Genomic DNA, 57671 nt, shown 5'->3' on the forward strand with positions numbered 1-57671 from the left:
TACTCACCCGTCCGCCGCTAGCTCAGTTACCGAAGCAACCTCGCCCGCTCGACTTGCATGTGTTAAGCCTGCCGCCAGCGTTCAATCTGAGCCATGATCAAACTCTTCAGTTAAAATCATTTTGAAGCTTTAATCTAAACTTCCAAATCTGGCTCATCAATTTTCTGACTTAAATTTCGCTCAAATAAACTTCGAGTAATTTAAACCAATCAATCAATGAAAATAATTTCGATCAATCAATCAGTAAAAATCCACACAAGTTGTTCTTCATAATCTCTTAATGATCTTCTCGATGCTTCGTCAGCATCAAGCTAGGTCGGCTATATTACGCTTTATTTCTAAAGTGTCAACTGGTAATTTAAATTATTTTAAACTTTCTTTCTAAAACCCAACTCAATCACTCTTAACCAAGTCATTGTTTTATCAGAAGTTTTAATCTTCATCACCGCCGATGGATGTGCATTATAGGTGAAATATTTCGCCTTGCAACCCCTCTTTTTAAGTTTTATCAGTTTTTTAATCCAAACGGTTAATTATTCAGCAAAATACTTCACTTTTCCACAAAATACTGTTTATTTCTTTTTCTTGATCATAAAAGGTTCAGGATTCATAACTACATCTGGCATTTTTTCTGGCTGATCATGTTCCTGCCATTTCAGTGCGCGGCAGTCGATATATTCACAATAGCCTCCTTCTCCTTGTTGTTGATCGCCATTTATAGCCAACTGATATTGAAAACTTCCGACATAACCTGCTGCAGCCCCAAATTTAAAATCACCACGACTCTGCGCCTGTAAATGAATTGAGGTGCCATCTTCATCTTGATAACGCCATTCAAACTCACGTGGCAAATACATACACTGACCTGTTGGCGTTTTTACTTTTGGATAAACCCGTTGAATATTAAATTGTACTTGCCCATCAAATACCCGAGTTTGCTCCGTGTTCGCATTTCGCAGATAGATTCGAGATTGCAAAATTCGATTCAACACATCACGACTTTGTAGCAATATCATTTGTTGCTGATGATTCAGATTAATCACTTGATAGCAAAAAAATGCCACAGCGAAATAAGGAAACTGGATTGAGCGGGCAAACTCAAAACTACCCAATTGCTCAATCTGAAAATGCTGATCTTTATAGCGTACACTTCCCTGACACTGACACAGCAAAGACCAATGTTCTGCCAAATTCATTCGCAATTTAGTGAAATATGAAATTGTAGAGCTTGTGGTGATCTTTAAATCAAAGCTAAGTTCGCTATCTTCACGTTGAATATGAAATTGCGGAAAGTGTCCAGTAATGCGCTCTTTATTGGCAAACTGAAAATACTCTGCAGTAAATACGCAATCATGTTGTATTGAATAATGATTGGACTGCCCCACCATGTGTGGGCTGCTACTACAAAGAATACTGGCTGTGTCTAAAGCTGAGGTTGTAATCACATTTTCAGGGCGCAGCATTGCGGTATTTAGGCTGCCCAATAAACCAATAAAGTTGAGATAATGTAAGGGTGCAGGCAAATTAGGAAGAATTAAGCCCTGATAGATAAATTTATAATGATGTTTTGGGGCGTGATAAGGCAGTTTGGCGGTTGCCGCAGGAGTTTGATTGAGTTGTTTGGAACGATCGAGAAAATCTTGAAACAGCTGCATATCAAACTCCTTGTGAGTTGATGCTTTTATGAAAGCTTAATTAACTCACTGCATTTTTTCTTGCCATAAAAGTGGTCACAAAACCTGAAAGTGCATAAATAATTGAAATCACTAAAATTCCAACAGGAATATTATAAGTCATGGCTGCAAGGATAAATACTGCGATTGGCAATACAAAAAACGGCACACGCTTACGATCAAAGGTTTTAAATGAATAATATTTAATATTGGAAATCATCAACAATCCTACTGCAATAATAATCACAGCATTGAGGATTTGTAGACCAATTTCACGAATATCATACAGTTCAGGAAAATCCCGTCCTACCCAAACCAGCGACACGATAATCAGCGCAGCCAAAGGACTTGCAACACCAATAAAGTAGCGTTTATCGACCACACCAATTTGCACATTAAAACGCGCCAAACGGAATGCGGCACAAGCCGTATAAACAAAGCAAGCCGCCAAGCCGATACGACCTAAATCATGCAAACTCCAGCTATACATCAAAATCGCAGGTGCAACACCAAAGGCGAGCATATCGGATAATGAATCAAACTGTTCGCCAAATGGACTTTGCGCACCAATCGCACGTGCCACACGACCATCTAAACCATCAAACAATGCTGCTAGAAAAATGGCATAAATCGCTTGGCTAAATTCGCCATTCATACTGGCAATAATGGAGTAAAAACCCGACAGCAAGGCTGCCGTGGTAATCAGGTTTGGCCACAGATAGATACCACGACGTTTCACCTTTTGCCCTTCACGGGTATGTTCTTCTTCCACCACTTCAAATGTAATTCCGTCATGCTCAAGATCACGGGAACTATATTCTCCTTCGGGTTTGGATGTGTTTGTCATTATTTTGTGTCCTAACTGTAACCTGAACGTCTATTTAAATTTTTTATTCGCCAACTAACCAACGCACTGCAGCATGTCCACCATGTTCTTGCATACGCAAGTGCGGGAACAACCATTGCAGAGCTTCATCTGCATCTTCAGAGAATTTCCATGGTGGATTAATCACCAATAAACCACAACCGTTTAAGCCCACAGGAGTATCGTCAGGCCACACACAAATTTCACAAATGAGTTGACGGCGAATACCTGTTTTAAACATTTTCTTTTCAAAACGTTCAATCATGGCGCGGTCTTTAATTGGATACCACACCGCAAATACGCCTGTTGGCCATTTTTTATGTGCAGCTGCCAATAATTCAACCAACTGAGGGAAATCTTTACGTTCCAATTCATACGGTGGATCAATCATCACCAAACCGCGTTTTTCTTTTGGTGGAATGACGCCCAATAAACCTTCGTAAGCATCACGCTCATGTAAACCTGCGCGTTTGTCACGAATGTTATGACGCAATTGCTGGAATACATCGCGCTGCATTTCAAAAATAGTTGCTTTGTCGATGTCACGCATACCTTGTAAAGCAAACCATGGCGAACCGGGATATGCACCTTGCCCATCCGTTTCACGCATTGCTTCAACCAGTTTTAAATACTGCTGTACGCCTTCTGGTGCCTGACGTTTGATTGAATCATCTAGTTTCACTAAACGATGAATACCATTTAAAAATTCGCCCGATTTTTGTGCAGGTGCTAAAGATAAGTCATATTTACCCGCACCGCCATGTGTATCGACATAGCGATAAGGTTTATCTTTGGCATTTAAACGTGTCAGAATTTGCAGCAATAAAACATGCTTCATGACATCGGCAAAGTTGCCCGCATGGAAATGGTGACGATAATTCATGTTTGGTTCATTCCTAAAATCAACCGACATTTTAGCATGAAAAAAAGTTTCATTCAGGAGCTTGTATTCCTCTAAAATAATCAGCTTGTCTTGCATTTTGTCTGAGTATCTATTTTATGGACGCCACACTGCTTCCAAAATCTTGGAATATTGATCGAATTCTTGAAGATTTGGATCAACATGGTTTTGCAATAATTGATGATGCTTATTCACCCGAATATCAACAACAATTGCTGCTAGAGTGTAGTCAAAATTTAGATCAATTTCGTGAAGCCGCTATTCAAAATGGTGTGGTCAGCAATATTCGTAGCGATCATATTTTATGGATTCATGAAAACTTAAGCACAGCCCATCAACATACCCAAACGCTTTTAGCCTTAGCTGAGCAATTCAATCAGGCGTTTTATTTGGGTATTCGTGAGGTCGAAGCGCATTTTGCCAGCTACCTAGCAGGTTCTTTTTATGCCTTGCACCGCGATAACCCACAACAAAAAAATGATCGGGTGATTTCTGCTGTCTATTATTTACACCCTGAATGGCAGACAGATTGGGGTGGACAACTACGTTTACAAGACAAACATGGAGCATGGCAAATTATAGAACCACGCCCAAATCGGATTGCAATTTTCCAAAGTGATTTATTGCATGAAGTTTTGCCTGCGACACAGCAACGACTTTCTATTACTGCATGGCTACGCAGCGGCAACCAACTTTGGTAAAGATAGACCGCTTTTTTAAATTATTGGCTTTAAAACTGTAAATTTGCCCCGATGTAGAGCAAATATTGCTATCAGGAATTCACCCATGCGCAACTCGACTCAACAGCTTATTCAACGTATTGGGGAAACCGACCAACTTTTTTTACAAGGTAATACGCCTGAATTGGCATTAGAACGTGCCGATTTACGCTTACAATTGGTGAGTTTGAGCGAGTTACGCCAAGAACAGATTTACTTTTTGCAAGAAGCCATTGTGCTGTTAGAACAAGGTCGGGTTGAATTTGAAGAAATGCCAGTGACGTTATATATCAATTTGTCTTTGCATTTGGCCAAAGCCTATATGATGTATTTTGAGCTGACCCGCGATGCAAAATACGCCTTAATTACCCAACAAATTTTAAAAGCCATGACTCATTATGCACATGGAGATATTTTCTTTTTCTTGGCTTATGCCAGCGCCAGTAAAAATGAAAGTGCACTGTGTCGCCACTGGTTAGGCAAGTACAGTAAAACTGCCGAATTTGATTTGGAACTCTTACAAATTCACCCTGCCTTTAACGCCTATCAAACCGAAGTCTGGTTTAAACAAATTCTCAAAAGCAGAATGCATTAAAAAAACGCCTCGTTCTGAGGCGTTTTTAATGAAAACATATTAAATATGACGATGACTTAAACCTAAACAGCTTGTAAACGATAAGCATCTAAATGCAATTGTTGATTGAGTTCATCAATCCAAATGGCCCAATCATCGTCTTGTACCAAATGACTGATTAAAAATTCACGTTGTGATTTATTCCAAAACGGCGCTTCATGTAAATTAATATGTGCAGGTAATTGATGCGTACGTACATACAGTTCAATGGCTGCAGGGCTGCTGGCTAAACCGAGTTGGCTGAATAACATGGCTAATGATGGAGTATTTTGCATGAGCACCTTGCCCCCTTTTATTAGTTTCGTTGTAATTCCTTATTCAACCAACTTATAACACTTTGTATAAAAAACCCAGTCTTCCGACTGGGTTTGTTGTATCTTTTTGTGAGCACGCAGTTTACTGGCGCTTTTTAGATGAAAAGTATTTGATTTAACTTAAAAACTTTTAACTTAAATACCGATTAAACACTCGGATGTTGATCACTATGTAATTGCTCATTTAAGGTTTCAATCACAATGGCCCAATCATCATCTTTTTTCCAATGGCTTTGCAAAAATTGGCGCTGCCCTTCCGTCCAAAACTCGGCACAGTGTAATTTGGTTTCTGCAGGTAATTGATGCTCACGAATAAATTGATCAATTGCTGCATCGTCAGCATCTAGACCCAATTGTTGAAATAACAGTTCTAAAGTCGGTTGTTGGTCAAACATGGCATCCTCCTTTGATTCGTCTTGTACTTTTAATGACCTTAACCTGCTTCGAGCCGCAATTCAGCAGCAGCCGAGTTGCAGCATGTTATTTTTTGTACGATGCGATATACCTAAAGCATCCCACTCAATATTCTTAACACGATGACAGGCAACAAAAAAGCCAGTCAATGTAAACCGACTGGCTTTCATCTACTTAAATTAAAAGTTAGCAACCTGTTAGTTTTTCAGGCTGTGGCTTTTCATTTGGAAAGAAGATTGGGCGCAATTTCACACCAATGGCATTCCCCATAAATGCAAATACTAGCCATAACCAACCATGCACACTGCCCGAAGCAATTCCGCTAAAGTATGCGCCAATGTTACAACCGTAGGCCAAACGTGCACCATAACCAAGTAATAAGCCACCTATAACAGCCGCAACCAGTGAACGGCGTGGAATATTAAAGTTCGGGGCAAATTTTCCAGCCAAACTTGCAGCAAGCAATGCACCCAACATAATGCCAAAATTCATCATAGAGGTGATGTCATGCCACAATGAATTTGCCAATGCTTTAGCATTGCCTGACTGCTGCCAATAATCCCAAGCGCTTACATCTACACCCGCAAAAACAGCAACTTTTGCAGCCCAAACTGCAAGCGCAGAAGTCACGCCCCACGGACGACCAGCCAATACCAAGGTAGCAAAATTCAGCAGCGTTAAAATAAGCCCCCCCAAATTAACGGCCAAGGACCTTTGAGGAAACGCTTCCAACCATGGTACTGACTTTGCGGCTCGACTTCTAAACTGCCATGACGTTTCTTTTCAAAAAACACGGTTGCGGCAGCAATCACAGCAAAAATAACAAAGCTTAGAATAAGTGCAGGAATCACCCCAAAACTTTCGACAATCGAGATTGGCGCCAAATGCGGCAGATTAAACCACCAATCTAAATGCGAAGTGGCAATCAGTGAACCTAAGCAGAAGAAAAATAGCGTAACCAACATACGCGCACTGCCACCGCCTACCGTGTATAGCGTACCCGATGCACAACCACCCCCCAACTGCATGCCAATACCAAAAATAAAAGCACCAATCATGACCGACATCGACACAGGATTGACATTGCCCTTGACGGGATTGCCAAACAACTCACCTGCACCTAAAGCAGGAAAGAACAACAACACCGCCAAGCCCAGCATAATCATTTGAGCCCGCAAACCACGACCACGACGTTCTTTAATAAACACACGCCAGCTAGAAGTAAAACCAAAAGAGGCGTGATACAACGTCATCCCCAAAGCACCACCAATTAAAAATAACAGTGCTTGATTTAGACCCACGATTTGATAGGCGCCGATAGTACCGACAACAAGTAAGATAAAAGCCACCCAAACCGAAACATTCGATCTATGGACACTTGCAACAATAACTGACATGACAGAGAGAAGATTTGAAAAAGGAAACCCGCGTATTCTAAGCAATTTCCCCTACCGTGCAGGTCAATCGACCTATTTTATAGTCGCTTATCCATTCTGATATTTGATAAGCAATATGAGCTTAGCTGATGATAGGCTTTTAATTGCAAAGATAAAATCAAGCGCAAAAAAAATGCCAGTCAACTTTTAGGTTGACTGGCATCACTCCCGAAGGAGTTTTAACTTAATCTAGCAGATTAAATTATTTAATCATGTCAGCAATTGCTGCGCGTTCTTCTTCAAGTTCGTTTAACGTGAAGTTGATACGCTCACGGCTGAATTCGTCGATTTCAAGACCTTGAACGATTTTGTATTCGCCATTTTCGCAAGTTACAGGGAAACCGAACATTACGCCTTCAGGAATACCGTAAGAACCGTCAGAAGGAATACCCATAGTTACCCATTCGCCGTTTGTGCCAAGCGCCCAATCACGCATGTGGTCAATTGCAGCGTTTGCAGCAGATGCAGCAGAAGATAAACCACGTGCTTCGATGATCGCAGCGCCACGCTTACCAACTGTAGGAAGGAATACGTCTTTGTTCCATTCAGCATCGTTGATTTTGTCTTTTAAGCTTTCTCCATTTGCAGTTGCAAAACGGTAGTCAGCATACATTGTTGGAGAGTGGTTACCCCAAACTGTCATTGTTTTGATGTCAGAAACAGCAACGCCAGCTTTTTGAGCAAGTTGAGTTAACGCGCGGTTGTGGTCAAGACGTAACATTGCTGTGAAGTTTTTCGCTGGAAGATCTGGAGCAGATTTCATTGCGATGTAAGCATTCGTGTTCGCTGGGTTACCAACAACTAGAACTTTAACATCACGGCTAGCAACTTCGTTAAGTGCTTGACCTTGACCAATAAAGATTTCACCGTTTACTTTAAGAAGGTCAGCACGCTCCATACCAGGACCACGTGGACGAGAACCAACCAATAACGCGTAGTCAGCATCTTTAAATGCCACTTTAGGATCATCAGTACCGATCATGCCAGCCAATAATGGGAAAGCACAGTCGTCAAGTTCCATCATTACGCCTTTAAGCGCTTGTTGAGCTTTCTCAAAAGGAACTTCTAATAATTGAAGGATAACTGGTTGGTCTTTACCCAACATTTCACCGCTAGCGATACGGAATAATAGGCTGTAACCAATTTGACCAGCAGCGCCAGTAACGGCAACGCGAACAGGTTGCTTCATGTAATTATCTCCAATTGAGAGGATAGTCAATGCGATTAAATAGCTGTTCTATCTAATCTTAATAATCATAAACGCGAAAGATTGTACTCCAATCATTCAGCGGATGCATGCAAAAGCGCATCAAATTCCACAAAAGTCTGATAGAAAATATGAATAAAATTTCTCAAAAAGCTTAAAATTCAGAAATTACAGTCACCTAGCAAACTAGTAAGAACCTTTAATGACAAACTGATTCGGGCAATTTGATTCAATCGCTGCACCGCACTGCTTATAGCGTCCTGCGGTGTTATAACAAATTTTGATTTCAGTTAAATAACTTTTACCTTGATGGTTAGAGCACTGAAAATGCACGCTTTTTGATGACATACCTGAATTGGACTTGAGAAACAAACTCCGTAGTTGTGACAATTGCACCGTCTGCGTGTCTTGGCCTGTCAATACCGAAGGCACGTTCATCCGATCTGCATTATTAATAATCATGCGAAAATACTGACTGGCATTCATGGGCACACAGCCGCCAATACCTTGCCACAATTGTATCCGTGCAGCTTCATCAGGCATGACTCGCGCCACTACCTTCGCTTGTAGCGGCGGTAACTTTGCCGATGAATGGGTGCTACATTCACGCGTGGCTACTTCGGGATATAAACCCTCAATATTCAGTGAGTAACCTTCTAAACATTTACGCTTTTTGCTTTTGCTCGAATCGATTAAACACACGGCGGGCGTCATTTGCACGGACATCACATAGCCTTGCACGGGGGCAGAAAATGTATTTTGCGTACACAAAACCAAAGCTGTACCACTCAAACCGAGCAATGTAACTTGAATTGGCTGTAAAACTGTACTCATCCACATTTTCAATGCTTCAGCCCCCTAAATTCTTATACACCCAATGACTCACGCATCTATATATCAACACGCATGATCATCTAACTGTATCACTTGTAACATTTTCCTAAGGTGTATTCCGAGATGGAATATGTTGCATACGGCTACTCATTGATTGTCCACCCTGCCCCAACAGCACACCATAGTGCGTGGCATTGGTCATGACATGCTTGACATAGTCACGTGTTTCCAACAAAGGAATGCTTTCAGTATATTGGTCTGCCGCAATTTGCTGAAACTCTGGCTGCCAACGGCGTGCACGATTTGGCCCGGCGTTGTATCCTGCTGTGGCCAGCACAGGGCTATTGCTTAATTGTCGCTGAATGGTCGACAAATAAAATGTACCGTAGCGGATGTTGGTATTCATGTCACTGAGTGCAGCAGGATTATAAGTTTCACCCATTTGTCGTGCAACCAAACGTGCCGTGTCTGGCATAATTTGCATGAGTCCACCTGCACCTACATGCGAACGTGCAGTAGTATTAAAACGGCTTTCTTGACGCATCAAACCATAAGCCCAAGCAGGGTCAATACCTGCATTTTGACTGTGGCTCACAACATAATTACGATGTGGCATAGCATAACGGTAACTATAGTTGTGCTTATTCACAGTACGATCTGCTGCATAAATGGCACGATCATACCAACCCATATCGGTTGCACGCTTAGCCGCTGCTAAAATCAAACCATCATCCTGTCTTAAATACGCCTGACGTACCGCCCAGTTCCATTCACGGTTGACATAATTGGCAGGTGCATTAATTTCACGCAAAGTAAAGGCACGGTTAAAGTGAATATCTTGATTCAAACGCTGTAAGTCATTGGTACTTGGTTGCGTATTCGCAGGAATCGTGTTGTAGGTTTGCCCAAGACGATCTTTTGCCAACAAGTTGTGATAATCATCACCCTGCGCCAATTTTTTATAAATATTTTGTGCACTACGTTTCGACGCTGCATCATTGCGTTGTTCTGAAGCACGTGCCAACCAATATTGCCAACGATCTTCCTGTTTTTGAGTCACACTCATGCTGTCTACAGCACGAATCACACTTTCCCATGCGCCAAAACGAATCGCCTGACGGGCATAAATTTCTGCTTCTTCGGGACTAAAAGGTAAGCCATAACTGGCGTCTAAGGCACTTAACACTTCACGCTTAAAATTGTTTTTCATGACTGTAGTGCCGCCAATATATCCCACAGCACGATACAAGGCTTTTTGTACCGATTCTGGCGCACCTTCTGCACTGCGTTTTAGTGAAGAAAGTGCCGAGTCTAAATCGCTATCGGCTAAACGTCCGATCGCATAAATAAGATAGGCATGGTCTTCGTTGCTTGCTTTAGGCGCAGACCACAAATAATTCAGTGGATTGGCTTGAATGCTGTTCAATTGTGCCAAACTGATATTCATACCTAAACTTTGCGCAGTCGCTAAAGCGAGCCCTGACTGCCCTGCACGCAATTGTGCCCATAAGCGTTGCTGTTTATCTTGCTGAGTCATAATTGGACTAGAGAGCATCATTCGACCTAGACCTGTACAAGATTCAGGTTGTGAGTTCGTGGTCAACCAAACATCTTTAAATTCCGCGACCACCAAAGGATCACCCGAACGGGTACGAACTTGTGCCATGGCACAGCTTTCGGCCTGATCAGCATTACTCACATAGGCAAGCACAGGTTGTGCACTGCTAAAATCGGCCTGTTTCACTTTTTCTTCGATGTAATCGGCTGCGAGTTTTTCTGCCATCGCTGATTGTGGATGGCGCTGTGCAAACTGAACAATTGCACTGGCAGGTTGCATGCCCAAATTGGTGTTCAATGCCCAGTATTCAGGATAGTAGCCCAAAACATCATTTTGCATGGCATATTGATACTGCTGCAATAAATCGACATCACCTGAATTGGCTGCACGCAGTGCATCATTAAACTGTTCATTTGCGGCATGCGTACCCGTCATCACGGCAAGCGAAACCAGACTTAGCACAAGCTTTTTCGTTAATTTATTATTTTGTTTCATCATTTGCAGCATTCGCTTGCCTTCAGTCATTTACTTCTGCCTCGAGATCCGCATCCAATCATTCAGCTTAGTTTAATTAGTCTAGAACCCAAGTTGTGTTCTGTTATGTAACCTTATGATTAGACACTATTAATCTTGAAATCAATCTTCCAACAATTTTACTTCACATTTCAAGTATGTGATGCACGGATTAAAGGCTGTCAGTTTATCTTGAATTCCTGCTAAAATACGCCCCTCTGTTTTATCTATTCCGTTTATTTTTATAAACGAACTCGTGAATTATCTCTTAGGAGCCTACATGACGGTTCAAACCTTCATCCCGAATGGTGCCCAAGCTGCCTCAGAAAACACTGTTACCCAGCCACAGCACACCCCAGCCGACGGTTCAGTTAAAAAACTGTATATCGAAACGCAAGGGTGTCAGATGAATGAGTATGACAGTCACCGTATGGCAGACCTTTTGGGCGACTCGCACGGCTATGTGCTGACCAGCAACCCTGCCGATGCCGATATTTTGCTCATGAACACCTGTTCAATTCGTGAAAAAGCCCAAGAAAAAGTATTTTCTGAATTAGGACGTTGGCGCAAGCTTAAAGAAAAAAATCCTGATTTGGTCATTGGTGTAGGCGGTTGCGTGGCTTCTCAAGAAGGCGACAACATTCAAAAACGCGCACCGTATGTGGATATGATTTTTGGCCCACAAACCTTGCACCGCTTGCCACAAATGCTTGATCAGCACCACGATCAAGTTGAAAAACCAAAGAAAGAAAAAATCAAACTGGTGGATATTTCTTTCCCAGACATCGAAAAATTCGACTTTTTACCTGAACCGCGTGTTGAAGGGTTTAAAGCTTTTGTGTCGATTATGGAAGGCTGTTCAAAATACTGTTCTTTCTGCGTAGTGCCTTACACGCGCGGTGAAGAAGTTTCACGTCCTTTAGATGATGTCTTAGCTGAAATTGCGACTTTGGCCGAAAAAGGCGTGCGTGAAATTAGCTTGCTCGGTCAAAACGTAAATGGCTATCGCGGTGAAACTTTTGACGGTAAAATTTGTACTTTTGCCGATTTACTGCGTTTGGTTGCCGAAGTACCTGGCATTGGACGAATTCGCTACACCACATCACACCCGCTTGAATTTAATGATGATTTGATTCAATGCTACCGTGATTTACCGCAAATGGTGTCGCATTTACACTTGCCTGTGCAAAGTGGTTCGAATGATGTGCTACAAGCCATGAAACGTAACCACACCATTGATGTGTATATCGACAAGATTGCCAAGTTACGTAAAGTACGCCCAGACATGCACTTATCTAGCGACTTTATTATTGGCTTCCCGGGTGAAACCGATCAAAACTTTGAAGAAACTTATCAGTTTATTCAAGATATGGATTTTGACCATTCTTATAGTTTTATCTACTCAAAACGTCCGGGAACACCTGCATCGGAACTCGAAGACACCACCCCTGAAGATGTTAAAAAAGAGCGTTTGGCCAAAGTTCAGCAATGGATCAAACAATCGAGTATTGATAAGACCGATGCCATGCTTGGGACGGTACAACGTGTCCTAATTGAAAATGTTTCCGACAAAGACCCGAACATTTTAGTGGGTACGGCCGACAATACACGTTTAGTAACATTTATTGGTGACCCTGCTTGGGTCGGACGCTTTGCGGAGATTGAGATTACCGAGATTAAAACTTTGAATTTAGTTTACGGTGAACTCTTGAATCTTGAGCCTGACGTGGCGTAATGTAGGAGCTAAAGTCCAATAACAGATTAAGGAATTCTCTTGACTGCAGCGATTCGACGTACAGTAACTTTTCCTGGCATTTCAATGGAACGTCTAAAAAGCATGCTCGGTGCTTATAACGGACATTTGAAACAAATCGAACAACGTCTAGACGTCCAAATTTCTCATCGTGGTGACGCCTTTTTTATAGATGGGGAAATTGATGCAGTTGAACGAGCCGAAACACTCTTGCAACGCCTGCATGAAGAAGCGGAAAGCTCTGCACAAATTAGTGCAGACACGCTCCACATGATGATTCAGGGCAGTCAGACTGACCGTGAATTACAATCGGATGATGGGCAAGAGCATACTGGATTGGATGCTGTTTGGTTGCAAACCCGCAAAGGGCGCATTAATCCACGCGGTGCTAACCAAAAGCGTTATGTGCAACGTATTTTGCAAAGTGATATTTCATTTGGTATTGGCCCTGCAGGTACGGGTAAAACCTATTTGGCTGTTGCCTCTGCCGTAGATATGTTGGAACGCAATGAAATCCAGCGGATTCTATTGGTGCGCCCTGCGGTTGAAGCGGGTGAAAAACTGGGCTTCTTACCGGGTGATTTAACCCAGAAAATTGACCCGTATTTGCGTCCCCTTTATGATGCCCTGTATGAAATGCTCGGCTTTGAAAAAGTTGCTAAGCTGATTGAACGTCAAGTGATTGAAGTTGCACCACTGGCGTATATGCGTGGTCGTACCCTCAACCACTCTTTTGTGATTTTGGATGAAGCCCAGAACACCACGCCTGAACAGATGAAGATGTTCCTGACCCGTTTAGGGTTTGGTTCACGTGCAGTGATTACCGGTGATGTGACTCAGGTGGATTTACCGCGTGGTCAGCAGTCTGGTCTGGCACATGCCTTACGTGTGATTGATAAAATCCCTGAAATTCATATTACTCGTTTCCATTCTCGTGATGTCGTGCGTCACCAGCTGGTTCAGAAAATTGTTGAAGCCTATGAAGGCTGGGACAGTGAGCAACAGCGTTTAAGTGCCGAAGCGCGTGCAGAACGTAAAGCGCGCCAGGAAGCATTAATTGCGGAAAATGATGCCGCAGCAGATGCACAGCACTAATCGCTGTGCGCTCTGCAACCTACTGAAGTATTAAGGATTCATTTTGAAATTAAGTCTCAGCCTGCAACAGGACATTCAAGCGCCTGAGCTGGTGTTAAAACGTGCCTATCTGAAAAAAGTAGTCGAAACCACTTTAAGACATATAGACACCCAAAGTGATTGTGAAATTGGAATTGCCTGTGTCGATCATGCAGAAAGTCATAAGCTCAATCTGGAATATCGCAAAAAAGATAAATCGACCAATGTCTTGTCTTTTCCGAGCGATTTACCCGATGAAATGGCACAAGTTTTGCCGAGCTTCCCTATTGGGGATTTGGTAATTTGTATTCCTGTGGTTTTACAGGAAGCTGCAGAACAAGCCAAAACACCATTAGCGCATTTCACTCACATGCTAGTACATGGCACGCTGCACCTTATGGGCTATGATCATGAAACCTCAGATGAGGATGCCGAAGAAATGGAAGCTTTAGAAGTTGAGATTCTTGCCAAGTTGGGTTTGGATAATCCATACATGGAAAGAGATTGAATTTTAAGTTTTAGAAAATCATAAAAATAGCGGGCTAAGGCTCGCTTTTTTGTTTAAAACTACTCCCTCCCAATGGGGGGGAGAACATTCATTAGAGTCCCATGATTGCTAAATACCAGAAGAACATTGCTGCGTAAAGCAGAGAGTAGATTCTTGTTACTTGTCCACAAAGTCCTCTCTCCCTTTGAGAGAGCCAGAGAGAGGGAAAAACTAGCGCACCTCAAACTCAGCTTCAGCAGGGTCAAAACGCCACGTCCGTACAATCCGCAATTCAGAAATATCTTTCATTTTGGCATCAAATGCACCAAAAGGTGCGGCTTTACGCACCGAAGCTTTGGCTGCTTCATCTAGCATGGCATGTCCTGAACTTTCAATTAAACGAATGGCACGAATCCCACCATTGTTGTTCAAAATCACCATTAAACGTACTTCGCCTGCCAAATTCTGTGCTTTGGCTTGTTCTGGATAATAACGGTTACCATAAAATTCGACTTTTTGACGGAATTTTTCCATATAACCAGCGGTGTTGTCTTGCTTGGCCTGAATCCCATCGATGGTTTTAATTTTTTGCTGACGGCTAAAATTTTGTTGGCGTTGTAAATATTGCGCTTCAATACTGGCGACCATGGCAGCCTTAGCTTGGAATTGGCTATTCAACTCCTGCATGGCTTTTTTGCGCTGATTTTCTGCAGCCTGTTTTTGCCAACTGAGCGTGGTCATCAATACTTTTTCTTCAAAGTTTAATTCACGCTGTTGCTGCATACGCTCTAAACTTTCCAATTGCTGCTCCCCTGCACTTTGTTCAGTCATGGGTGCAGGCATATCACTCGACATGCGATGTTCTTCACGGAACGTACCTGAACCTTGCTGATCGGCTTGGGCTAAGAAATCTGCATCTTCAACTTTTGCATCGCTCATGCGTACCGATACCGCAATCTCTTTGACCGCAGCATCGCTTTGTTGCGGTGCAGCAAACTGCACGGCCAAAATTAATGCGTGCAATACAGCAGCCACCAGCAACGCTGCAGCAAAAATAGGATCTTTCCACCAATCTTGCGTAGAAGGCATCAATTGAATTTTTTTTAGCATCACATTAATCCGACAAAACGTCTGATTCCCCAAGCCGCCAAATGCGGTATAAACTAAAGAGCATATTACTTTGCTCAGTTTTTGCTTTTCTGCAAAACTGCGAAGTTCATCAAAAAGCTGACTACTGAGCCTTAAAATCTTAAAAATGGTGCAACTTATTTTGCTAAACTGCAAGCTTCTATGCCTGTATTTTTAATACAATTCGACAAAATATTTGTATCTGTAAAGAATGAATGAACGACTTGGACGGCCGTATGCAAACCCTGATCACCAATATCTCTCAACGTATCCGTCAAGTGTACCAAAAAGCGGAAGGATTTATTGAGGATGAACGTGAATTTCCATTATCTCAGGTCTTCTTAAATGCGACTTTTCAGCGCTTTGTGACCGATAATGTGAAAATGTTGCAAGATCTGCACGCAGACTTACACGACGACTGGTTACGTCTTTATGCAACCCTAGATTACAACGGCTTGAACATCACTCTGTCTGTCGATTTAAAATTAGTACAGATGGAATTGAATAAAGATACTCAGCTGATTGTGTTTGAACAAATTAGTGACACGCAGGTGATTGAAGCAAGTTATCCAAGTTTTTTGCATAAAATCGCTGTGAAGTGCGCTTTATTTTACTATCAAAAAATACGCAATGATGACCCTTTAGGCATGATTTTAGAAAAACTCAAAGTCATTAAAGTCAAAGATGATTTGCTGCATTTAGATTTAAATCGCTGGTTGGGCAAAAGCCGCTCTATCATTGACACACTCAGCAAAGTTCATGTGAATCATGCGGTATTACGTGAAGCGGAATTGGTGCTCACTGGCAACGTCAATTTAACGGCGTTGTTCCGCAAAATGTCTGAAGAAAGACTAGAAGATGTGGAAGAATCTCTTGCAGATACGCAAGTCACACCGCTGAAACAAAAATAAAGCTAAGCTGAAACTTTAGAAGAGAATACATACAGGAAAACTACACAAGCCGCATAATTCCTAATTTTCTCTTCATATTCAACGCGTATAATGGCAACAAGCAAGCAAATTGCATCTCCCTACATACAGAGGAAATATCTCAGCAATGGCAAATCATGTATTGAAAAAAATGGGTATGGCAGCCGGTGTGTCTACAGCACTGTTTTTGGCTGGTTTCTCTAGCCAAACATTTGCCATGAGTCCTTTCCAAGCCAGTTATCAATTTAACTACAATGGTAAAAACTTAGGTTCTGCAACACGTACTTTAAGCCAAACAGGTAACCAATGGAGTTATGTGTTTGCTGCCAAAGCAGGCGTGATTGCCTCTGCTACAGAAACTAGCCGTTTTAGTTTTAATAATGGCAAAATTGGCTCATCTAGCTTTAGCCGCAGCAGTAAGATTTTGGTGCATAACAACACCATGAGTATTAACTTCAATCCTTCGGCGAAAACCATTAACACCAAAAAGGACAGCGACACCCGTTCTTTTGCGTGGAAAGCGGGCGTGTTGGATGAGTTGAATGCGGAACTGCAAATCCGTGAAGACTTAAAAAGTGGCGGTTTAAAATCGAGCTACTATATTGCCGATAATAAAGAGGTGGAATCACGTCGCTTTATTAAGCAAGGTTCAGAAAAAATCAAAACCAGTTATGGTACTTTTGATACCATTAAAGTGGTGCTGAAACACAACAAACCAAACCGTGATACGATTTTCTGGTTGGCACCAAAACTTGACTACTTGCCTGTCAAAGTTACCCACCAAGACAAAGACAAGTCTTATGGATTATTACTCACAGGCTATAAAGGCCCGACCAACTAATTTAGAATATAACTACTGAGCAAAGCTTGGCAGTTATTCACCATTTGGTAAATTGTTCTTGCATTTTTTCAGGTGCTTTTTAAAATACGCTTTTGCTTTGAAAAGCACCTGCTCTTGAGGATTCTCCCGTGCATGCACTAGAACAGAAAATTTTAGCCGAAGGTATCGTTCTATCTGAAGCGGTTCTAAAAGTCGACTCTTTCTTAAACCATCAAATTGACCCTGTGATGATGCAGCAAATTGGTCAAGAATTTGCGCGTTTGTTTAAAGATGCAGGCATCACCAAAATTATTACCATCGAAGCTTCTGGCATTGCACCAGCTGTGATGGCAGGTTTAGAGCTTGGTGTACCTGTAATTTTTGCACGTAAATATCAATCTTTAACCTTAAAAGATGATTTATACCGCTCTAAAGTATTTTCATTTACCAAGCAAACTGAAAGCACGATTGCCATTTCAAACAAACATATTAGCGCTAGCGACAAAGTCTTGGTGATTGATGACTTTTTGGCAAATGGTCAAGCTGCACTCGGTTTAGCAGATTTAATCCATCAAGCGAATGCAGAAGTCGTGGGTATTGGGATTGTGATTGAAAAGTCATTCCAGCCGGGTCGTGAATTATTGCTTGAAAAAGGCTATCGCGTTGAATCATTGGCACGGGTAAAGTCTTTGGCAAACGGTACTGTTGAATTTGTACGCGATTAAGGTCGATTAAAACTGATGTTGTTTCATCATTTAGACCTTATGATCAAAGAGTGCTTAGGCGCTCTTTTTTATGCTTTTTTTCAAACTTAAACAACTCATTTACATATATTTTATTTACAAAACTGTGGTGCTACGCCATGCTGCACTTGAAATAACAGTGTTTAAGCAGTCTGCTCTTTTCAGATTGCAGCTCTACACAGCACTCTTTAGGTCGTCTACGTGCATTGATGCATGCGACATGAGTACAAGGCATTTTAAAGTCATGACACAAGACAATCCGTTGATGGAACACAGTATCGTCTGTCCAAAATGTGGTTCAACTCAAGTTGAAAAACGCAACCATGAACAAAACTTACAAAAAATTGGTGGCGTGTTATTAGGCTCTGCAGGTACAGCAGCAGGTACTGTGGGCGGCGCAGCTTCGGGAGCTTCTATTGGTGCGGCAATTGGTACAGCCGCAGGGCCATTGGGCGTGATTATGGGCGGCACCATTGGAACATTTGTCGGGGCAATTAGCGTGGGAATCACAGGTGGTTTTCTTGGGCATCGCTTTGGTAAAAAAGCAGGTGTAATTGTTGATCAGAATATTTTTCTAGATTTTCAATGCCTCAAATGTAAACACCGCTTTAAAGAAAAGTTGAAACAGCCAAGCAACTCTAAGTAACCCTAAATCAATTTCAAAAAAAGTGCTGCACATTGCAGCACTTTTTGATTGCATCTTTTTATTTTGCAGTGCTGCTTGCAGAAGTCATCACAGTTTTTTGTGCCGCTAAATACTGTGCTTCCGCAGGTTGTTTTTCAATACGTTGTTCTTCTGGAAAACTCAGACTATGCACAATTTCAGTCGCTGCAACACTCGACCATGAACACCCTAAACTCATTAGACCTAACCCAATCAGCATCCACTTATTCATTTTCACTTTCCTCAATCTCTCATTTTTACAGCAGTCCGTTGTGCTCAATACATTAGGGTCTGTTGACAATTCGTCTATGTTTGCGGCATGAGAGATATATCTCGCAAGGTTTTTTAGCTGATATAAGGCATGGGACAGGAAATTTAGTCATTCTAAATGACTGGCACATAACGCAATAGCAGCAAAAAATATGCTCGCCCCGAAAGGCTGTGGCTAAAACTTTCTCAGATTGCGTTATGAAACTTAGCAATAATCTCGCTATTCCTTGCGTTTCATGCCTGATCTGCTCAGTTTTAGCCTACAGCGCAAGCCATTTATGAAATGTCAACAGACCCTAGCCTGCAAAAAAAATGCTGCGTGAACCGTGACAGAAAACTCTGCTTTTAAAGCGGTTATTAGACGTGAAAAGAGAAAAACTGAATATCACTGCAAATGGTGATTTTAGGTGAAAAGTGAACTTATTTTTTAGCACGCTCAATGCTACATAAGCCAATCGAATTCAAGTACAAAAGATAAAAGCGTAAAACGATATCCACATTTTACGCTTCATCTTAATTAAAGAAAGAATCTCACATGCCCTGTAATTTTTTTACCATTTCACCTAGGCGTTGTCCTTGCGCTTCACAAAGGATTTTTTCATCCTGACTCAAAGCCTGATCGTGGCGCGGGCCGCTCACATGCGTTGCACCATACGGCGTACCGCCCGTTTTGGTATTTGATAAAGCAGGATGCGCATTATGCAATCCCATAATCATCATTCCGTGGTGAAACAATGGAGGCAACATGGTCAATAAGGTACTTTCCTGTCCACCATGCATCGAACCCGATGAGGTAAAAACGCAGGCAGGTTTATTGTGCAATGCGCCATTCAGCCACAGACTAGTGGTTTGATCCCAGAAATATTTCATTTCAGATGCCATATTGCCAAAACGTGTAGGTGAACCTAAAGCCAAACCTGCACAATTGGCCAAGTCATCCAAAGTACAATAAATATCACCTTCGGCAGGAATACTTGGCTCGGCTTGTTGCACCACGGTCGAGATATTTGGCACAGTTCTAATTTTAACGGGCATGCCACTAGCCTCTACCCCGTTGGCAATTAAATGTGCCATTTCTTTGGTAGAACCATATTTACTAAAGTACAAAACCAGAATATATGCTTGCATCATGCTAAGAAATCAGACTAAAAATGAAAACTATACGGTATTTTGCTGCTTTTTTGGTTAAGCTTAACCATGAAAACAGATAAAGATGATTAAAAAAGTTGAGACAGCCACTGTATGATCGTTGAGTATTTAAAGAAACTGCCTTTTTATGACAAACAATGGTTTCAATTTGTCTTATTTGTGCTGCGTCGCTTTGAAGCAGATCGCTGCCGTGAACAAGCAGGCTCTTTAACCTACACTACCCTGTTTGCCGTTGTACCTATGCTCACCGTATTTTTGGTGATCATCTCATCCATTAAGGCACTCGAACCTGCACGGCAACAATTACAACAACTGATTTACAGCAACTTTTTACCTAAAACCACCATCGCCTTTGATAAAGCCTTAAATGCCTTTACCGACAAATCTAGCAACTTAACCGTCATCGGGATTTTGTTTTTATTCGTGACCACGGTGATGATGCTGACCAGTATTGAAACTGTGTTTAATCGAATTTGGCGGGTTAAGGAAACCCGTGGCGGTATTATGGGTTTTATGCGTTACTGGACCATTATCTCATTAGGCCCTATTTTACTGGGCAGTGCTTTTGTCATTTCCTCAACTTTGGCTTCTATGAATGTGCTGAGTAATAACTTTGCAGGTTATGAGCTCAATGGAGCATTTATTTTATGGCTGATTTCATTTGCCCTAACCATTTTAGGTTTTTTTATTCTGAATTGGACCATTCCCAACCGCAGTGTACCTATTAAAGCCGCATTAATTGCGGGGGGTTTCAGTGCTGTTGTATTTGAATTTTTGAAAAACCTGTTTGGTTTTATTATGTCCAACTTCACCAGTTATGAAATTATTTATGGTGCTTTTGCTGCCGTACCTATTTTCTTACTGTGGATTTTCCTGTCTTGGAATATTGTGCTGTTAGGTGTTGAAATTAGTTATGCCTTGACCGCTTTTGAAGCCAGTCGCGAAAAAAAATGCCATCCGCTGCTCATGCTATTGGACTTACTGGAATTGTTTTACAAAAAACAAATGCGCGGAGAAAGTGTCACTGAAGCTGAAGCCTTAGATGTATTGGGACGTAATGAAATTGGGCGCTGGCCGTCTTATGTGCTGATGCTAGAACAACAAAATTTAATTAAACGTACTGAAAATGATGAATTTGTTTTGGTGCGCAATTTATCTCAGGTAGATTTTTGGAGTTTTTATTCACAGCTACCGTATTCATTGCCACGTCGTCAGGACTTGGCCAATGTCTATCCTGATGATGAATGGATGCAAAAACTTGGCCCCGTACTCAGTGAAACCGATGACTATTTGGCTGCCAAATTGTCGATTCCGCTCTCTAAGATTTTTGAAGAAAAATAATCTTGTACGCGCTCGCTAGATTTTAAATATCACCCATCTTCAAATTTAAACCCGTATTGAGCTACTAGGTTATTTGAAGATGATTTTTACAAGACAACATTGCTGATGTTGAGTCTTGCTCAAGTTCATGGAAAAGCTGCAAATACTTATTTTCTTTTTAGTACTTGGGTTTTATGTTTAAACCAACATTGAGCATTCACCATCAACACCCCCAGCATGACCAAAACAGCCCCAATCATAAAACTTTGGCTCAAGCTTTCATTCAACAACCATACACCAAACAATACGCCAAATAATGGCGTTAAAAATGAAAACACGCCTAAACTGGATGCTAAATATTGTTTCAGCAACCAAAACCAAGCGAGATAGCTAATAAACGAAATCAATACCGCATGAAAAATCAAACTGCCTATGGCTAAGGCTGTCCAATAAATTTCAGCCTGTCCCATCCACCATGCCATCGGCAGTAAAATCAAAAAACCACCCATCAATTGGTAAAACAAAGTTTGTGTTGCAGGGGCTTCCGATAAACGACTTAGACGTACCGCAACAGTTGTGGCTGCCCAAAGTATGCCTGCACTCAGCGCAAGTAAATCGCCAAAAAGCATCTGGCTGAAGTTTTGGTGGCTCTCTTGTTGCACAGTATCACGCCATAAAAAAGTCACCGCTATGCCAGCAAAAGACAACAGAATCCCACCCCATTGCAAGCGAGATAAACGCTCTGCAGGTAGTTTCCAATGCAACGCTAAAGCCACAAAAATAGGCGCGGTATATAGTAAAACCACCACATGCGACGCAGAAGTATATTGAATCGCCTGCCCTAACATAAAAAATTCTGCGGCAAATAAAATACCCACCAATATGCCTGCAGGCAGATATTCAGTCGAAGCCCATTGTGTATTTCTTGCAAGCAATAACAAAGGCAACACCATCACAGCAGACAAGCCTGAACGCAGTGCCAATTGCATCAAGGGTGAAATATCTGCCGCAGCAACTTTTAGCACCACTTGTTGCAGACCCCAAAAAACACACAAAATTAGCATCATACTGCTGGCTTTTGCATCAAGTGCTTGGCGTGAACTCATGGCTGAACCTGATCTGAGATAAAAAATAGACTTTAAAGTAAGCAGCGGACTCAACCTAAATCTTTTGGATATTCAACATCATTGAGTACTTGAGGAGTTTTGGCATTATGCGCGACTTTGCATAAAAAAAGCGACCTAAATAGATCGCTAATTTTTAAGGATTAACTTAATCATCTGTTGCGAAAGCAATATCACTGAGTCCGGCTTCACTCGCACGTGACATCACTTGCGCCACAGTATCATAACGCGCATCTTTATCTGCTCTTAACACCACGGTTGGCTGTTGAGCTTGCTGACTAGCATCATTAAAGCGGGTTTGCAACTCATCTAAACTAATGATTTGATCATCCCACGCCACTTCACCATTGGCATTGATACTGACCTGAATTTGCTCAGGCGGTAAATCAACAATTTCTGCGCTGGTTTGCGGTAAGGTTAATGGTATAGATGGGTTGGCAACGGTCGCTGTCACCAAAAAGATGATCATCAATACCAACATAATGTCGATCAGGGGAATAAGGTTCATCTCATTCATGCCTGAATCGTTGTCTTCACCCAATTGAAAAGCCATTAAACCTGACCTCCCACTAAACTTTGTTGTGTTGCATTCACTTCAGTTCTTTGAACAGAAGAATCTTGTTGCAACATGGTGTCAATCAACAAACTATGTGCATGATCTTGCAAATTTGTAGATAAGGTACGGTTCACACGCGAACAAATGTTGTAAGCAATCACGGCAGGAATCGCCACCGCCAAACCGAAGCCCGTCATAATCAACGCTTCACCAACAGGCGTTGCCACTTGAGCCAATCCCGCCTGACCGCTTTTTCCAACCGCAACGAGTGCATGGAAAATACCCCAAACTGTACCAAACAAACCCACAAACGGTGCTAATGACGCAATTGTACCCAGTACCGATACGCCTTTTTCTGCCGATGCTTTTTCTACCGAAATTTGACGCAATAAGGCTTGCTCAGCAACCGCTTTACGCTGCTCAAAATTTAAGGGCACCAGTTTTGCTTTAAGCTGATTTAAAGCCTGTGACAGTTGAGCATAAGCTTGTTGCTTCAATTGGCGCGTGCCTATCAAACGTAATGCGAAGATGGTCCATGTCGCAATCGACATCGCCAATAACACGAAATACAGCGTTTTGCTGACTGCATCTGCGTGTTGCCAATAGACGGAAAAGTTCATACTCGAACTCCTGTTGAAGGTTAGCCGTTAGGGTTCAATGTCAATTCAAAAGGCTGCTCAGCACGAATTGGATAAGCCACGCCATTTTCTTTGTACGGTTTGAATTTTGCACTACGCACTGCGCGTAAAATCTTTTGATCTAAAGCAGGTACACCACTAGAACGCGTAATTTGAGCATCGGTGATCACGCCTTTTTCATTGGCTTCAATCCGAACCACCACGTTACGGGTTTCTCCCTGTAAATCACGATTGGTATAAGAAGGTTTTGGAGAACGACTCCATTGCACGCCTGAGCCGCCAATCGACACTGTTTTTGGAGCAGAAGGTGCGACAGGAGCAGGTGCTGGCGCAACAGGTGCAACTGTCGGTTTCGATGCAGGCTGTACCACTTTAGTTTCAGTCACCGTTGCTACAGGTGCAGGTTGCACCACACGTTCGACTGGTTTTTCTACGGGCTTCGCCACGGGTTTAGGGGCTTCTGCTTTTTTAACTTGCTGTACTTTTTCTACTTTTTTCGGTGGCGGTGGCAACGGTTTTTCTACCACAGGCACTTCTTTTACAGGCTGAGGCTTGGGTTTTTCAGGCTGTGGTTCAGCCTTAGGTTGCGGTGGCAACGGTTTAGGCTGTTCTTGAATTTTTACAAAGCGTACTTTTAAAGGTTCTTTTTCTATGGGCTTTAAGGTCGGAGTTTGCATTTGCCCCAATGCCCACAACACACCGACATGACCTAATGCAACAACAGCTAAAGCCGTCACAACTTTCTTTTTCATGGCATTGGGCATTTGTAGCATAGCGTTGGGAGATTGGTTCATTAAAGTCAGCGACCTTCAAAAGCAATTGCCAAACCATCACAGTTCCGAACGATCAAACTGATCGGTTAGCACAATTAAAGTAACGCAATAATAAATGAGAAGTGTTTTCATTTGCAACTATTTTTTAATAACAAACGTGAATCATCCAATAAATTTGCTATTTTAAAAACAGTTTAAATAAATGTTATAACATTACAATTTTAGCATAAAAAAACATGCCATGTCGGCATGTTTTAATTCGATTTTTAGATAGCTTTTACCCTATTGAAATACAACAGTTTTGTTGCCATCTACAATAATACGGTCTTCCAAATGCCATTTAACTGCACGTGCCAGTACATTACGTTCCACATCCTGACCCAATTCACGCAGTTGATCTACCGTAAAGTCGTGGTTTACACGCTCTACATCTTGCTCAATGATCGGACCTTGATCTAGGTCTGCTGTTACATAGTGTGCAGTTGCACCAATCAGTTTTACGCCTTTTTCATAAGCTTGTTTATATGGATTTGCGCCCACGAAAGCAGGCAGGAATGAATGGTGAATATTGATCACTTTCATTTCCCACTTAGAGACAAACTCTTCATCCAAAATTTGCATATAACGCGCCAATACCAACAAATCATTGCCTTGCATCAATTCATCAATTTTAGCGTAAGCTTCACGTTTATTTTCTTTATTAACAGGCACTACTTCAAACGGAATACCAAAGTTTTCTACCGCTTCACGCAAGGTGTCATGGTTCGACACCACTTTGGTAATTTCACATGGTAAACCACCACGTGAATGACGCCATAATAGTTCGAGCAAAGCATGATCAACTTTAGACACCAAAATGCCGACTTTTTTCACATCGCTGACCAAAGCCAAACGCCATTGCATTTCATAACGCTCTGCCACGTTAGAAGCAAAGGTTTGCAATAAGCTTTCTTTACGGCTTTGCAAGTGATCCAGTTCAAACTCAACCCGCATGAAATAACGCCCGCCCTGAGCTTCTGTTGCGTATTGATCAAGCGCGGTAATGTTGGCTCCTTGATGATACAAAAAGCTCGATACAGCCTGCACAATACCTGGCTTATCTTCACAGGTAATCAGTAAACGTGCAGTATTCGCAGTCGTCATATTCATGTTGTTTTTAGTCACTACTTGGTTAAATTGAAAAACAAGCCGAGTATTCTAGCGCGTTTCTCAGACATTCTAAATAGCCATTCTCAGTCTCTTAGTCGGCTTGAGTATTTTTACTGGATGATAAACTCTCAAACAGTTCAGATGTGCCTAGTGTTTCTAGTAAACGCTCATAGGTTGCACGACTTTCACCCCGTAAATATGCCCCTTCAAGGAACAGCATTTGACGTAAAGCCTGCCAAATCCATTTTTCTTCCAAATGGTTTGAATCGGTAATGTGACCCGACATATATAAGAAGTTCGTCCAGTTGGTCAGCACAATCCAAATATTGATAATCAAGGCTTCAATTTCTGACTCAGTCATTTGCATCAGACCCGCATCCACAAAGGCCTGATAAATTTTTTGTCCCTGCTGCATGACCTGTCCTGCAAAACGTGGATACATTTTGCGGAAATCTTCATTGGTTTCGACCAAATGATAGACATCACGATGCAAAAAACGATAAGCCCACAGCTGACTACTGAGAACCTGAAAATAACGAATTTTGTCATTGGCATCTAAGCCACGATTTTCAGGCAAAGCCAGCATTTCTAAAGTTTCTTGCTGATATTGTTCCATCAGCTCTTTAATAATTTCGTTCTTATTGCGGAAGTGGTAATACAAGTTTCCTGGGCTCATGCCCAGTTCTGCCGCAATATGATTGGTTGTTACCGAACGCTCACCACGCTCGTTAAACAATTGCAAACTCAATTGCAAAATACGTTCTTTGGTTTTCAACGTTTTGGTTTGAGACATCCTAAAAACAACCATTCTTTAAAATTTGGGGGGCATGAAAACATAAAGTCACTTGACTGATTAGAGTAAACACTCTAAAAATTAACTTATATTGCTTTTATTGAATGGTAACATGCCATGAACAGTCAAACAAAAACAACTTCAATGACCCCACATTCACCCGATTTACAACGTCTGGATGATATTTTGGCATTGCAGAAATATGCCTATCAGCGTCATCCTGTCCCAAGTGCCAAAGAACGCATTGAACGCTTAGCCCGCTTAAAACGTGTGATTGTGAAATATCAGGATCAATTTGCCGAAGCCATTAACCGTGACTATGGCAACCGCGCCATTGCAGAAACCAAAATTGGTGAATTACTTACCTGCTTGGAACATATCAAATATTACAGCAAAAACCTGACCGACTGGATGAAGCCATCTAAACGTCAGGTTGGTATTATCCACCAACCTGCAAAAGCATGGGTACAGTATCAACCTTTAGGGGTAATTGGCATTATTGCACCTTGGAACTATCCGCTGCTGTTGTCTTTAGGCCCACTGATCTGTGCTTTGGCTGCAGGCAACCATGCCATGATCAAAATTTCCAGTGCTTCTGCGCATTTTGGTAAAGTACTGGAAAACGCCATGAGCGAAGCATTTCCACAGGAATTGGTGGCAGTAATTAATGGCGGCGGTATTATTTCCGATGCGTTCTGTCATTTGCCTTTTGACAAAATTATTTTCACAGGCTCTACCGAAGTCGGCAAAACTGTAATGGCTGCCGCGTCACAAAACCTTGTGCCTGTCATTTTAGAACTAGGTGGAAAATCCCCTGTTTTGGTGCATCCATCTAGCGATATGGTCGATGTAGCGCAGCGTATTGCGGTAGGTAAACTCTGGAATGCTGGACAAACCTGTGTTGCACCCGACTATATGTTCTTGCCTAAAGGCAAAACTGCCGAATTTATGGAGCATTTCGAGCAATTTGTGACCGAAATGTATCCGCATATTCGTGATAACCAAGACTACACTTCTATTATTAATGACAAACAATATCGTCGCTTACAGGGCTATTTAGAAGATGCACGTGAGCGAGGTGCAAATATTATTGAAATTAATCCGCAAAGTGAAAATGTGGCTGCAACCCGTAAAATGGCACCAACGGTACTGACCAATGTCAGTCCAGACATGCAAATTATGCAAAATGAGATCTTTGGTCCAGTCCTGCCAATCTTAGAATATGAACAAATTGATGATGTAATCGAGTTTATTAATAGCCGACCGCGTCCTCTTGCTTTATACTATTTCGACTTTGATCAGGCGCGTGCCGACTATGTCGCACAGCGAACCCATTCAGGGCATTTCGGACTCAATACTGTATTGACCCACGTTGCACAAGATGACTTACCATTTGGTGGTGTTGGTGCATCGGGCATGGGGAAATATCACGGTCCAGAAGGTTTTTTCAGCTTGTCACATGAACGGTCGGTAATGTCTAATCCGAAGCTTTACAGCTTGAAGTTCATTCTCCCCCCATTTGATAAGCCGATTCATCGATTGATTTCGAAGACGCTTCTTCGTTAACTGATCAAGGCATGAGCTATCAAACACGCTCATGCTGTTTTTGAAGAAAATCGCTTGTCTTTTAAGCGTATTTTTGATATAAAACGCCCCTTGAATGAATTCATCCGTTTATTTTTGACTGGCCATACAGATTTGCTGTTGGCTAAATCAATGGAGTTACACCATGTCTAAGGTTTGCCAAGTTACCGGCAAGCGTCCAGTCGTTGGTAACAACGTCTCACACGCCAACAACAAAACTAAGCGCCGGTTCGAGCCGAACCTGCACAACCACCGTTTCTGGTTAGAAAGCGAAAAACGTTTCGTACGTCTTCGTTTAACCACTAAAGGTATGCGTATTATCGACAAATTGGGCATTGAAAAGGTTGTTGCTGACCTTCGTGCTCAAGGTCAAAAGATCTAAGTAAGGAGTCAGGACAATGCGTGATAAGATTCGCTTAGTTTCTACAGCTGGTACAGGTTATTTCTATACCACTACTAAAAACAAACGTACTATGCCGGAAAAAATGGAAATCAAAAAATTTGATCCAAAAATCCGTCAACACGTAGTTTTCAAAGAAGCTAAAATCAAATAATTTTAGCTTTTTTAAAAAACGACCTTATTCAGGTCGTTTTTTTTTGCACTTTTTTTGCCTCACTTGTTAAAATTTCCTCGTTTTCTTTTTTGGCACTATTTGTGCTTGTCTTATTTCAGTCTTTTGACCGCACCTTCACCATGGCTTAGGAGTTTCTCGTGCCTCATGATGTAGAACTCATCATCTTACTTGCCGTTGGTTTTAGCTTGGCACTAGTATTTGGCTATATCGCTGCGCGCTTACGCCTTCCACCGCTTATGGGCTATCTGATTGCAGGTGTCATCATTAGTCCCAACACACCGGGCATTGTGGCAGATATTCATCTTGCCAACCAATTGGCAGAACTTGGGGTCATGTTCCTCATGTTCGGTGTTGGCATGCATTTCTCGCTAAATGATTTAATGCAGGTACGACGCATTGCTTTGCCTGGTGCAGTATTGCAGATCGCCGTGGCGACCCTGCTCGGTGTAGGCGTGTCGATGATGTGGGGTTGGAGTTTTGGTTCTGCCTTAATTTTTGGCTTGAGTCTGTCTTGTGCCAGTACCGTTGTGCTCTTAAAAGCATTGGGTGATCGTGGCCTGCTCGACTCCGTGAACGGTAAAATTGCCGTAGGCTGGTTGTTAGTTGAAGACTTAGTGATGGTCTTAGCATTGGTGCTTTTGCCTGCCACAGCTGTATTACTGGGTGGACAAGCCTTAGAAAGTACCAATGATGAAAATATTTGGCTAACACTCGGACTGACTTTACTGAAAGTTTCAGGCTTTATTGCCTTTATGCTCATTGTTGGCAAACGCCTTGTGCCCTTCATTATGCAAATTGTGGCACGCTTAGGTTCACGGGAACTGTTTACTCTAACGGTAGTCGCTGCTGCCGTATCAATTGCTTTCGGTGCTTATAAAATCTTTGGCGTGTCGATGGCACTTGGGGCGTTCTTTGCGGGGATGGTGGTCAAAGAATCTGATTTTAGTCATCGCGCCGAAGAAGAAACTTTACCCTTACGTGAAATTTTCTCCATCCTGTTTTTCGTTGCTGTGGGCATGCTGTTTGACCCGCGTATTCTGATAGAAGAACCACTGCATGTTTTAGCTGTCGTCGGCATTATCATGGTGGGTAAAACCATTGCAGCCATGGCATTGGTCTTGTTCTTCCGCTATCCACTCAATACAGCCTTGACCGTAGGCGCGAGCTTGGCACAAATTGGTGAGTTTTCCTTTATTTTGGCAACGCTAGGTGTATCTTTACAACTGCTGTCACTAGAAGGACAAAACCTGATTTTAGCAGGCGCACTCATTTCAATTACCCTCAATTCCTTTGTTTTTTCTGCGATTGAGCCTGTGCAAAACTGGATTCGGGAACGCTCTTATTTGGCGCGTTTGCTTGAACGCAGCAATGACCCTTTAGCCATGCTGCCCGATGAAGTTTCTCAAGATTATTTACGTGATCAGGTGGTGATTGTTGGACATGGTGAAGTCGGACGCCGCATTACTCAAAATTTAATGGCTGAAAATATTAAGGTCGTGATTGCGGAAGAAAACCGTGAAATTGTCGAAGACTTACGCGAAAAAGGCATTGCTGCAGTCAGCGGCATTGCCACAGAAGCGGGTGTACTGATTCAGGCACATATTCAACATGCACGACTACTCGTTCTCTCGCCTATGGACATTTTGGATATTCATAAAATTGTGGATATTGCCAAAACCCTAAACCCTGAAATTCAGGTTTTGGTGTGTGCAGAAAGCAAAGCCGAAGCGGAAGTATTTCGTAAAGACAACATTGGTGAAGTGTATTTTGCCAAAGAAGAAATGGCGAAAAATATGAGCAATTATATTTTAAATCAAATTGAAATTGCCCATCATCAGCCACCAACGCATTGAGCATCATTCATCTAAAACCCATAGCCAAAATCACAAAAAGCGCACCGTTTAAGCTGCGCTTTTTTTGTTGACGTATAGATTGGCTTTCATTGTGTTGATGAAAAACTATCTAATAATGTCCATGATTTTAACCAAAGCAGATAGACAATCTATTCATTAAAGATAGCTCATCACCGAAAGACCTTTTGGGATTAACTCATAAATTGCGGCTGTTCATCCACAATTTCGGCATGCCATTCATTGACCTGCTTTTCCAACAAGCCAAATAATGCCGCCTGAATCATGTGCTGTGCCACAACAGCCGTCTGATCGCCCAATATGGCTTTGACTTCGTCATTGAACTGGATTTTGACCAATGGCTCTTTCTCTGAGCCTGCATTACGCAATGCCAACTCGCCACCTTCAAGCTGAACCAGCTCTAAAATTGCTTCCTGATTACCAAATAATTCTTTCAATTGCTCTATAGACATATATCCTCCATGCTCGACATGGCGGCAAAGGCGCTTGCACTTTGCATCGTTCAGAATATTTATATCGGGCTGATCAGATTTTTTTCAAGGGCGTTTGGTCGGCTTAAAATTCCACCATTTCATTACGAAAACCATCAATCAACTGGGTTAAGTCACGATGCCATTCGCGCAAAATTTTCGTATCTGGTAGCCATGCTTGCGGAGATTGCGTGACTTTAATAATCAAATTGGATGACGTTTCCTGTTCAGGTTCTGGTGCACTTGGCTCGGGCGTGTACTGACATAAACGATAAGCGCGCTTTAACTCTGCAATAAAACCCGATTTGCTCAGTTGCTCCAAAATTGCCACTTCAGGGGAAATCTGCCCTTTGGCTGCCATCAATTCTTCAATTGATTTAAGGGTTGGATTACTGTCATTTAAACGATAATACCGCACCAATTCCTGCAAAAAAGCCAGCACCGCGCCATTTAAATGAAACACCGCAGCTTCACGATGTGCCTGCGCTTGCTGAACATGCTCGGTTTGCTCGGCCTGCTGACATGAAAGACGGGCGAAATATAATTTCTGATTGGTACGATCTGCATGAAAACGAGCAACACGGGACATGAGCATTTCCTCAATTTAGCGTTCTAAGAAGCTTAGATTAAACCGATTTTCCTGCAACACCCAATAAAAAATACACTATTTTTACTGCGATAAAATCGCGCACCAATGCAGTGCCAATCTCGTATTTTTACTAAAAATCACGCATAAAAAAGGAGCATTTTTTGCTCCCTTTGAACTATTTTGATGCAGGTTTATCTTCTGCTGCTTTGACACGTATTCCATGACCATGCAGACGCAAAGTATTCAGCGCTTTAATGGCTTTTACTGCCTCACGTGCATGTGGCATTTCTACAAATGCAAAACCTTTAGATTTTCCTGTTGCAGCATCCAACACCAAATTACAAGATTCTACAGTGCCATATTCCTGAAAAAGCTTTAACAATTCTTCTTCAGTCACTGTACGCTCTAAACTACGAACTAAAATTTTCATCTTACAACCTTAAAATAGGCAAAAAACATCAAAAAGCACTCGCCTACTCTACTTTTTGCAGGAAACCTTGTGGCATAGTTTAATCGAGATCAATGCCAAAATCTAAATTAATCGCTTGGCGTTCCACCAAGGCACTTTTCACAGTTTGCTGACGGGTACGGTGATGAGTTTCCATCGTACACAACTGCCGTGTCAGATCATTCAAAAAATAACTGTCCAGTTTGCGCCCTTGTTCATCTACCGTATCACGCGCCCATAAATTAAAATTTTGCTTGGTTAAAATCAGTTCATTTTGGGCACGGGTCAAAGCCACGTACAGCACTCGACGTTCTTCTTCAATATCATCAAAACTGCCCTGCGCCCGTGCATGCGGGTACTGCCCTGCAGTCACATTCGCCACATAACAGACTTTTTGCTCCGTACCTTTGGCAGAATGGATGGTGATTAAAGTGACCACATCGGTATCGGACTGGCGTTCAATTTCAGAAATAGACACAGGATCGAGCACATATTCTTCTAAAAACTCACTTAACTGTGCATGCTTGCCCGCCAATTGTTGCACCAACTGAAAATCACCCTGACGACGATTCCAGTCTTTTTTATAGTTATCAGCCAATTGTTCCTGAATCGCTTCAATGCCTAAACCGACGCAAGCTGCAACTTCATGGCGTAAGACATCCATTTGCTTCATGATCAATAAAGTTTTTTCTGGCAAGCGTCCAAATTTTTCCAGCTTTTCAATCACCTTATCCATTGTGGGTTCAAGTAACAATTGCTGCGCCAACTTACTCGCACCGACATCACCCACGCCATTCCATAAAGTGAGAAAACGCATCCATGCAATATCATCTAAAGGATTGGCAATAACGCGCAATAAACTAAGTAAGTCTTTCACATGCGCAGTTTCCAAGAGCTTCATGCCGCCAATAAAACGATACGGCACACTTGCCGCAATACAGGCGGCTTCAATATGTCGCGCTGCAAAACTCGAACGCACCAAGACCATGTGATCTGACCACGGCGCGCCTTGCAAGAAATGTCGCTCTTTAATATCAATCGCAATCCATTTGGCTTCATCAAATTCATTCGGGAAAATATGCATTTTGGGTTTGATGCCATCACCACGATGCGCCTGCAACCGTTTGTTATAGCGAATCTCACTTTGATCTAACAACCAATTGGACAGGTCTAAAATTTCCTGCGTAGAACGGTAATTTTGCTCTAATTTGAAAATTTGAGCATTGGGTACGCGCTCTGTGAAATGATGAATATTTTCAAAATCTGCACCACGGAAACCATAAATCGATTGTGCATCATCGCCCACACAAAACAAACTGACCCGATCTTTTAAAGGCTCAAGCAAAGCCCATTGCAAAGGATTGGTGTCCTGCATTTCATCAACCAGAAGATGCTGACAAATTGACGCGACATAATCGACCAGACCTTCCGACTGCGCCAATGCCGATGCCACCACAGCCAAAATATCGTCATAATCGAGAAAGCCACGTGCACGTTTACGGCTTTCGTATTCCTGCATAATTTCAGCAATTTGATCTTTTAATGCCAAATATTCAGGCTGTTGCTTTTCTAAAGCCACACTCAGTTTTTGACGGGTATTCCGCGCAAAAGAATACAAATCACATAATTCTTGAGGCTTGGGTAACTGACTTGGATTTTTCTTATCATCTTTTCCACGAATGAGGCGAAACATCATCAACTGATCATCACGATCAATAATTGAAAACTGCTCTAAGCCAAAGGCTTTAGGAGTACGGCGTAACAGATACATACAAAAAGTATGAAAGGTCGAAGCACGTAAGCCTTTGGCTTGCTCGCCCAGCGCTAGCTCCACCCGTGCGACAATTTCACTCGCCGCACGACGGGTAAAGGTCAAAATTTGAATTTGATTGGCTGGAATACCCTGATCAATCAAGTACGCTGCACGTGCCACAATGGTTTTGGTTTTGCCACAGCCTGCGCCAGCCAAGACCAGACTATGTTGATGTGCTGTCGTGGCTGCTTGTTTTTGCTGGGGATTCAATTCATCAATTAGGCTGGCTAAACTCATAGTGACTCATCGTAGTGGGTGGATGAATAGTTTAACAGATCGGTTTAGGAATAAACCCATGAATATAAATGGCTCAATTCATACTCAAGTCATGCTCAAGCACATACTTTTACACAGGTTATATTGTGGAGATGTGGATAAGTGCATGCTTATCCACATTATTTCCAACCCAATTCTATGGCAGTAATTTCGTTAATACGCGTCTGCTGTAACGATTCAGGCATCTTACTTTTGCTTTGCGAAAGTGGCACATAACCCGCCATCAGTTCAGCCTGTCGTTGTGGATACAATGGTTGCTGATTTGGGTCTGCATAACCAATCGGATAAATCGGCTGACCTGTGCTTAAATCATATTTATCTGTGGCACCAAAGGTATGCAGTAATTCATGCACCATCACCATGGTATTACGCTCACTGTGTGCAGCAGAAGCAAATAAATTCACCGAGCCAATTTTACCTTTTTGTAAAGCGGTGGAATGCTTCAAAATTTGAGTTTGACTCGGATCATAATAATTCAGGTACAGCGTCACGGTTGCCGTACCATCACTGCTTTGTCGTTGCTGCCAAGCGTAAAATCGGAACTTTAAACTCCAAAGTACGGTGCTCAGTAGCGATGCTTGCTCAGGCACTTTTGGTGGCAACTGCTTTAATTCTCGCCCCTGTTTGAAATAGAGCGCAATGGGTTGCCCACGGTACTGCAAAGAAGCTTGTTTTAGATAGTCTTGAGCAGAATTTAAATTATTGATATTTAATGTATTGATATAGTTTTGGGTATTTGATCGTCCATCGGCATTGATTGGGTGTAACAATACGATGATGGGCTTATTCCAGTCTTGGTTCTGATCACGCCAAGCATTGACTGCGACGACCAGCAAAACCAGCAATAAGCATAAAATTCGGATTTTTTTCCACATACTTTAAATATCTTTAGGCAATCACTTTACCGAGTTTAATCTTATTATCTTTAAACTCGACCCCCACATCGGATTAAGATTCACAAAACCTCTCTGTTTTTTATTTTTCACATTTCAAATTATATGATTTAAAAAAATGCTGACCGAAGCCAGCATTTTGTAATTTGGATAATTAAGCCTCAACCCATTTACCATCTTGGTAAACCAATGACCATTTGGTTTGTTTGCCTTCAGGCGTTTCCGAACCAATATATTGCGCTTGATTCTTACGGCTAAATTTCACCAATGTTGGATTACCCTCTGGGTCTGCATCAGGTGCTTGCAAAATAAATTGATATTTTGGATCAAGCTGTTCTGCAACAGTACGCAATTCCGCGACTTTCGGCGCACGGGTTTCACGTACTTTCGGGAACTTACTGGCTGCCAAAAACAAGCCTGCTGCACCATCACGCAACACAAAGAAATCATCGTGTTTGGTTGAGCGTAAATGTTCCATTTTAATTGGATCAACACGCGGTGGCGCAGGCTGACCATTCTTGAGTACTTTACGTGTGTTTTCACAACTGGTGCAGGCAAAATAAGGGCCAAAGCGACCTGTTTTCAACTGCATTTCGCCATCACACTTGTCGCACGGAATGGTTGGACCATCATAGCCTTTAATTTTGAACTCACCTTCTTCTAGCTCAAAACCTGAACAGTCTGGGTTATTCCCACAAATGTGCAGTTTACGACCGCCATCAATTACATAACTGTCCATGGCTGTTTCACAAATTGGACAGCGCTTTTTAGACATCAAATCTGCGGTTTCAGCGGCATCATCATCGGATAAGGCGGCAAGTGATTCTACAGGTGTCAGGTTCAGCGTTCCCTTACAACGCTCTTTTGGCGGCAAGTTATAGCCTGAGCAGCCTAAGAATACGCCTGTCGTACCTGTACGAATCTGCATTGGTCGTGAGCATTCTTTACAATGTACTGCATCGACCTCTACAGGTAGATTACGGCGCATGCCTTGTTCGCCCTGTGCATTGGTCAAACGCTGCTTGAAGTCACCATAAAAACTGTTGAGTAAGTCTTTCCAGTTACGTTCTCCATCTGCAACTTTATCCAGCTGACCTTCCAAGTCTGCTGTAAAATCGTAGTTCATCAGGTTATTAAAACTTTCATCCAGACGATCTGTAACAATCTCACCCATTTTTTCGGCAAACAGACGACGGTTTTCCAGTTTGACATAACCACGGTCTTGAATAGTTGAAATAATCGCAGCATAGGTCGATGGACGTCCAATACCTTTTTTCTCAAGCTCTTTCACCAAAGAGGCTTCGGTAAAACGCGCAGGCGGTTTGGTAAAGTGTTGTGATGGATCAAGCTTCTCTAATTTAAGAATTTCACCGACTTTAACTGCAGGCAGTAACACATCATCATCCGATTTGTTTTGCCCACGCACTTTGGTAAAGCCATCAAAAACTAGCGTACGACCTTTGGCTTTTAACTCGACACCATTGGCATCAACCAAAATGGTCGATGATAAATATTCGGCTGGTGTCATTTGGCAAGCGACGAACTGACGCCAAATCAGATCATATAAACGCTGTGCATCGCGCTCTACACCCACCAAACTGTCGCCTTTAAGCGCAACATTAGATGGACGAATCGCTTCGTGCGCTTCTTGTGCGCCTGCTTTATTGCCATAACGATTTGGTTTAGCAGGCAGATATTTTTGACCAAACTCCGCTTCAATATGCGTACGCACCATATTGACCGCGTCATCACTCAGGAAGGTCGAGTCTGTACGCATATAGGTGATAAAACCTGCCTCATACAAACGCTGTGCCAGCATCATGGTTTTCTTGACTGAAAAACCAAGACGGGTACTCGCAGCCTGTTGCAGCGTTGACGTGATATACGGCGCACTTGGGTTGACTTTGGTCGGCTTATCTTCACGTGCAGATACGGTGTATTGCGCATCTTTAATCAAGTTCAGTAAAGCATCGGTTTCAGCTTTGTTGCGTAACTTGAGGGTTTTACCCGCTTGCTTAACCGCTTCTAGACGAATGTCATCTTTTTCAGATTTAGTATCTGCAAAGACTTGCCAATATTCTTCGGGTACAAAGGCGCGAATTTCACGCTCGCGCTCCACAACCAGCTTCACCGCAACTGACTGCACTCGTCCTGCCGATAAACCACGGGCAATTTTTTCCCAGAGCAGTGGCGAAATCATAAAACCCACCACGCGATCTAAGAAACGACGTGCCTGTTGGGCATTGACTTTGTTGGTATCTAAACGCGCAGGATGCTTAAAGGCTTCTTGAATCGCATTTTTGGTAATTTCGTTAAACACGACACGTTGATAACGTGAGTCATCTCCACCAATGACTTCTTTTAAGTGCCACGCAATCGCTTCCCCTTCACGGTCCAAGTCCGTTGCGAGATAGACTTCATCGACCTGCGATGCCAGTTTTTTTAATTCAGCGACTACATTTTCTTTGCCTGGCAGCACTTCATAGTGTGCTTTCCAGTCATGTTCAGGATCAACCCCCATACGGTTGACTAATGCTTGTTGAGCTTTTTCAGCTTTCTGAGCCTCGGTCAGTTTGGTTCGGGTGGTGGTTTTCTTTTCTGTGGTTTTTGCGCCACCACTGGTTGGCAAATCACGCACGTGACCGACCGAAGACTTCACAATGTAGTCCGAACCAAGATATTTATTGATTGTTTTCGCTTTTGCAGGCGACTCCACAATCACTAAAGCACGTTTGTGACCAGCTTCAGATTTGGCTGCAGTGCTTTTGGATGTGGACCGAGGAGCGTTCGCCATAAGTAACCGTATTTCCTATTTAATGGTTTAAAAATTAACGTTCAGCCAAGCTATGTAAAAAGGCTTTCATCTCATCTAATTGAGTTGCGCGAAGATCGGCTTCTTCATCCCAATAGATTCCTACACAGTTTGCCTGCATATCAATAGCATAAATGCCCTTTAATGCAATGGGTAAGCCTTGGAATTTCTCATCGCCATGCAACAGCTCTAGCTTTTGATCTGTCACTAAAGCACGCATTAACGGTAAACGTGCATCGGCAATGAGTACGCTGTAATACGCCACCATACTGGCACGTGATTCCGTAGCTTTGGGGATTTTTGTCCAATCAGGTGCAACCACCAAACGAGGGTGTAGTCCCATTTTTCGGGCTTTTTCACGCATCAATCCTAAAGCTTTTTCTCTTGGGCTGACACGCAGACCAAAAATAGAGCCCATCACAAATATAATGATGGCAACGGCAACCCAAATTCCAGTATTTTCCATAGTACAACCTTTCTATTCTTATATTAGAGTTGCATAAGCACAATATAAAACGCAAGATTAAAATAAGCTGTGATTTATTTATTTCAAGTGTTTTAGTCTATCTGCCTACAAACAGCTTAAAATCGTCTTACGTGAAAAGGCATCATTTTCAAAACTTTAAATGGTTGATAAATGATGACTTAAATCAGTCTTATCGATAAAAAAATAATCTTGCAGATGGGTTTTAAATCGACACATACCATTAATCGAAAAATTCTAAAACTTAGCTTAAAAACATCTCATGACTATATAGCACTTCATGTCCATTCCAATAAATATAGCCTTTTTCAATCAGTTCTTTGAGCAATAAACGAATATCAGATTTTGGAAATAACCGTTCCAGCAAATCACGCAATTCATAAATATCTTTTGGTTTTTCACCTTTTAGCTCACGTAACTTTTTGGCAACTTCCCATTGCACAGGGTCAATTTGGCTAAAGTTTTTAAATAAACTGTGCTGAGGATGTGGCTCTACGGCTTCAGTTTGCGCCACGATTGTAGAAGTGACTGTCGCCTCTTGCGTAGATTCTTCCACGACATCTAGGTCAAGTTGAGCCCATTGTTTCAGAACTTTTTTACGAAAGCTAATTTGTTCATCCACCCGCTTTACAATTTTCAGGCTCATCAACATACCAACCACATGCTGCACTTTGTCGGCCTCAAGTTGCAAAATATTGGCAATTGAGTGTTTTAAAGCTTCTAAGTTGGTTGGCTTGCCTGACATTTTTGCCAGCGCATCACAGTACTTTTTTACCAACAGCAATTCAGGTTTGCTGCGAATTGCCATTGGGCTTGGTAAACGATTTTTGCTTTTCCCAGACTGCATTTCAGGCTGAATATGAATCAGGTGACAGGCAATTTCAGATGCTTGCAACATTTCCATTAAAATCTGAATACTGTCAGCCGCAGAAATCACTTCAACTTGTGTTTCTGGCTCTAGCAGTGCCATCAGTTGCCCAACTACCACTGCATATTCAAACTCTTTAAACTCTGCGCGCGGGCTGTCTAAAATCATAAGTTGACCCGTACTGATCCAGCCAGCGAGTTCAGTTAAATCCTGCAAGTTATATTCAAATTTTCCTGCACAATTAAACAGATACACACTCGGATGATGCTCAACAATTTCTCGCAACAAAGTCGCGGTAGGCAGGTTGTTTTCAAGGTCAAGTAATACAACTTTAGAGGACATAAACTTTAGCGGACACAATAGGGTTTAAAAGATTCAGGCACAGCAGCCGAGCATTACAGCGGGAAGTACAGCAAAGGTCAAATTAAAATCAGCACGGAAACCAATACCGTTGATTAAGTACGATTGATTAATAGTGTGGTGGGCGATTGGTCATCGGGTCAAATGGTGCAATCCCATCCGACAAATCTGCCGACTCTACCCGCTGATATAACAACTGCATTTGTTTCTTTAAATCAGCAATTTCCAGACTTTGATGAACCACTTGTTCATTCAATTGCTCAACTAAATCGTCCAAAAATGCAATTCGCACTTGCAAATCTTCAATGGGTGCGGAAAATGACGCCTGATCATCTATACTTTGTTTAGTCATTTCAAATCCTCATTTGAGATTTTTTAGGAAACACTATGGCCTATATTACTTTAAGGGATGTCCAACTCGCATTTGGTGGACCTGCCTTGCTCGACGGCGCGAATTTTAACCTAGAACGTGGCGAACGAGTGTGTTTGATTGGCCGTAATGGAGAAGGTAAGTCTACTCTACTTAAACTGATTGAAGGAAGTTTACTGCCCGATGCAGGTGAAGTGTCTATTCAAAATGGCATCACCATTGCCATGTTGGCGCAAGATGTGCCCATGGATTCAGGCAAAGTCGCCGATATTGTTGCTGATGGTGCAGGCGAAGCTGCTGCAGTATTAAAAGCCTATCACGAAGCCAGTGATGCCTGTGTATTGGGCGATATGGATGCCTGTGACCGTATGGGGAACTTGCAACACAAGCTAGATCAGCTTGATGGCTGGGCGCTAGAAAATAAGGTCAATGCCATTTTAAGTAAAATGGGACTTGATCCAAATGCCGACTTGGCCGATTTATCGGGTGGACGTAAACGTCGTGTGTTGTTGGCACGTGCCCTACTCACCCAACCTGACGTATTGTTGCTAGATGAGCCGACCAACCACTTAGATGTGGAAAGTATTGAATGGCTAGAAAAATTTTTACTCGATCAAAATAATTTAACTCTACTGTTTATTTCGCATGACCGTGCTTTTGTCGATAGTATCGCCACCCGCATTGTCGAGTTAGATCGTGGTGTATTACGCAGCTACGAAGGCAACTATTCGCGTTATTTAGATTTAAAAGCGCAGCAACTTGAAGCTGAAGAAAAACAAAATGCGCTGTTTGATAAAAAACTGGCCGAAGAAGAAGCATGGATTCGTCAAGGCATTAAAGCACGTCGTACCCGCAACGAAGGACGTGTGCGTGCTTTAAAAGCCTTACGTGAAGAATCCAAAGCACGTCGCTTCCAACAAGGCAAAGTCAATATGGCAGCGCAGGAAGCCAATCGCTCAGGTAAACTGGTCTTTGATATTGAACATTTACAAGTGGCCTTTGGCAATCAAGCTCCAATTATCAAAGACTTTTCAACATTGGTATTACGTGGCGACCGTATTGGTTTAGTTGGTGATAACGGTGTCGGTAAAACCACTCTGATTAAAGCCATTTTAGGTGAAATTGAGCATGGCGGCTCTGTCAAAACAGGAACACAACTGGAAATTGCCTATTTTGACCAATTGCGTAACGTCTTGGATTTGGAAAAGTCGGTCAAAGATAACGTGTCTGAAGGTTCAGATTTTGTTGATGTGAACGGACAACGTCGTCATATCTATAGTTATTTACAAGACTTTTTATTCTCACCCGAACGTGCGCGCACGCCTGTTAAAGCCTTGTCTGGCGGTGAACGCAACCGTATTTTACTGGCCAAATTATTACTCAAACCATCTAACCTGATAGTAATGGATGAGCCGACCAACGACTTGGATATGGTCACTTTAGAATTGCTTGAGGAAATGCTCAGCGACTATAAAGGCACCTTATTGCTGATTTCACACGACCGTGCCTTTATGGACAACGTGGTGACTTCAACTTGGGTATTTGATGGCAAAGGCAATATTGATGAATATATTGGCGGCTATCAGGACTATTTGCAGCAACGCCCAGACCAAACTGTGGTTGATCAAAAAAGTGATGTTAAAAAAGCCGTTGCCAAAGCCGAAGCGGCTGCAGCAGCACCAACGGCTAAAAAAGTAAAATTGAGCTACAAAGATCAACGTGCTTTAGAGCAGTTGCCAGGTGAAATTGAAGCACTGGAACAGGAACAAACCGAATTGGCTGAAAAACTGGCGGATGGTTCTTGGTTTGTAACAGATGCCAATGCAGCCACCAAAGCCTCACAGCGTTTGGCTGAAATTGATGAAGAACTGCTGGAAAAACTGGAGCGTTGGGACGAACTGGAAAACTTGGCGAATGGTAACTAGGGTCTATTGACACTTCGTCTACGCTTGTCCTGAAAGACTTCGCAAAACCGTTTTAAGCATCTTTCCCATTGGACGGATGCTTTTAAATTTTAAAATCGGTTCGTGCTAAACTGCAACGATACAACACTTTACACGGTCATTATGAGTCAACACACTGAATATCAACCAGGCGAATTTCAATGGTCTTTCCTGTTGCCAAAATATTGGGGCATCTGGATTGGCATTGTCTGCCTGATGATTTTAGCAATTTTGCCGTGGGCGATTCAGTATCGTTTGGCGCAGCTTTTAGGCAATCTTGCCTTTAACAGCATGAAGTCACGTCGCGTAACTACGTTACGCAATTTGGAAGTGTGTTTTCCTGAATGGAGCGAGGCTGAAGTACAAGAAAATGCTCGCCAAGTCTTTGTTGATCAAATGCTGGGCGTATTTGAAACCTTAAATGCGTGGTACTGTCCACAGTGGTTTAAAGGACGTACTCAGGTTGAAGGTTTAGAACATATTCAGCAAGCCCAAGCAGATGGTCGCGGGGTTTTATTGTTAGGTACACATTCTACTCTGCTAGATGCAGGCGGCTATGTCTGTGCGCAATATTTTGACCCCGATGTGGTCTATCGTCCACAAAACAATCCCTTACTGGACATGCTGATTTACCGTTGTCGCGCCACCATTTACGGTCATCAAATTGACCACGATGACATGCGTGGTTTAATCCGCCACTTAAAAAATGGTCGTGCCATTTGGTATAGCCCAGATCAGGACTTTGGTTTAAAACAAGGTGTTATGGCGCCATTTTTTGGCGTGCCTGCTGCGACAGTTACAGCGCATCGTCGTTTACTTAAAATGACCAAAGCCGCAGCAATTCCGTTATATTTTTACCGTACAGGTGAGCTTTCCAACCCTCAATATAAAGTCTTGATTGAACCTGAACTGCTGGATTTCCCAAGCGCAGATGAAGTTGCAGATGCAACGCGCACCAATTTCATTATTGAGCAGCAATTACGGATCGCTCCTACCCAATATATGTGGTTTCATCGTCGGTTTAAGAGCCGCCCCGAAGGTTATGACAGTATTTACTAATCTGTACGGCAGAAGGAAAGATTCATGAAAGTCATGCAGTTATTACCCGAATTAAACAGTGGCGGTGTAGAACGCGGTACGCTCGAAATCGCCCGAGCCTTGGTCGCTCAAGGACATACGTCATTGGTGGTGTCGAATGGCGGACGGATGGTTAACCAACTCAAAGCTGAAGGTTCCACTCATTTAAAGTTAGCCATCCACAAAAAATCATTATCAAGCTTGTGGCAAATCCGTCCTTTACGCCAACTGATTATGCAACATCAACCTGATATTGTGCATGTACGTTCCCGCGTACCTGCATGGCTAACTCATTTTTCCCTAAAAGGTATTCCAGCCGAAAAACGTCCACACTTAATTTCAACTGTACATGGTTTTTATTCAGTTAACCGTTACAGCCAAATTATGACCCAAGCGGAAAAAGTGATCGCAGTTTCTGACAGTGTAGTCAAATACATTCGTGATCATTATCAAAACTGTCCACCTGAAGATATTGTCCGTATTTATCGTGGAATTGACCCTGCTGCATTTCCGCACGGGTATCAACCTTCGGCACAATGGATGCAACAAACCTATCAAGATTTCCCAGAACTTGAACATAAGTTTTTAATTTGTTTGCCGGGACGTATCACCCGCTTAAAAGGTCATGAAACATTGATTGATCTAATTGCGAAATTAAAAACCCAGTATCCACAGATTCATGCTGTTGTTGTAGGCGGTGCAGATGTTAAAAAAGCAGCTTATTTACAGGAACTGGAACGCAATATTCGGGATAAACATCTGACCGAAGCGATAACCTTTGTTGGACACCGTTCTGACATTCGCGAGTGGCTTGCGTTTAGCGATATTGTACTTTCACTTTCCAATCAGGCAGAAACCTTTGGACGCACTGCGCTCGAGGCTTTATCGTTAGGAACACCTGTGATTGGCTGGAACCGTGGTGGTGTGGCTGAAATTCTATCACAACTGTATCCGCAAGGACTCATCGCGGTAGATGACCAAGTCGCTTTATTCAATGCAGTGCAATTGCATCTGGAAACACCGCAAAGTGTCGCCCCTGTTGAATTGTTCAGCTTGGCAGATATGTGTCATCAAACCTTAGATTTATATCAGCAAGTTTTGCAGTCAAAATACGCCTAAAACCAAACCATAGAACTGAATCGAGCTGATTGAAGTTTAATTTTTTTTAAAAACTATGAGAGTGAAAAAAATAAGTCCCCCAAAAATCATCGCCCGAGTTCTACATCCTGTAAAACTCGGGCTCATGAGGTTGTGCTTTCAAAACTTATTGTTATTTTATTGTATGGCGTTCCTTACCTACATCATATCCTTGATGTTTATCCGTCAGCGTCGTCTTCCTTAATGGGATATTCCGTTCCCGAGTCCTTGTGCTGATGAATTAATCTTAACCAGATCAGTCAGAATAAACCATGCGTCATGTGCCTAAATCCGTGTAAGCCATTTCGTACACTTTTCGTTTAATTTCTAAACCGATTTATCCTGTGCTTTATACGGTTGTGCAATTTCATCGGTCACCAGTTTTTCTTCTCGCTCTGCTTTTTCAATCCCCTCCTGAATCGCCTGTTGTGCTTCCTGCTCATCGGCATCAGTTTGGGGCAGCTCTTCCTGAATTCGATCAAACACCCGCCCAGTTTGCAATACCACATACACAGGAAAATGGTCTGAACCGATATGCGCCAAACGCTGCATATCCACCAATGCAAAATCGGTACTATGAAATACATGGTCTAATGACCAACGCAGTAAAGGATAATCGGCATGAAAGGTATTGATATAGTGCCGCCCTACGCGCGGGTCGAGCAAGCCACTGATTCTTTGAAACAAGCGCGTAGTCCGCGACCACGCCACATCGTTTAAATCACCCATTACGATACAGCTTTCATCTAAATCTTTGATTTGATCGCCTACAATCAACAATTCGGCATCTCTTAAAACTGAATCTTTGGCTTCGGTAGGACTTGGTGGTTTAGGATGCAAACAATACAACTGTACAGGCTGCCCCGAAGGCAAAATCACACTGGTATGAATGGATGGAATTTCATCGCTGAGAATAAATTTGATCTCAGTGTCTTTTAATGGCAAACGGCTATACAAATGCATGCCATATAAATTATCTAAAGGCACAGCGACCCGATAAGGATAGTCGGCTTCAATCACAGACAAGGCTTGTTGCCATGCCAAATCAGTTTCTAAAGTCAATACCAAGTCTGGTTTTAAGGCTTGAATATGTTCAATCAACAGATGATATTTCTGATTTGGTGTCAGAACATTGGACACGATTAATGAAATTTGTTTTTCAGGATTTAGCTGTTCTGGACGAACTTGTTTGACCTGTTTTTTCCACAGCAAGGTGTAGGGCAAGACCATTTTGAGCTGATAAGCCAAAGCCGCAATCAGTCCAATTAAAATCACTTGGCTAGACACATCCCACGTCTGCTCCCAAATTAGGAGCAAAACAAAGGCAATGATGCCTAAAACCAAGATCTGTAAACGTGGAAAATCTGCGCCCCGAATCCACCATTCATCACGTGGAATCAGTGACCAAAAACTTAACCAAATGACTAATATTGCAAGCCCTTTTACCCAAATCATCTTGCTTTACTCTTTTGTATTTTTTGTCGTTTTTACATGAAAACCAAAGTTATCAATTTTGTATGTAACACAAACAAGAGATTTCACTCAATAATACTCATGTTTTGTTCATGTAATGCTTGCAGTTGCGCCCCCTTTTGATAGACTTATATTCCTTTATTGTTTTTTAACGCACCGAGGCAAAGTGGCATGAAAGTAGGTCTGGTCGGTTGGCGCGGGATGGTGGGTTCCGTCCTTATGCAACGTATGGTTGAAGAAAATGATTTTGCTCATTTTGAACCATTCTATTTCTCTACCAGTAATGCTGGTGGTGAAGCACCAGCATTTGGTGGTAAGACTGCCCCAGCACTTATGGATGCAACAGATATTGAAAGTCTGAAGCAAATGGATGTCATTATTACCTGTCAAGGTGGTGATTACACTTCTGCCGTTTTCCCGAAGCTTAAAGCTGAAGGATGGAATGGTTACTGGATTGATGCTGCATCTACCCTACGTATGGATGATGAAGCGATTATCGTACTTGATCCAGTCAACATGAATGTCATTAAAGATGGCTTGGTGAATGGCACCAAAACATTTGTGGGCGGTAACTGTACTGTTTCACTCATGTTGATGGGCTTGGGTTCATTATTCCAAAACAATTTGGTGGAATGGGCAACTTCAATGACCTATCAAGCAGCTTCTGGTGCAGGTGCGCAAAACATGCGTGAGCTGATCACAGGCATGGGCTACTTGTATAACAACACCAAAGACTTGTTGGATGACCCACGTTCACCAATTTTAGACATCGACTCTAAAATTGCCGAATTACAACGCGGCGAAGGTTTCCCATCGGCAAACTTTGGTGTGCCTTTAGCGGGTTCTCTCATTCCATATATCGACAAACAGCTTGAAAGCGGTCAGTCAAAAGAAGAATGGAAAGGTCAGGTTGAAACCAACAAAATTTTAGGCAATCAGCAGATTGTTCCTATTGATGGTCACTGTGTACGTATTGGTGCAATGCGTTGTCACTCTCAGGCAATCACATTGAAGCTGAAAAAAGACGTTCCATTGAACGAAATTGAAGATATGATTCGTCAATCAAGCCAATGGGCAAAAGTGGTACCAAATACACGCGAAGCATCAATGACCGATCTTACCCCAGTTGCAGTTACAGGGACTTTAACAGTACCTGTTGGTCGTTTACGCAAAATGAACATGGGTAAAGAGTACCTTGGTGCATTCACTGTAGGTGACCAATTACTTTGGGGTGCAGCAGAGCCATTACGTCGCATGTTACGCATCTTAATTGATTACAAAAATGCTTAAGCCTCGTCTTGAGCACTGAATCATTTTGGATTCTGTGATCAAACTCAACAAGCCAGTCAAATTTGACTGGCTTTTTTATGTAATCAACGTGTTAATATTTTACAATCGACATACAACTCGCTACTCTATCCTTTTCGCCTTGCGATAAATGACCGAGCTAACAATTAAGATGACTGTATATAACAAATTAAAGATCGCCATTTTATCTATTTTGGCTTCACAGCAAATGTATGCAATGAATGTTGACCCGATTCAAATTCAGTCAACAACTGGGGAATTGCTCTATGCCGAAATCAACTTTCGTCAATCGAATGTGAATGAAGCGATTGATGTCAGTTTAGCTACGGCAGAAGATCTGATGTCGATTGGTGCGAGTCACCGTCCGCCTGGTCATCTTAACTTTTTTACACGTCGTAACAGCAATGGTACAGGGGTTATCACCATTACCTCATCTCGACCGTTAACCGAGTCTGAGTTGAATATTGTGGTCAAAATTAAAGAAGGTAATGCAACTCGCCTGCAACATATTCGTACACCATTAAAACGCAGTGCACCTGTGCCATTGGCCGCTATGCAACGCAGTAATGAACAAGCTTTAACGCCTGTCATGATTGTCAATGAGCAAGACATTGCTTTAAATTTACCCGTAAGTGCGAACTATCAGGTTGAAACGCCTAAAGCAATTGAACAACAAGCTTTTGAAGCACCGTTAACCATTAAACGTAATACACCACCTGCATTAAACCATCAAACAGTGACGGTGGTTCAAACTGCACCAAGCCGTAGCGCAGCAAGTGAAAATACGACTGTGATTGCCCCAAAAGTAGCGCCAGCACAGACAAATAACAACCCAACACCGACAGCATCTACAGCCACCACTTCAGTCACCGCACAACAATCGGCTGATCCATTGGTACAAAAATTTGCTGAACAGCAACGTACGAAGCAACTAGCACAAACTCAGCCTGCTGCTGCAACGAAAAAGCCTGCACAAATAGCGGCTACACAAGCTAAACCAAGCCCTGTAACAGCGAAGCCTACGGTCAATACTCAACATGTAGTGCAATCGAATGAATCATTATGGGCCATTGCCTCACGCATTGCGGGCGAAAACAATCGCCCTGTTGCCGAAGTGATGCAACAAATTAAAGCCAATAATGAGCATGCTTTTATTCAAGGCGATGCCAATCGTTTACGTCGTGGTGCGACCTTAAACTTACATGCACAAGCTAACTCTAAACCAGAGAAAAAAGCCGCAATTCCACAACCAGAAACGGCCAGTGCACCACAATCAGGCAAAGCCAAATATCGTTTAAATCAAGCAGAAATGAGCCTCGTGGCAGAGAATCAACAGGACTCCACCCACGGTTCTGCCAAGAAGAACACACAATCCACACAAACTTCGGGTGACTTGTCATTAAAAGTTATGACATCCCGTGAGAAAACCGTTAAATTACAGAGAAACGTAACAGAATTAGAATTGGCATTACGTCAGAAGGATCACAGAATTCAATTACTCAACGCGCGCCTTGCTGAACTGCAACAACAATTGCAAAAACAACAAGCCGCAAATAAGCCAAAACACTAAATGTTACACACAATGATTTTTTTGGGATAAGGTCAAACAGGGACCACATCCTCAAGGGGTATAAACATGCTGATTTATGTGATTCCGTTTATTTTATTACTGGTGATCGCAATTTTCTTGAAAAAGCGTGAAGCAAGTAAAGAAGCCGAACCAAGCAACAAGAAAACAGCAGCGCCAGCCAAAACCAGTGCCAAGAAAACCACAACTACCAAAAAAGTTGCCCAGAAATCGGTGGTGGTTGAAGAGGTTGTTCCAACACCACAACACTCTACCCCTGTTCCTGTAAAAATCCAAACCAACATTGAAAACCTGATCAAAGAACGTAATTTCTTTGCTGCAGAAGCACAAATTAACCAAGCATTAAAACGTGATAACTCATTGCATGGTTTGTATTTGTTATTGCTTGATATTCATTTACAACAAAAAGATGAATTTGCAATTGATCAATTGCTGAATCATTTACGTTCTTTAGAGCTTGACGATATTCTGTCACAAGCTGAAGCGAAAAAAGCCAGTCATGCACATGAAGATATTGCTGAAAAATCAGCAAATGAAGCGCTGACAGCAGCTCCAAGCAGCTTAGATTTTACTGCACCTGTGAGTACGCCAAATCAAACGGCTTCTTTTGACCAGTTACAGCACGAACTGACCTCAAATAAAACTGCAGAACCTGAAGCAGCTTTAGAATTTGACACCTCATCGTTAAATTTCAGCCCTGCAGCTACACCTGTTGTAGAAAAAGCAGCCGAACCTGAAGTCAAAGCAGAACCTGCTGCACTGGATTTTAATTTCTCACTCGATTCCACAGCAGCAGAAGCAAAAACTGAAGCGCCTGCAATTACAGCTGAACCAAGTGTAAGCCCTGCAGAGGAAGTTAAACCGCTCGACTTCACGTTTGATTTAACACCAAGTCCAGCTGAAACAACAGCCCCAGAATCAACAGTCAATGAAGCTTCTTCAGTCAAAGCCCCAAGTCTAGACTTCAATTTTTCTACACCAGAAAGCGCATCTGCGGTTGAAGCAAAAGCTGAACCTGCAACGCCTGATTTTAATTTCACATTTGACAGTGCGCCTGCTGAGGAAACCAACCTTCAGCCTGCAATTGAACCTGAAGTCATTGCTGCACCAAGTATTGCACTTGAACCTGCTGCAACCGTTGTCAGCACAGATGTTGATCTAAATGATCCATTGGTGAAATCATTCCCAGACTTATCTCAAGTAGATGAAATTCAGTTGAATTTAGACTTGGCGAACCAATATGTGGAATTGGGCGCTTATGATGCTGCGAAAGCTTTACTTAGCGAACAAGGCGCAAATTATTCTGCTGAACAACGCCAACGTGCCGATCAGTTACTGAATCAAATCGCTTCTTAATTCAAATCAGATTAAGATAAAGCAGTCATTCTTGGCTGCTTTTTTTATGATGAAAAAAATTGCGTTAATCTATATGGGCGGCACTTTTGGCTGTGTCGGTGAACCACTAAGCCCAATGCCTGCGGAGCAATTTCTGCCACGCTTGGCACAGGTCTTACCCCTAAATTTAGAGATTGAATGCTTTGTTGCCCCTGTCATTAAAGACAGTAGTGCCTGCACAGCCGCAGACTGGTTACAGCTCATTCAATATATTCAAAAATTACAACACGATGATTTTCAACATTTCGTTATTTTACATGGCACCGACACCCTCAGCTATGCCAGCGCAGTCTTGGCACGTTTTTTAGCGCAAAGTACCCATGTCATTCTCACGGGTAGCCAATATCCCTTACTCAATGCACAAGGCACAGATACCCGTGAATTTAGTGATGCCTTGGACAACCTAAATTTTGCTTTACAACAGATTCATCAAGTGACTCAGGGAGTATATCTGGCCTTCCATCAGCAACTGATTCATGCCGCAACGGCACTGAAACAACACACCACCGAGTTAAATGCATTTACAGGTCAGTCTGCTTTGGTTTACACGGAGAACAAATCGCAGAATGAGCCAGCATTCAACATTAGCACTCAACATATTGAAAAAGCCCAGCACTTTAACTGCCTGAACTGGATGTTACAGCCAATTGCCATTTCCGCTTTGGTCGATAATTTAAAAGCCTTACAGCAACAGCCACCACACTGCCTCATTTTACAGAGTTATGGTACAGGCAATATGGCCGTCAATGCCGAAGTGATTGAGTTAATTCAGGCCTTACAAGCTCAACAATGTGCCGTGATTCTCACCACCCAAGTCACTTTTGGTGGCATGCAACAACGCTATGCGATCAGCCAGTGGTTACAGGACAGTAAAATTTTAATCAGTGATTGCCAAAGTCACGCAGATCTTTATGCCAAAGCCTTAAAAATGTATTTACAATACGACAGCCTTGCACAGTGGTATGCGCATTGGCAGTCTTCAGTGTGATTTGAGGTGATTATGCAGCGTTTTGCAATCGGAATTGAGTTTTGTGGCATTCGGTATCGGGGTTGGCAAACCCAGCAAGCAGGCGTACCTAGTGTGCAGGAAACCATTGAAAAAGTTCTGAGCAAAATTGCCGATGAACCCATTATTTTACATGGTGCAGGACGTACCGATGCAGGCGTGCATGCAACCAATATGGTGGCACATTTTGATACGCATGCCATTCGCCCTGAACGCGGTTGGTTGATGGGTGCCAACAGCCAACTACCCAAAGACATTGCAATTCAATGGATTAAAACGATGGATATGGACTTCCATGCTCGTTTTAAGGCTCAGGCACGGCGTTATCGCTATGTCGTGTATAACAATCCACAACGCCCTGCCTTGCTGCACAAACAAGTCACTCACGCTTATTATCCCTTAGATGTCGATAAAATGATTGCGGCTGCGCAGAAATTTGAAGGGACACATAATTTTGAAAGCTTTCGTGCCGCAGCGTGTCAGTCCAATCAGCCTGTCCGTCATGTCAGCCATTGCCGCTTAATTCGTCACGGCAATTATTTAGTGTTAGATATTCAAGCCGATGGTTTTTTGCATCACATGGTTCGCAATATCATGGGTTGTCTATTGGAGATCGGGCAAGGTTTGTATGACATTGCACATATTGACCAAATTTTTGCAGCTCAAGACCGTAAAGCAGCAGGAATTACTGCCCCGCCAGATGGCTTGTATTTTATTCAGGCACATTATCCTGAACAGTATGATTTACCGAAAGTTCCTTTAGGGCCACATTGGTTAAACATGCCGGAATAATTTAATCCCTCCCGACCTCCCTTTTCCAAAGAGAGGAGCTCCATTTCGAGGCGTTAAAAACGAAAGTCCCCCCCTTTGAAAAAGGGGGATTTAGGGAGGATTCTGTTTAGGAAAGGTTTTAAATTTTCAAACTTAACGCTGTTTACGTTTTCTATATTCCACTGGAGTTTCATTGGTCCAGCGTTTAAAAGCACGATAAAAAGTACTTGGCTCTGAAAAACCCGTTAAGTACACAATCCGCTCCACGCTTTCATTGGTATTCGATAATAATCGTTTAGCCAAACGACATCGATAATCGGACAGAATTTGCTGAAAACTGGTATTGGCTTCACTCAATTGGGTACGCAAACGACGTGGCGTGATATTCAATTGTGCCGCCACTGTTTCTAGTGTCGTTTCTCCACTTTCTAAGGTCGAACCAATGGCACGGCGCACTTCACCAACCAAATCATAACGCGCCAGTTCCTGCAGTTTTTCCAATGCCAACTGTTCGTGTAATTGCAATAACTCAGGTTCTGCCTGCCACAGTGGATAATCCAAAATACTCGGATCAAAATACAAACGCGTTTCTTTCTGCCCCAAACTCACAGGACATTCAAAGACACGGAAATATTCATCATCTGCAGCACCATCACTAAAGTTAAAGTCAATATAAATAGGCTGAAAACGACCTTCGGTAATGAATTTAAAGAAGCGTAAAACACCCGACATGGCGCATTCAGAAAAATGACGATTGACGATATTTTCTGACCACGGCTGCACGCCATTGGTTAAATAGCAGCGTCCATCTTCCACCACCAATTTGGCATCAAAAGCATCACTAATCAGGCGTTGATAAGCCAAAGCACGTTTTAGGCCTTCACCAAAGTTTTCTGAAGAAATAAACAAATGTTCAATCACCTGCCCGCGATAAAGTGGCAAATGTTCCCCCAGATGTAAACCAATATCAGGGTCTTTACTGACTTCCTCAGCCGCAACCCAAAACGCATATTGTGCATTTAAAGGCGTACGTTCATTGGCTTCGACCTGATTTAAGGCCACACCTGCTTTTGTTAAAATATCTTCGGTTGGCAACCCCGCACGACGAATCGCTTGGTAGCCTAAACGCAATACAACCGATGCATCAGTTAGCTGACCCACGCAAAAACCTTCCTTGTATGTACTTCATTTATACTTAAAAAGATTGAAATTAGATTAACTGCGATTGACCGAACTGACAACCTACCCAAGCCCATTTTTACAGAAAAAGTATAAACCGATGATTCGCTTATTTTACTAACAGATGCGCTGTGTATAGGGTAAAGCATCTTGTTTTTTTCAGAAAAATTGCCTATAATTTGCGCCTTTCCAATTTGATACTCAGGTAGGCTATGGCCAATAAAGAGGAACTCATCGAGTTCGAAGGCGTTGTCACCGAAACGCTTCCTAATACTATGTTTCGTGTACGTTTAGAAAACGGTCATGAAGTGATTGCTCACATTTCTGGTAAAATGCGTAAACACTATATTCGTATTTTAACAGGCGACAGTGTGAAAGTTGAAATGACACCTTACGACTTAACCAAGGGTCGCATCACTTATCGCGCACGCTAAGTTTTAGAGTAAGCTAAAGCCACTTTCGGAGTGGCTTTTTTACGTTCACTTAAAAAAATTCTGTTTAGCCTTTAATTCGTCCCCGCCGCTTATCGAATCACCACATTCTTTTCTTGCATTGCCTTCTACAATAAAGTTTTGAGCAAGGGAGAAAAAGCATGTTATTTCGATCCTGCGTTGCTTGTATAACAGGTCTTTTTGCGCTCAGTTTAGTGGCGTGTAGTAGTAATCCACCGCATTCCACTTTAAACCGCGATGCGTATTTACAGCAATTTATTGGTCAATCTAGCCAATATATCCTGACCCATTTGCAATTAAGCCAAATTGGCTATCAACAGCTTGGTACAGCTCAAGCTACCCCTCAATTGCTACATTACCGTATCATTATTCGTCCTGTACGTGTTCCGATCCCTATGGCGCAGCATCCCACTACAGGTATTGGTGCTGTTCCGTTAAATATCGGTATCCCGAGTCATGAAAGTTACGATGTTGCACTGACTTGTGATTTGTATTTTCGCCTACAGCAGGGTATTGCTACCGCAGTGTATGTTTCGGGACAACGCTGTTAAGTCTCCTAGCTAAAACACTCTGAAAGTACAAAACCAATAAAAAAACGCAGCCCGAAGACTGCGTTTAATGATTTGATTTTGAGCTGTAAGCGATAGGTTAAATCGCTTAAATTTTTAGTTGAGTGCCGTAACGACTGCTTGACCCATTTCAACAGTACCAACTTTATTCATGCCTTCAGACATAATATCGGCAGTACGTAAACCTTGATCTAATACATTGCCTACTGCATCTTCAATGGCTTTTGCTGCCGCTTCTTCGCGGAAGGTGTAACGTAACATCATTGCCACAGAAAGAATGGTTGCCAATGGGTTTGCCAAGTTTTGACCTGCGATATCTGGCGCTGAACCATGGCAAGGCTCATACATACCTTTGCCATTTTCGTCTAAAGATGCAGATGGCAACATACCAATAGAACCTGTCAACATCGCCGCTTCATCAGACAAGATGTCACCAAACAAGTTACCTGTCACCAATACGTCAAATTGTTTTGGCGCGCGTACCAATTGCATCGCTGCGTTATCGACATACATGTGCGACAAGTTGATTTCTGGGTACTGTTCTGCATGTAACTGAGTCACGGTTTGCTTCCACAATTCAGTCACTTCCAGTACGTTGGCTTTATCCACCGAACATACTTTACCGCCACGCAATTTCGCCATTTCAAACGCTACTTTTGCAATGCGTTTGATTTCTGACTCAGCATATACGTCGGTATTAAAACCTTGTTTTTCACCATTTTCTAATTCACGGATACCACGTGGCTGACCGAAATAGATACCACCTGTCAATTCACGCACGATTAAGATATCTAAGCCTGATACGATTTCAGGTTTTAAGCTTGAAGCATCTGCCAATTGTGGATACAAAATTGCAGGACGTAAGTTAGCAAATAAATTGAGTTCTGAACGCAATTTTAATAAGCCACGCTCTGGACGGATTGAACGCTCAATGTTGTCCCATTTTGGACCACCAACTGCACCCAATAAAATTGCATCGGCTTTTTTCGCTTGCTCAGATGTCACTGCTGGGTACGGTTCGCCATGTGCATCAATTGCAGAACCACCCAATAAACCTTGTTCCCAAGTCAAACCCAAATTGAATTTTTCATTGACACGTGTCAGCACTTGTTCAGCAGCTTTCACAATTTCTGGACCAATGCCGTCACCAGCTAAAATCAAAATATGTTTTGACATGAGAGTTTCCATTGTTCATGACAGTCAAAGACTGTGGGATTAAATTTTTTGTTCTACAAACTCACCCAAGCCATTTAAGACATTGTAGGGTTTGCAAAAACGTCGAATGGTTTTGTTGTTTTGCACCAAATCTACACATAAAGGATCTGGCGCAGACACATTTAATAAGCTGCCTTTAGTACGACTTCGATCACGATACATTCTAAAGGTATATTTTTGCCTGGCATTAAACTTATGAATTACATGCAGTTTTTCTGCACGATCTTTAGAAATGGGATAAAAGCGAATCACCAATTCATGTTGTTTAGGCGGTACAGATAAATACAAGGCATTGGATTTATTTAAGGATGATTCCTGTAAACGTACCAAACCCTCCTGAATGGCAGCACGTGTAACACGATGTTTTTCTGCATCGACAATTGTGACCGTATTTAAACGCTCAAACTCACAATCATCTGTACCCGCACAGTAAATCAGTGCATTGGATTTGCTTTGTTCAGTTTCTTTCACCTGTTTAATGCGTGCTGTATTCCACGTTTGGCATGCGCTTAGCGTGGTGATACATAATCCAATGACAGCAAGCCGACCGAAAATTTTAGTCATTGTTCGCGCCCAACCTCACCTGTTAGATACAAAATATAAAAATTATTATGTGCCGATGTTAGCAAGAGTTAGGCAGCGATGCTATGACAAATTTCAGCGAATTTATGCCTGAATTTCGGCAAAAACCCATGGACGCGACTGCTTAGTTTTCTCTTCATAAGCACGAATGTCATCAGCTGCTTGTAATGTTAAGCCAATATCATCCAAACCATTCAATAAACAGTGCTTACGGAATGGATCTACTTCAAATTTAAATGCCGTACCGCTTGGTGTGCGTACTTCTTGCGCGTCTAAGTCGATGGTTAATTGATAGCCTTCAGTCGCCGCACACTCTTTAAATAATTGCTCGACCTGCTCTTCAGACAAGATCACAGGCAACATGCCGTTTTTAAAGCAGTTATTGAAGAAAATATCGGCAAAGCTTGGTGCAATAACGGTACGGAAACCATATTCATTCAATGCCCAAGGTGCGTGCTCACGGCTTGAACCACAACCAAAGTTGGCACGTGAAATTAAGATTGAAGCACCCTGATAACGCGGCTGATTCAATACAAACTCAGTATTAATCGGACGTTTTGAGTTGTCCTGACCCGGATAACCTTCATCTAAATAACGCAATTCATCAAATAAGTTATCGCCAAAACCTGTACGTTTGATAGATTTCAAAAACTGTTTTGGAATGATTAAGTCTGTATCGACATTGGCACGGTCTAATGGTGCAACGATACCTTGTTCAACGGTATATTTTTTCATGTTTAATTCTCACTGAATCCGTAACCTCTCCCTTGCCCTCTGCTATAGCGAGAGGGAACGCCATCTCTCTGAGAGAAGGCTGGGATGAAGGCATAACTTAGAATGAACGTACGTCTACAAAATGACCTGCGATTGCTGCCGCAGCTGCCATTGCTGGACTCACCAAATGGGTACGACCACCGTTACCTTGACGACCTTCAAAGTTACGGTTTGAAGTCGATGCACAGTGTTCACCCGGTTGCAATTTGTCTGCGTTCATTGCCAAGCACATTGAACAACCTGGTTCACGCCATTCAAAGCCTGCTTCTACAAACACTTTGTCTAAGCCTTCTTGTTCCGCTTGTTGCTTAACTAAACCAGAACCCGGAACCACCATCGCCTGTTTAATGCTTGCTGCAACTTTACGACCTTTAATCACTTCAGCGGCTGCACGAATATCTTCAATACGCGAGTTGGTGCATGAGCCAATAAATACGCGGTCTAATTGAATATCTGCCAAAGACTGACCTGCAGTTAAGCCCATATATTGATAAGCACGCGTCCAGTCATTGCGCTGTACATCATCTTTCGCCTGCTCTAAAGTTGGTACGGCTTGTGATACTGGAATGACCATTTCAGGTGAAGTTCCCCAAGACACTTGCGGCTCAATTTCTTCGCCTTGTAATACCACTACGGTGTCAAAGTGCGCGCCTTCATCTGAGTGTAAAGTATTCCAGTAAGCAACTGCTGCATCCCATTGCTCGCCTTTTGGTGCATAGTTACGACCTTTCACGTATTCAATGGTTTTGTCATCCACAGCGACCATACCTACGCGCGCGCCTGCTTCAATCGCCATATTACATACTGTCATACGTCCTTCAATCGACATATCACGGAATACTTGACCACCAAACTCAATCGCGTGACCTGTACCGCCTGCAGTACCAATTTTACCAATGATCGCTAAAACGACATCTTTCGGTGTAACGCCTTGACCTAATTTGCCATCTACACGCACTAGCATGTTTTTCATTTTCTTTTGAACTAAGCATTGGGTTGCTAATACGTGTTCAACTTCAGACGTCCCAATACCATGCGCTAAACACCCAAATGCACCGTGAGTCGCTGTATGTGAGTCACCACAAACTACGGTCATACCTGGCAAAGTTAAGCCCTGCTCAGGCCCAACCACGTGCGCAATCCCCTGACGGATGTCGTTGATGTCAAACTGCACCACGTTAAAGGTTTTACAGTTGTCATCTAAAGTTTGTACCTGAATACGTGAGGTATCATCTTCAATACCTGCAATACCGTCTGCACGTTCTTTCTTAGACGTTGGTACGTTATGGTCAGGCGTTGCCACGTTGGCACT

General features: G+C 42.4%; 56 protein-coding genes, 1 rRNA gene and 1 pseudogene (1 of these 58 running past the window's edge). 24 read left to right on the forward strand and 34 right to left on the reverse strand.

Features of this window, described 5'->3' with window-relative positions; all coding sequences use genetic code 11:
• The 4 genes from FTT71_RS03860 to FTT71_RS03875 all read right to left on the reverse strand — a co-directional run.
• Window positions 1–113 (reverse strand): 16S ribosomal RNA (locus FTT71_RS03860); the annotation flags it as partial.
• A 459-nt stretch (window positions 114–572) separates the two neighbouring features.
• Entirely contained in the window at window positions 573–1655 is a 1083-nt protein-coding gene (locus FTT71_RS03865) for a DUF6670 family protein (RefSeq protein ID WP_104853049.1), read from the reverse strand.
• Between the two features lie 40 nt (window positions 1656–1695).
• A complete protein-coding gene (gene pssA / locus FTT71_RS03870) occupies window positions 1696–2520 on the reverse strand; it encodes a CDP-diacylglycerol--serine O-phosphatidyltransferase (RefSeq protein WP_004976213.1) in 825 nt (274 codons plus the stop codon).
• Between the two features lie 43 nt (window positions 2521–2563).
• Complete coding sequence (locus FTT71_RS03875) at window positions 2564–3421, reverse strand: 23S rRNA (adenine(2030)-N(6))-methyltransferase RlmJ (RefSeq protein WP_026438537.1); 858 nt, start codon at window positions 3419–3421, stop codon at window positions 2564–2566.
• Window positions 3422–3537: 116 nt separating this feature from the next.
• On the opposite strand from FTT71_RS03875, the gene FTT71_RS03880 reads away from it, so the two are divergent.
• Window positions 3538–4140 carry a 2OG-Fe(II) oxygenase gene (locus tag FTT71_RS03880; protein ID WP_180160714.1) on the forward strand — a complete coding sequence of 201 codons (603 nt, stop codon included), beginning with the start codon at window positions 3538–3540 and terminating at the stop codon, window positions 4138–4140.
• Between the two features lie 85 nt (window positions 4141–4225).
• Window positions 4226–4753 carry a hypothetical protein gene (locus tag FTT71_RS03885; protein WP_019836939.1) on the forward strand — a complete coding sequence of 176 codons (528 nt, stop codon included), beginning with the start codon at window positions 4226–4228 and terminating at the stop codon, window positions 4751–4753.
• Window positions 4754–4815: 62 nt separating this feature from the next.
• Here the strand turns inward: FTT71_RS03885 and FTT71_RS03890 are convergent, their stop codons facing one another.
• The 6 genes and pseudogenes from FTT71_RS03890 to FTT71_RS03915 all read right to left on the reverse strand — a co-directional run bounded on the left by FTT71_RS03890 (window position 4816) and on the right by FTT71_RS03915 (window position 10990).
• Entirely contained in the window at window positions 4816–5073 is a 258-nt protein-coding gene (locus FTT71_RS03890) for a DUF2789 family protein (protein ID WP_026438086.1), read from the reverse strand.
• Between the two features lie 179 nt (window positions 5074–5252).
• Window positions 5253–5501: a DUF2789 family protein gene (locus FTT71_RS03895; RefSeq protein WP_096901745.1), complete on the reverse strand. Its 249-nt coding sequence runs from the start codon at window positions 5499–5501 to the stop codon at window positions 5253–5255.
• Between the two features lie 205 nt (window positions 5502–5706).
• A pseudogene (locus tag FTT71_RS13415) lies at window positions 5707–6917 on the reverse strand (YeeE/YedE family protein).
• Window positions 6918–7158: 241 nt separating this feature from the next.
• A complete protein-coding gene (locus tag FTT71_RS03905) occupies window positions 7159–8145 on the reverse strand; it encodes a malate dehydrogenase (RefSeq protein ID WP_180160715.1) in 987 nt (328 codons plus the stop codon).
• A gap of 204 nt (window positions 8146–8349) precedes the next feature.
• The gene (locus FTT71_RS03910; protein WP_179988453.1) at window positions 8350–8997 is read right to left on the reverse strand and encodes a ribonuclease I; all 648 of its coding nucleotides are present in this window, start codon (window positions 8995–8997) and stop codon (window positions 8350–8352) included.
• A gap of 106 nt (window positions 8998–9103) precedes the next feature.
• Window positions 9104–10990 carry a lytic transglycosylase domain-containing protein gene (locus tag FTT71_RS03915; protein ID WP_179988513.1) on the reverse strand — a complete coding sequence of 629 codons (1887 nt, stop codon included), beginning with the start codon at window positions 10988–10990 and terminating at the stop codon, window positions 9104–9106.
• 358 nt (window positions 10991–11348) lie between these two features.
• Here FTT71_RS03915 and miaB point away from each other — a divergent pair, with 358 nt between their 5' ends.
• From miaB to ybeY, 3 genes are read left to right on the forward strand one after another with little or no spacing between them, the layout of a single operon-like run.
• On the forward strand, window positions 11349–12803 hold the full coding sequence (gene miaB / locus FTT71_RS03920) for a tRNA (N6-isopentenyl adenosine(37)-C2)-methylthiotransferase MiaB (RefSeq protein WP_004976194.1): 1455 nt from the start codon (window positions 11349–11351) through the stop codon (window positions 12801–12803).
• A gap of 39 nt (window positions 12804–12842) precedes the next feature.
• Entirely contained in the window at window positions 12843–13916 is a 1074-nt protein-coding gene (locus FTT71_RS03925) for a PhoH family protein (protein WP_096901739.1), read from the forward strand.
• A 43-nt stretch (window positions 13917–13959) separates the two neighbouring features.
• The gene (gene ybeY / locus FTT71_RS03930) at window positions 13960–14442 is read left to right on the forward strand and encodes an rRNA maturation RNase YbeY (protein ID WP_004976192.1); all 483 of its coding nucleotides are present in this window, start codon (window positions 13960–13962) and stop codon (window positions 14440–14442) included.
• Between the two features lie 210 nt (window positions 14443–14652).
• On the opposite strand, the gene FTT71_RS03935 is transcribed toward ybeY, so the two are convergent.
• The gene (locus tag FTT71_RS03935) at window positions 14653–15510 is read right to left on the reverse strand and encodes an energy transducer TonB (protein WP_171062604.1); all 858 of its coding nucleotides are present in this window, start codon (window positions 15508–15510) and stop codon (window positions 14653–14655) included.
• A gap of 275 nt (window positions 15511–15785) precedes the next feature.
• Here FTT71_RS03935 and FTT71_RS03940 point away from each other — a divergent pair, with 275 nt between their 5' ends.
• From FTT71_RS03940 to FTT71_RS03955, 4 genes are all read left to right on the forward strand, one after another.
• Entirely contained in the window at window positions 15786–16460 is a 675-nt protein-coding gene (locus FTT71_RS03940; protein ID WP_004976182.1) for a hypothetical protein, read from the forward strand.
• A gap of 145 nt (window positions 16461–16605) precedes the next feature.
• On the forward strand, window positions 16606–17319 hold the full coding sequence (locus FTT71_RS03945; protein ID WP_004976176.1) for a DUF3108 domain-containing protein: 714 nt from the start codon (window positions 16606–16608) through the stop codon (window positions 17317–17319).
• A 128-nt stretch (window positions 17320–17447) separates the two neighbouring features.
• Window positions 17448–18023, forward strand: coding sequence for a xanthine phosphoribosyltransferase (locus FTT71_RS03950; protein ID WP_004976172.1), 576 nt, complete (start codon window positions 17448–17450; stop codon window positions 18021–18023).
• 283 nt (window positions 18024–18306) lie between these two features.
• A complete protein-coding gene (locus FTT71_RS03955) occupies window positions 18307–18687 on the forward strand; it encodes a hypothetical protein (RefSeq protein WP_371972010.1) in 381 nt (126 codons plus the stop codon).
• Between the two features lie 58 nt (window positions 18688–18745).
• On the opposite strand, the gene FTT71_RS03960 is transcribed toward FTT71_RS03955, so the two are convergent.
• Together FTT71_RS03960 and wrbA are read right to left on the reverse strand one after the other, a co-directional pair.
• Window positions 18746–18937 (reverse strand): hypothetical protein, encoded by a 192-nt coding sequence (locus tag FTT71_RS03960; protein WP_004976167.1) that lies wholly within the window; start codon window positions 18935–18937, stop codon window positions 18746–18748.
• A 569-nt stretch (window positions 18938–19506) separates the two neighbouring features.
• Window positions 19507–20103, reverse strand: coding sequence for an NAD(P)H:quinone oxidoreductase (gene wrbA / locus FTT71_RS03965; protein WP_026438329.1), 597 nt, complete (start codon window positions 20101–20103; stop codon window positions 19507–19509).
• 114 nt (window positions 20104–20217) lie between these two features.
• Here wrbA and FTT71_RS03970 point away from each other — a divergent pair, with 114 nt between their 5' ends.
• Window positions 20218–21465 carry a YihY family inner membrane protein gene (locus FTT71_RS03970; protein ID WP_178866098.1) on the forward strand — a complete coding sequence of 416 codons (1248 nt, stop codon included), beginning with the start codon at window positions 20218–20220 and terminating at the stop codon, window positions 21463–21465.
• 146 nt (window positions 21466–21611) lie between these two features.
• Here the strand turns inward: FTT71_RS03970 and FTT71_RS03975 are convergent, their stop codons facing one another.
• The 6 genes from FTT71_RS03975 to FTT71_RS04000 all read right to left on the reverse strand — a co-directional run bounded on the left by FTT71_RS03975 (window position 21612) and on the right by FTT71_RS04000 (window position 26477).
• On the reverse strand, window positions 21612–22550 hold the full coding sequence (locus FTT71_RS03975; protein ID WP_131261036.1) for a DMT family transporter: 939 nt from the start codon (window positions 22548–22550) through the stop codon (window positions 21612–21614).
• 166 nt (window positions 22551–22716) lie between these two features.
• Window positions 22717–23121 carry a biopolymer transporter ExbD gene (locus tag FTT71_RS03980; RefSeq protein ID WP_004976158.1) on the reverse strand — a complete coding sequence of 135 codons (405 nt, stop codon included), beginning with the start codon at window positions 23119–23121 and terminating at the stop codon, window positions 22717–22719.
• Window positions 23121–23744 (reverse strand): MotA/TolQ/ExbB proton channel family protein, encoded by a 624-nt coding sequence (locus tag FTT71_RS03985; protein ID WP_096901723.1) that lies wholly within the window; start codon window positions 23742–23744, stop codon window positions 23121–23123. The genes FTT71_RS03980 and FTT71_RS03985 overlap by 1 nt, the downstream gene beginning before the upstream one ends.
• Window positions 23745–23764: 20 nt before the next feature.
• A complete protein-coding gene (locus FTT71_RS03990) occupies window positions 23765–24556 on the reverse strand; it encodes an energy transducer TonB (protein WP_180160716.1) in 792 nt (263 codons plus the stop codon).
• A gap of 261 nt (window positions 24557–24817) precedes the next feature.
• Complete coding sequence (purU, locus tag FTT71_RS03995; protein WP_004976151.1) at window positions 24818–25684, reverse strand: formyltetrahydrofolate deformylase; 867 nt, start codon at window positions 25682–25684, stop codon at window positions 24818–24820.
• Between the two features lie 91 nt (window positions 25685–25775).
• A complete protein-coding gene (locus FTT71_RS04000; protein ID WP_004976150.1) occupies window positions 25776–26477 on the reverse strand; it encodes a TetR/AcrR family transcriptional regulator in 702 nt (233 codons plus the stop codon).
• 117 nt (window positions 26478–26594) lie between these two features.
• Here FTT71_RS04000 and FTT71_RS04005 point away from each other — a divergent pair, with 117 nt between their 5' ends.
• From FTT71_RS04005 to FTT71_RS04020, 4 genes are all read left to right on the forward strand, one after another.
• On the forward strand, window positions 26595–28043 hold the full coding sequence (locus FTT71_RS04005) for a coniferyl aldehyde dehydrogenase (protein WP_004976148.1): 1449 nt from the start codon (window positions 26595–26597) through the stop codon (window positions 28041–28043).
• 163 nt (window positions 28044–28206) lie between these two features.
• Window positions 28207–28443 carry a 50S ribosomal protein L28 gene (gene rpmB, locus FTT71_RS04010; RefSeq protein WP_004976147.1) on the forward strand — a complete coding sequence of 79 codons (237 nt, stop codon included), beginning with the start codon at window positions 28207–28209 and terminating at the stop codon, window positions 28441–28443.
• 16 nt (window positions 28444–28459) lie between these two features.
• Window positions 28460–28615 carry a 50S ribosomal protein L33 gene (rpmG, locus tag FTT71_RS04015; RefSeq protein ID WP_004976146.1) on the forward strand — a complete coding sequence of 52 codons (156 nt, stop codon included), beginning with the start codon at window positions 28460–28462 and terminating at the stop codon, window positions 28613–28615.
• A gap of 158 nt (window positions 28616–28773) precedes the next feature.
• The gene (locus FTT71_RS04020) at window positions 28774–30489 is read left to right on the forward strand and encodes a cation:proton antiporter (RefSeq protein ID WP_180160717.1); all 1716 of its coding nucleotides are present in this window, start codon (window positions 28774–28776) and stop codon (window positions 30487–30489) included.
• 191 nt (window positions 30490–30680) lie between these two features.
• Here FTT71_RS04020 and FTT71_RS04025 read toward each other — a convergent pair whose 3' ends face one another.
• The 9 genes from FTT71_RS04025 to FTT71_RS04065 form a co-directional block, all read right to left on the reverse strand.
• Window positions 30681–30959 carry a hypothetical protein gene (locus FTT71_RS04025; RefSeq protein WP_131261040.1) on the reverse strand — a complete coding sequence of 93 codons (279 nt, stop codon included), beginning with the start codon at window positions 30957–30959 and terminating at the stop codon, window positions 30681–30683.
• A 103-nt stretch (window positions 30960–31062) separates the two neighbouring features.
• Complete coding sequence (locus FTT71_RS04030; protein WP_179988458.1) at window positions 31063–31566, reverse strand: DUF6586 family protein; 504 nt, start codon at window positions 31564–31566, stop codon at window positions 31063–31065.
• Window positions 31567–31741: 175 nt separating this feature from the next.
• A complete protein-coding gene (locus tag FTT71_RS04035; protein ID WP_004976139.1) occupies window positions 31742–31996 on the reverse strand; it encodes an RNA-binding protein in 255 nt (84 codons plus the stop codon).
• Window positions 31997–32075: 79 nt separating this feature from the next.
• On the reverse strand, window positions 32076–34064 hold the full coding sequence (locus tag FTT71_RS04040; protein WP_180044360.1) for an ATP-dependent helicase: 1989 nt from the start codon (window positions 34062–34064) through the stop codon (window positions 32076–32078).
• Window positions 34065–34222: 158 nt separating this feature from the next.
• Window positions 34223–34978: a hypothetical protein gene (locus tag FTT71_RS04045; RefSeq protein WP_180160718.1), complete on the reverse strand. Its 756-nt coding sequence runs from the start codon at window positions 34976–34978 to the stop codon at window positions 34223–34225.
• A gap of 172 nt (window positions 34979–35150) precedes the next feature.
• Window positions 35151–37790 (reverse strand): type I DNA topoisomerase, encoded by a 2640-nt coding sequence (topA, locus tag FTT71_RS04050; RefSeq protein ID WP_131261048.1) that lies wholly within the window; start codon window positions 37788–37790, stop codon window positions 35151–35153.
• Between the two features lie 34 nt (window positions 37791–37824).
• Window positions 37825–38274: an ammonium transporter gene (locus tag FTT71_RS04055; RefSeq protein ID WP_004976129.1), complete on the reverse strand. Its 450-nt coding sequence runs from the start codon at window positions 38272–38274 to the stop codon at window positions 37825–37827.
• Window positions 38275–38536: 262 nt separating this feature from the next.
• Window positions 38537–39502, reverse strand: coding sequence for a hypothetical protein (locus tag FTT71_RS04060; protein ID WP_180160719.1), 966 nt, complete (start codon window positions 39500–39502; stop codon window positions 38537–38539).
• A gap of 127 nt (window positions 39503–39629) precedes the next feature.
• Window positions 39630–39872 carry a SlyX family protein gene (locus tag FTT71_RS04065; protein ID WP_004976120.1) on the reverse strand — a complete coding sequence of 81 codons (243 nt, stop codon included), beginning with the start codon at window positions 39870–39872 and terminating at the stop codon, window positions 39630–39632.
• Window positions 39873–39907: 35 nt separating this feature from the next.
• Between FTT71_RS04065 and FTT71_RS04070 the strand changes: the two genes are divergently transcribed.
• The 3 genes from FTT71_RS04070 (at window position 39908) to FTT71_RS04080 (ending at window position 44029) form a co-directional block, all read left to right on the forward strand.
• Window positions 39908–41815 (forward strand): ATP-binding cassette domain-containing protein, encoded by a 1908-nt coding sequence (locus FTT71_RS04070; RefSeq protein ID WP_004976119.1) that lies wholly within the window; start codon window positions 39908–39910, stop codon window positions 41813–41815.
• A gap of 141 nt (window positions 41816–41956) precedes the next feature.
• Window positions 41957–42892: a lauroyl acyltransferase gene (locus FTT71_RS04075; protein ID WP_167845764.1), complete on the forward strand. Its 936-nt coding sequence runs from the start codon at window positions 41957–41959 to the stop codon at window positions 42890–42892.
• Between the two features lie 24 nt (window positions 42893–42916).
• Window positions 42917–44029, forward strand: coding sequence for a glycosyltransferase family 4 protein (locus FTT71_RS04080; RefSeq protein ID WP_180160720.1), 1113 nt, complete (start codon window positions 42917–42919; stop codon window positions 44027–44029).
• 345 nt (window positions 44030–44374) lie between these two features.
• Here the strand turns inward: FTT71_RS04080 and FTT71_RS04085 are convergent, their stop codons facing one another.
• On the reverse strand, window positions 44375–45502 hold the full coding sequence (locus tag FTT71_RS04085) for an endonuclease/exonuclease/phosphatase family protein (RefSeq protein WP_096901696.1): 1128 nt from the start codon (window positions 45500–45502) through the stop codon (window positions 44375–44377).
• Window positions 45503–45691: 189 nt separating this feature from the next.
• Here FTT71_RS04085 and asd point away from each other — a divergent pair, with 189 nt between their 5' ends.
• The 5 genes from asd to truA all read left to right on the forward strand — a co-directional run bounded on the left by asd (window position 45692) and on the right by truA (window position 51609).
• On the forward strand, window positions 45692–46810 hold the full coding sequence (gene asd / locus FTT71_RS04090) for an aspartate-semialdehyde dehydrogenase (RefSeq protein ID WP_004976115.1): 1119 nt from the start codon (window positions 45692–45694) through the stop codon (window positions 46808–46810).
• A gap of 148 nt (window positions 46811–46958) precedes the next feature.
• The gene (locus FTT71_RS04095; RefSeq protein ID WP_180160721.1) at window positions 46959–48398 is read left to right on the forward strand and encodes a FimV family protein; all 1440 of its coding nucleotides are present in this window, start codon (window positions 46959–46961) and stop codon (window positions 48396–48398) included.
• Window positions 48399–48464: 66 nt separating this feature from the next.
• Window positions 48465–49772 carry a fimbrial protein FimV gene (locus FTT71_RS04100; protein WP_179990473.1) on the forward strand — a complete coding sequence of 436 codons (1308 nt, stop codon included), beginning with the start codon at window positions 48465–48467 and terminating at the stop codon, window positions 49770–49772.
• 46 nt (window positions 49773–49818) lie between these two features.
• Complete coding sequence (locus FTT71_RS04105) at window positions 49819–50799, forward strand: asparaginase (protein ID WP_004976109.1); 981 nt, start codon at window positions 49819–49821, stop codon at window positions 50797–50799.
• Between the two features lie 12 nt (window positions 50800–50811).
• Window positions 50812–51609: a tRNA pseudouridine(38-40) synthase TruA gene (truA, locus tag FTT71_RS04110; RefSeq protein WP_154321070.1), complete on the forward strand. Its 798-nt coding sequence runs from the start codon at window positions 50812–50814 to the stop codon at window positions 51607–51609.
• A gap of 132 nt (window positions 51610–51741) precedes the next feature.
• On the opposite strand, the gene FTT71_RS04115 is transcribed toward truA, so the two are convergent.
• Entirely contained in the window at window positions 51742–52749 is a 1008-nt protein-coding gene (locus FTT71_RS04115) for an AraC family transcriptional regulator (protein ID WP_004976104.1), read from the reverse strand.
• 230 nt (window positions 52750–52979) lie between these two features.
• Here FTT71_RS04115 and infA point away from each other — a divergent pair, with 230 nt between their 5' ends.
• Together infA and FTT71_RS04125 are read left to right on the forward strand one after the other, a co-directional pair.
• Window positions 52980–53201: a translation initiation factor IF-1 gene (gene infA / locus FTT71_RS04120; protein ID WP_001284370.1), complete on the forward strand. Its 222-nt coding sequence runs from the start codon at window positions 52980–52982 to the stop codon at window positions 53199–53201.
• Between the two features lie 158 nt (window positions 53202–53359).
• Window positions 53360–53770 (forward strand): hypothetical protein, encoded by a 411-nt coding sequence (locus FTT71_RS04125; protein ID WP_167845758.1) that lies wholly within the window; start codon window positions 53360–53362, stop codon window positions 53768–53770.
• Window positions 53771–53884: 114 nt separating this feature from the next.
• Here FTT71_RS04125 and leuB read toward each other — a convergent pair whose 3' ends face one another.
• From leuB to leuC, 4 genes are all read right to left on the reverse strand, one after another.
• Window positions 53885–54964 carry a 3-isopropylmalate dehydrogenase gene (gene leuB / locus FTT71_RS04130; protein ID WP_004976098.1) on the reverse strand — a complete coding sequence of 360 codons (1080 nt, stop codon included), beginning with the start codon at window positions 54962–54964 and terminating at the stop codon, window positions 53885–53887.
• Window positions 54965–55003: 39 nt separating this feature from the next.
• Window positions 55004–55567: a hypothetical protein gene (locus FTT71_RS04135; protein WP_167845757.1), complete on the reverse strand. Its 564-nt coding sequence runs from the start codon at window positions 55565–55567 to the stop codon at window positions 55004–55006.
• Between the two features lie 102 nt (window positions 55568–55669).
• Window positions 55670–56320 carry a 3-isopropylmalate dehydratase small subunit gene (gene leuD / locus FTT71_RS04140; protein ID WP_004976094.1) on the reverse strand — a complete coding sequence of 217 codons (651 nt, stop codon included), beginning with the start codon at window positions 56318–56320 and terminating at the stop codon, window positions 55670–55672.
• A gap of 97 nt (window positions 56321–56417) precedes the next feature.
• On the reverse strand, window positions 56418–57671 hold the 3' portion of the coding sequence (leuC, locus tag FTT71_RS04145) for a 3-isopropylmalate dehydratase large subunit (protein WP_004976092.1). The gene runs 195 nt beyond the window's last position; only the last 1254 of its 1449 coding nucleotides appear in the window; the start codon falls outside the window, past its right edge — the gene reads right to left on this strand; the stop codon is at window positions 56418–56420.

The sequence above is a fragment of the Acinetobacter sp. YH01004 genome (assembly GCF_013420455.1).
Taxonomy (GTDB): Bacteria; Pseudomonadota; Gammaproteobacteria; order Pseudomonadales; family Moraxellaceae; genus Acinetobacter; species Acinetobacter towneri.

Excerpts from the sequence above, each read along its gene's own strand:
- FTT71_RS03985 (WP_096901723.1), bottom strand. The coding sequence starts at position 23,744 with ATGAACTTTTCCGTCTATTGGCAACACGCAGATGCAGTCAGCAAAACG.
- FTT71_RS03875 (WP_026438537.1), bottom strand. The coding sequence starts at position 3,421 with ATGAATTATCGTCACCATTTCCATGCGGGCAACTTTGCCGATGTCATG.
- FTT71_RS03990 (WP_180160716.1), bottom strand. The coding sequence starts at position 24,556 with ATGAACCAATCTCCCAACGCTATGCTACAAATGCCCAATGCCATGAAA.
- FTT71_RS03905 (WP_180160715.1), bottom strand. The coding sequence starts at position 8,145 with ATGAAGCAACCTGTTCGCGTTGCCGTTACTGGCGCTGCTGGTCAAATT.
- FTT71_RS04035 (WP_004976139.1), bottom strand. The coding sequence starts at position 31,996 with ATGAAAATTTTAGTTCGTAGTTTAGAGCGTACAGTGACTGAAGAAGAA.
- FTT71_RS03960 (WP_004976167.1), bottom strand. The coding sequence starts at position 18,937 with ATGAATAAGTGGATGCTGATTGGGTTAGGTCTAATGAGTTTAGGGTGT.
- infA (WP_001284370.1), top strand. The coding sequence starts at position 52,980 with ATGGCCAATAAAGAGGAACTCATCGAGTTCGAAGGCGTTGTCACCGAA.
- FTT71_RS03915 (WP_179988513.1), bottom strand. The coding sequence starts at position 10,990 with ATGACGGGTACGCATGCCGCAAATGAACAGTTTAATGATGCACTGCGT.
- FTT71_RS04025 (WP_131261040.1), bottom strand. The coding sequence starts at position 30,959 with ATGTCTATAGAGCAATTGAAAGAATTATTTGGTAATCAGGAAGCAATT.
- FTT71_RS03935 (WP_171062604.1), bottom strand. The coding sequence starts at position 15,510 with ATGCCTTCTACGCAAGATTGGTGGAAAGATCCTATTTTTGCTGCAGCG.
- FTT71_RS04045 (WP_180160718.1), bottom strand. The coding sequence starts at position 34,978 with ATGTGGAAAAAAATCCGAATTTTATGCTTATTGCTGGTTTTGCTGGTC.
- FTT71_RS04055 (WP_004976129.1), bottom strand. The coding sequence starts at position 38,274 with ATGGAAAATACTGGAATTTGGGTTGCCGTTGCCATCATTATATTTGTG.
- FTT71_RS04065 (WP_004976120.1), bottom strand. The coding sequence starts at position 39,872 with ATGACTAAACAAAGTATAGATGATCAGGCGTCATTTTCCGCACCCATT.
- FTT71_RS03975 (WP_131261036.1), bottom strand. The coding sequence starts at position 22,550 with ATGAGTTCACGCCAAGCACTTGATGCAAAAGCCAGCAGTATGATGCTA.
- FTT71_RS03945 (WP_004976176.1), top strand. The coding sequence starts at position 16,606 with ATGGCAAATCATGTATTGAAAAAAATGGGTATGGCAGCCGGTGTGTCT.
- FTT71_RS04085 (WP_096901696.1), bottom strand. The coding sequence starts at position 45,502 with ATGATTTGGGTAAAAGGGCTTGCAATATTAGTCATTTGGTTAAGTTTT.
- FTT71_RS04030 (WP_179988458.1), bottom strand. The coding sequence starts at position 31,566 with ATGTCCCGTGTTGCTCGTTTTCATGCAGATCGTACCAATCAGAAATTA.
- pssA (WP_004976213.1), bottom strand. The coding sequence starts at position 2,520 with ATGACAAACACATCCAAACCCGAAGGAGAATATAGTTCCCGTGATCTT.
- FTT71_RS04100 (WP_179990473.1), top strand. The coding sequence starts at position 48,465 with ATGCTGATTTATGTGATTCCGTTTATTTTATTACTGGTGATCGCAATT.
- FTT71_RS03865 (WP_104853049.1), bottom strand. The coding sequence starts at position 1,655 with ATGCAGCTGTTTCAAGATTTTCTCGATCGTTCCAAACAACTCAATCAA.
- wrbA (WP_026438329.1), bottom strand. The coding sequence starts at position 20,103 with ATGCAAGCATATATTCTGGTTTTGTACTTTAGTAAATATGGTTCTACC.
- FTT71_RS04005 (WP_004976148.1), top strand. The coding sequence starts at position 26,595 with ATGAACAGTCAAACAAAAACAACTTCAATGACCCCACATTCACCCGAT.
- FTT71_RS04105 (WP_004976109.1), top strand. The coding sequence starts at position 49,819 with ATGATGAAAAAAATTGCGTTAATCTATATGGGCGGCACTTTTGGCTGT.
- FTT71_RS04070 (WP_004976119.1), top strand. The coding sequence starts at position 39,908 with ATGGCCTATATTACTTTAAGGGATGTCCAACTCGCATTTGGTGGACCT.
- FTT71_RS03910 (WP_179988453.1), bottom strand. The coding sequence starts at position 8,997 with ATGAGTACAGTTTTACAGCCAATTCAAGTTACATTGCTCGGTTTGAGT.
- FTT71_RS03895 (WP_096901745.1), bottom strand. The coding sequence starts at position 5,501 with ATGTTTGACCAACAACCGACTTTAGAACTGTTATTTCAACAATTGGGT.
- FTT71_RS04135 (WP_167845757.1), bottom strand. The coding sequence starts at position 55,567 with ATGACTAAAATTTTCGGTCGGCTTGCTGTCATTGGATTATGTATCACC.
- topA (WP_131261048.1), bottom strand. The coding sequence starts at position 37,790 with ATGGCGAACGCTCCTCGGTCCACATCCAAAAGCACTGCAGCCAAATCT.
- rpmG (WP_004976146.1), top strand. The coding sequence starts at position 28,460 with ATGCGTGATAAGATTCGCTTAGTTTCTACAGCTGGTACAGGTTATTTC.
- FTT71_RS03970 (WP_178866098.1), top strand. The coding sequence starts at position 20,218 with ATGATCGTTGAGTATTTAAAGAAACTGCCTTTTTATGACAAACAATGG.
- miaB (WP_004976194.1), top strand. The coding sequence starts at position 11,349 with ATGACGGTTCAAACCTTCATCCCGAATGGTGCCCAAGCTGCCTCAGAA.
- asd (WP_004976115.1), top strand. The coding sequence starts at position 45,692 with ATGAAAGTAGGTCTGGTCGGTTGGCGCGGGATGGTGGGTTCCGTCCTT.
- FTT71_RS04060 (WP_180160719.1), bottom strand. The coding sequence starts at position 39,502 with ATGTCCTCTAAAGTTGTATTACTTGACCTTGAAAACAACCTGCCTACC.
- FTT71_RS04000 (WP_004976150.1), bottom strand. The coding sequence starts at position 26,477 with ATGTCTCAAACCAAAACGTTGAAAACCAAAGAACGTATTTTGCAATTG.
- leuD (WP_004976094.1), bottom strand. The coding sequence starts at position 56,320 with ATGAAAAAATATACCGTTGAACAAGGTATCGTTGCACCATTAGACCGT.
- FTT71_RS03885 (WP_019836939.1), top strand. The coding sequence starts at position 4,226 with ATGCGCAACTCGACTCAACAGCTTATTCAACGTATTGGGGAAACCGAC.
- FTT71_RS04125 (WP_167845758.1), top strand. The coding sequence starts at position 53,360 with ATGTTATTTCGATCCTGCGTTGCTTGTATAACAGGTCTTTTTGCGCTC.
- FTT71_RS03980 (WP_004976158.1), bottom strand. The coding sequence starts at position 23,121 with ATGGCTTTTCAATTGGGTGAAGACAACGATTCAGGCATGAATGAGATG.
- purU (WP_004976151.1), bottom strand. The coding sequence starts at position 25,684 with ATGAATATGACGACTGCGAATACTGCACGTTTACTGATTACCTGTGAA.
- FTT71_RS04075 (WP_167845764.1), top strand. The coding sequence starts at position 41,957 with ATGAGTCAACACACTGAATATCAACCAGGCGAATTTCAATGGTCTTTC.
- leuB (WP_004976098.1), bottom strand. The coding sequence starts at position 54,964 with ATGTCAAAACATATTTTGATTTTAGCTGGTGACGGCATTGGTCCAGAA.
- FTT71_RS03940 (WP_004976182.1), top strand. The coding sequence starts at position 15,786 with ATGCAAACCCTGATCACCAATATCTCTCAACGTATCCGTCAAGTGTAC.
- FTT71_RS04040 (WP_180044360.1), bottom strand. The coding sequence starts at position 34,064 with ATGAGTTTAGCCAGCCTAATTGATGAATTGAATCCCCAGCAAAAACAA.
- FTT71_RS03880 (WP_180160714.1), top strand. The coding sequence starts at position 3,538 with ATGGACGCCACACTGCTTCCAAAATCTTGGAATATTGATCGAATTCTT.
- truA (WP_154321070.1), top strand. The coding sequence starts at position 50,812 with ATGCAGCGTTTTGCAATCGGAATTGAGTTTTGTGGCATTCGGTATCGG.
- FTT71_RS04080 (WP_180160720.1), top strand. The coding sequence starts at position 42,917 with ATGAAAGTCATGCAGTTATTACCCGAATTAAACAGTGGCGGTGTAGAA.
- FTT71_RS03955 (WP_371972010.1), top strand. The coding sequence starts at position 18,307 with ATGGAACACAGTATCGTCTGTCCAAAATGTGGTTCAACTCAAGTTGAA.
- rpmB (WP_004976147.1), top strand. The coding sequence starts at position 28,207 with ATGTCTAAGGTTTGCCAAGTTACCGGCAAGCGTCCAGTCGTTGGTAAC.
- FTT71_RS04095 (WP_180160721.1), top strand. The coding sequence starts at position 46,959 with ATGACCGAGCTAACAATTAAGATGACTGTATATAACAAATTAAAGATC.